At 74.7% G+C, this 54,110-nt stretch carries 57 protein-coding genes and 1 pseudogene (1 of these 58 only partly in view); 31 read left to right on the top strand and 27 right to left on the bottom strand.

Features of this window, described 5'->3' with window-relative positions; genetic code table 11:
* Nucleotides 1-1,297 carry the 5' portion of an FG-GAP-like repeat-containing protein gene (locus ACIP82_RS07340; protein WP_400651796.1) on the bottom strand. It extends 326 nt beyond the left edge of the window, so 1,297 of the gene's 1,623 nt are visible here — the first part of the coding sequence; its start codon is at nt 1,295-1,297; its stop codon lies off the left edge, out of view.
* Nucleotides 1,298-1,856: 559 nt separating this feature from the next.
* Between ACIP82_RS07340 and ACIP82_RS07335 the strand changes: the two genes are divergently transcribed.
* The 3 genes from ACIP82_RS07335 (at nt 1,857) to ACIP82_RS07325 (ending at nt 4,517) form a co-directional block, all read left to right on the top strand.
* The gene (locus tag ACIP82_RS07335; protein WP_030918248.1) at nt 1,857-2,060 is read left to right on the top strand and encodes a cold-shock protein; all 204 of its coding nucleotides are present in this window, start codon (nt 1,857-1,859) and stop codon (nt 2,058-2,060) included.
* A 372-nt stretch (nt 2,061-2,432) separates the two neighbouring features.
* Nucleotides 2,433-3,944 carry a DEAD/DEAH box helicase gene (locus ACIP82_RS07330; RefSeq protein ID WP_400651793.1) on the top strand — a complete coding sequence of 504 codons (1,512 nt, stop codon included), beginning with the start codon at nt 2,433-2,435 and terminating at the stop codon, nt 3,942-3,944.
* A gap of 156 nt (nt 3,945-4,100) precedes the next feature.
* Nucleotides 4,101-4,517, top strand: coding sequence for an HPP family protein (locus tag ACIP82_RS07325; RefSeq protein ID WP_400651791.1), 417 nt, complete (start codon nt 4,101-4,103; stop codon nt 4,515-4,517).
* Nucleotides 4,518-4,829: 312 nt separating this feature from the next.
* Here the strand turns inward: ACIP82_RS07325 and ACIP82_RS07320 are convergent, their stop codons facing one another.
* A complete protein-coding gene (locus ACIP82_RS07320) occupies nt 4,830-5,738 on the bottom strand; it encodes a helix-turn-helix domain-containing protein (protein ID WP_363606137.1) in 909 nt (302 codons plus the stop codon).
* 119 nt (nt 5,739-5,857) lie between these two features.
* Between ACIP82_RS07320 and ACIP82_RS07315 the strand changes: the two genes are divergently transcribed.
* Nucleotides 5,858-6,442 carry a pyridoxamine 5'-phosphate oxidase family protein gene (locus ACIP82_RS07315; RefSeq protein ID WP_400651788.1) on the top strand — a complete coding sequence of 195 codons (585 nt, stop codon included), beginning with the start codon at nt 5,858-5,860 and terminating at the stop codon, nt 6,440-6,442.
* 120 nt (nt 6,443-6,562) lie between these two features.
* On the opposite strand, the gene ACIP82_RS07310 is transcribed toward ACIP82_RS07315, so the two are convergent.
* Nucleotides 6,563-6,997, bottom strand: a complete 435-nt coding sequence (locus tag ACIP82_RS07310) for a CBS domain-containing protein (protein WP_363606140.1) — start codon at nt 6,995-6,997, stop codon at nt 6,563-6,565.
* A 102-nt stretch (nt 6,998-7,099) separates the two neighbouring features.
* Between ACIP82_RS07310 and ACIP82_RS07305 the strand changes: the two genes are divergently transcribed.
* From ACIP82_RS07305 to ACIP82_RS07295, 3 genes are all read left to right on the top strand, one after another.
* Nucleotides 7,100-7,999, top strand: coding sequence for a helix-turn-helix domain-containing protein (locus tag ACIP82_RS07305; RefSeq protein ID WP_400651785.1), 900 nt, complete (start codon nt 7,100-7,102; stop codon nt 7,997-7,999).
* Between the two features lie 80 nt (nt 8,000-8,079).
* Complete coding sequence (locus ACIP82_RS07300; protein WP_363606143.1) at nt 8,080-8,511, top strand: VOC family protein; 432 nt, start codon at nt 8,080-8,082, stop codon at nt 8,509-8,511.
* 240 nt (nt 8,512-8,751) lie between these two features.
* Nucleotides 8,752-8,910 carry a hypothetical protein gene (locus tag ACIP82_RS07295; RefSeq protein ID WP_363606144.1) on the top strand — a complete coding sequence of 53 codons (159 nt, stop codon included), beginning with the start codon at nt 8,752-8,754 and terminating at the stop codon, nt 8,908-8,910.
* A 126-nt stretch (nt 8,911-9,036) separates the two neighbouring features.
* Here the strand turns inward: ACIP82_RS07295 and ACIP82_RS07290 are convergent, their stop codons facing one another.
* The gene (locus tag ACIP82_RS07290) at nt 9,037-9,951 is read right to left on the bottom strand and encodes a TIGR03619 family F420-dependent LLM class oxidoreductase (RefSeq protein ID WP_363606145.1); all 915 of its coding nucleotides are present in this window, start codon (nt 9,949-9,951) and stop codon (nt 9,037-9,039) included.
* Between the two features lie 213 nt (nt 9,952-10,164).
* On the opposite strand from ACIP82_RS07290, the gene ACIP82_RS07285 reads away from it, so the two are divergent.
* The gene (locus ACIP82_RS07285) at nt 10,165-10,419 is read left to right on the top strand and encodes a hypothetical protein (protein WP_363606146.1); all 255 of its coding nucleotides are present in this window, start codon (nt 10,165-10,167) and stop codon (nt 10,417-10,419) included.
* Between the two features lie 83 nt (nt 10,420-10,502).
* Nucleotides 10,503-10,823 (top strand): hypothetical protein, encoded by a 321-nt coding sequence (locus tag ACIP82_RS07280; RefSeq protein ID WP_400651780.1) that lies wholly within the window; start codon nt 10,503-10,505, stop codon nt 10,821-10,823.
* Nucleotides 10,824-10,856: 33 nt separating this feature from the next.
* Here ACIP82_RS07280 and ACIP82_RS07275 read toward each other — a convergent pair whose 3' ends face one another.
* Complete coding sequence (locus ACIP82_RS07275; protein ID WP_400651777.1) at nt 10,857-11,459, bottom strand: DUF421 domain-containing protein; 603 nt, start codon at nt 11,457-11,459, stop codon at nt 10,857-10,859.
* Between the two features lie 235 nt (nt 11,460-11,694).
* Here ACIP82_RS07275 and ACIP82_RS07270 point away from each other — a divergent pair, with 235 nt between their 5' ends.
* The 4 genes and pseudogenes from ACIP82_RS07270 (at nt 11,695) to ACIP82_RS07255 (ending at nt 15,298) form a co-directional block, all read left to right on the top strand.
* Nucleotides 11,695-12,819 carry a saccharopine dehydrogenase gene (locus ACIP82_RS07270; protein ID WP_400651775.1) on the top strand — a complete coding sequence of 375 codons (1,125 nt, stop codon included), beginning with the start codon at nt 11,695-11,697 and terminating at the stop codon, nt 12,817-12,819.
* Nucleotides 12,816-13,379: a TetR family transcriptional regulator gene (locus tag ACIP82_RS07265; protein WP_363606152.1), complete on the top strand. Its 564-nt coding sequence runs from the start codon at nt 12,816-12,818 to the stop codon at nt 13,377-13,379. Before ACIP82_RS07270 ends, ACIP82_RS07265 begins: the two co-directional genes overlap by 4 nt.
* Nucleotides 13,380-13,432: 53 nt before the next feature.
* Nucleotides 13,433-14,311, top strand: a pseudogene (ligD, locus tag ACIP82_RS07260) (non-homologous end-joining DNA ligase); the annotation flags it as partial.
* 132 nt (nt 14,312-14,443) lie between these two features.
* Entirely contained in the window at nt 14,444-15,298 is an 855-nt protein-coding gene (locus ACIP82_RS07255; RefSeq protein WP_363606321.1) for a DNA ligase, read from the top strand.
* A gap of 6 nt (nt 15,299-15,304) precedes the next feature.
* On the opposite strand, the gene ACIP82_RS07250 is transcribed toward ACIP82_RS07255, so the two are convergent.
* The 10 genes from ACIP82_RS07250 to ACIP82_RS07205 form a co-directional block, all read right to left on the bottom strand.
* Nucleotides 15,305-15,883 (bottom strand): type 1 glutamine amidotransferase domain-containing protein, encoded by a 579-nt coding sequence (locus tag ACIP82_RS07250; RefSeq protein WP_400651773.1) that lies wholly within the window; start codon nt 15,881-15,883, stop codon nt 15,305-15,307.
* Between the two features lie 6 nt (nt 15,884-15,889).
* The gene (locus tag ACIP82_RS07245) at nt 15,890-16,213 is read right to left on the bottom strand and encodes a PRC-barrel domain containing protein (protein WP_400651771.1); all 324 of its coding nucleotides are present in this window, start codon (nt 16,211-16,213) and stop codon (nt 15,890-15,892) included.
* Nucleotides 16,213-16,635: a hypothetical protein gene (locus ACIP82_RS07240; RefSeq protein ID WP_400651769.1), complete on the bottom strand. Its 423-nt coding sequence runs from the start codon at nt 16,633-16,635 to the stop codon at nt 16,213-16,215. Before ACIP82_RS07240 ends, ACIP82_RS07245 begins: the two co-directional genes overlap by 1 nt.
* A gap of 66 nt (nt 16,636-16,701) precedes the next feature.
* Complete coding sequence (locus ACIP82_RS07235) at nt 16,702-17,148, bottom strand: HAD family hydrolase (RefSeq protein WP_400651766.1); 447 nt, start codon at nt 17,146-17,148, stop codon at nt 16,702-16,704.
* 137 nt (nt 17,149-17,285) lie between these two features.
* Complete coding sequence (locus ACIP82_RS07230) at nt 17,286-17,900, bottom strand: GNAT family N-acetyltransferase (RefSeq protein WP_400651764.1); 615 nt, start codon at nt 17,898-17,900, stop codon at nt 17,286-17,288.
* Between the two features lie 146 nt (nt 17,901-18,046).
* A complete protein-coding gene (locus ACIP82_RS07225) occupies nt 18,047-18,703 on the bottom strand; it encodes a TNT domain-containing protein (protein WP_400651762.1) in 657 nt (218 codons plus the stop codon).
* 251 nt (nt 18,704-18,954) lie between these two features.
* Complete coding sequence (locus ACIP82_RS07220; protein WP_363606163.1) at nt 18,955-20,274, bottom strand: geranylgeranyl reductase family protein; 1,320 nt, start codon at nt 20,272-20,274, stop codon at nt 18,955-18,957.
* A 189-nt stretch (nt 20,275-20,463) separates the two neighbouring features.
* Nucleotides 20,464-21,564, bottom strand: coding sequence for an ionic transporter y4hA (locus ACIP82_RS07215; RefSeq protein ID WP_363606164.1), 1,101 nt, complete (start codon nt 21,562-21,564; stop codon nt 20,464-20,466).
* Nucleotides 21,565-21,741: 177 nt separating this feature from the next.
* Nucleotides 21,742-23,235, bottom strand: a complete 1,494-nt coding sequence (locus ACIP82_RS07210; RefSeq protein ID WP_400651759.1) for a serine/threonine-protein kinase — start codon at nt 23,233-23,235, stop codon at nt 21,742-21,744.
* Between the two features lie 4 nt (nt 23,236-23,239).
* Nucleotides 23,240-24,004: a serine/threonine protein kinase gene (locus ACIP82_RS07205; protein WP_400651756.1), complete on the bottom strand. Its 765-nt coding sequence runs from the start codon at nt 24,002-24,004 to the stop codon at nt 23,240-23,242.
* Between the two features lie 325 nt (nt 24,005-24,329).
* Here ACIP82_RS07205 and ACIP82_RS07200 point away from each other — a divergent pair, with 325 nt between their 5' ends.
* Nucleotides 24,330-24,743, top strand: a complete 414-nt coding sequence (locus ACIP82_RS07200; RefSeq protein WP_400651753.1) for a hypothetical protein — start codon at nt 24,330-24,332, stop codon at nt 24,741-24,743.
* A gap of 238 nt (nt 24,744-24,981) precedes the next feature.
* Here the strand turns inward: ACIP82_RS07200 and ACIP82_RS07195 are convergent, their stop codons facing one another.
* From ACIP82_RS07195 to ACIP82_RS07180, 4 genes are all read right to left on the bottom strand, one after another.
* Nucleotides 24,982-26,133 carry an aminotransferase class I/II-fold pyridoxal phosphate-dependent enzyme gene (locus tag ACIP82_RS07195; RefSeq protein WP_400651751.1) on the bottom strand — a complete coding sequence of 384 codons (1,152 nt, stop codon included), beginning with the start codon at nt 26,131-26,133 and terminating at the stop codon, nt 24,982-24,984.
* Nucleotides 26,130-26,789, bottom strand: coding sequence for a transcriptional regulator (locus ACIP82_RS07190; RefSeq protein WP_400651748.1), 660 nt, complete (start codon nt 26,787-26,789; stop codon nt 26,130-26,132). The genes ACIP82_RS07195 and ACIP82_RS07190 overlap by 4 nt, the downstream gene beginning before the upstream one ends.
* 98 nt (nt 26,790-26,887) lie before the next feature.
* On the bottom strand, nt 26,888-27,328 hold the full coding sequence (locus ACIP82_RS07185) for a hypothetical protein (protein ID WP_400651746.1): 441 nt from the start codon (nt 27,326-27,328) through the stop codon (nt 26,888-26,890).
* 14 nt (nt 27,329-27,342) lie between these two features.
* Nucleotides 27,343-29,112 (bottom strand): hypothetical protein, encoded by a 1,770-nt coding sequence (locus ACIP82_RS07180; protein WP_400651743.1) that lies wholly within the window; start codon nt 29,110-29,112, stop codon nt 27,343-27,345.
* Nucleotides 29,113-29,288: 176 nt separating this feature from the next.
* On the opposite strand from ACIP82_RS07180, the gene ACIP82_RS07175 reads away from it, so the two are divergent.
* From ACIP82_RS07175 to ACIP82_RS07155, 5 genes are all read left to right on the top strand, one after another.
* Nucleotides 29,289-29,735 (top strand): Rrf2 family transcriptional regulator, encoded by a 447-nt coding sequence (locus ACIP82_RS07175; protein ID WP_363606175.1) that lies wholly within the window; start codon nt 29,289-29,291, stop codon nt 29,733-29,735.
* 105 nt (nt 29,736-29,840) lie between these two features.
* A complete protein-coding gene (locus ACIP82_RS07170; protein ID WP_400651738.1) occupies nt 29,841-31,043 on the top strand; it encodes a globin domain-containing protein in 1,203 nt (400 codons plus the stop codon).
* Between the two features lie 95 nt (nt 31,044-31,138).
* Nucleotides 31,139-31,900 (top strand): (Fe-S)-binding protein, encoded by a 762-nt coding sequence (locus tag ACIP82_RS07165; RefSeq protein ID WP_400651736.1) that lies wholly within the window; start codon nt 31,139-31,141, stop codon nt 31,898-31,900.
* Nucleotides 31,897-33,345, top strand: a complete 1,449-nt coding sequence (locus ACIP82_RS07160; RefSeq protein WP_400651733.1) for a lactate utilization protein B — start codon at nt 31,897-31,899, stop codon at nt 33,343-33,345. Before ACIP82_RS07165 ends, ACIP82_RS07160 begins: the two co-directional genes overlap by 4 nt.
* A 32-nt stretch (nt 33,346-33,377) precedes the next feature.
* Nucleotides 33,378-34,019, top strand: coding sequence for a lactate utilization protein C (locus tag ACIP82_RS07155; protein ID WP_400651869.1), 642 nt, complete (start codon nt 33,378-33,380; stop codon nt 34,017-34,019).
* Here the strand turns inward: ACIP82_RS07155 and ddaH are convergent.
* Nucleotides 34,006-34,833 carry a dimethylargininase gene (gene ddaH / locus ACIP82_RS07150; RefSeq protein WP_363606179.1) on the bottom strand — a complete coding sequence of 276 codons (828 nt, stop codon included), beginning with the start codon at nt 34,831-34,833 and terminating at the stop codon, nt 34,006-34,008. The genes ACIP82_RS07155 and ddaH overlap by 14 nt on opposite strands.
* A gap of 333 nt (nt 34,834-35,166) precedes the next feature.
* Between ddaH and ACIP82_RS07145 the strand changes: the two genes are divergently transcribed.
* On the top strand, nt 35,167-35,949 hold the full coding sequence (locus ACIP82_RS07145) for an SGNH/GDSL hydrolase family protein (protein ID WP_363606180.1): 783 nt from the start codon (nt 35,167-35,169) through the stop codon (nt 35,947-35,949).
* 61 nt (nt 35,950-36,010) lie between these two features.
* Here ACIP82_RS07145 and ACIP82_RS07140 read toward each other — a convergent pair whose 3' ends face one another.
* Nucleotides 36,011-37,249 (bottom strand): MFS transporter, encoded by a 1,239-nt coding sequence (locus tag ACIP82_RS07140; RefSeq protein WP_400651729.1) that lies wholly within the window; start codon nt 37,247-37,249, stop codon nt 36,011-36,013.
* Between the two features lie 65 nt (nt 37,250-37,314).
* On the opposite strand from ACIP82_RS07140, the gene ACIP82_RS07135 reads away from it, so the two are divergent.
* The gene (locus ACIP82_RS07135) at nt 37,315-37,773 is read left to right on the top strand and encodes a helix-turn-helix domain-containing protein (protein ID WP_363606183.1); all 459 of its coding nucleotides are present in this window, start codon (nt 37,315-37,317) and stop codon (nt 37,771-37,773) included.
* Between the two features lie 70 nt (nt 37,774-37,843).
* Here ACIP82_RS07135 and ACIP82_RS07130 read toward each other — a convergent pair whose 3' ends face one another.
* The 3 genes from ACIP82_RS07130 to ACIP82_RS07120 all read right to left on the bottom strand — a co-directional run bounded on the left by ACIP82_RS07130 (nt 37,844) and on the right by ACIP82_RS07120 (nt 40,488).
* A complete protein-coding gene (locus tag ACIP82_RS07130) occupies nt 37,844-38,269 on the bottom strand; it encodes a DUF2809 domain-containing protein (RefSeq protein ID WP_363606185.1) in 426 nt (141 codons plus the stop codon).
* A 155-nt stretch (nt 38,270-38,424) separates the two neighbouring features.
* Nucleotides 38,425-39,009 (bottom strand): rhodanese-like domain-containing protein, encoded by a 585-nt coding sequence (locus ACIP82_RS07125; protein ID WP_400651725.1) that lies wholly within the window; start codon nt 39,007-39,009, stop codon nt 38,425-38,427.
* Between the two features lie 93 nt (nt 39,010-39,102).
* Entirely contained in the window at nt 39,103-40,488 is a 1,386-nt protein-coding gene (locus ACIP82_RS07120; RefSeq protein ID WP_400651722.1) for a rhodanese-like domain-containing protein, read from the bottom strand.
* 552 nt (nt 40,489-41,040) lie between these two features.
* Between ACIP82_RS07120 and ACIP82_RS07115 the strand changes: the two genes are divergently transcribed.
* The 4 genes from ACIP82_RS07115 (at nt 41,041) to ACIP82_RS07100 (ending at nt 44,427) form a co-directional block, all read left to right on the top strand.
* A complete protein-coding gene (locus ACIP82_RS07115; RefSeq protein WP_363606189.1) occupies nt 41,041-41,832 on the top strand; it encodes a sulfite exporter TauE/SafE family protein in 792 nt (263 codons plus the stop codon).
* Between the two features lie 58 nt (nt 41,833-41,890).
* The gene (locus tag ACIP82_RS07110; RefSeq protein WP_400651718.1) at nt 41,891-42,265 is read left to right on the top strand and encodes a hypothetical protein; all 375 of its coding nucleotides are present in this window, start codon (nt 41,891-41,893) and stop codon (nt 42,263-42,265) included.
* Between the two features lie 17 nt (nt 42,266-42,282).
* The gene (locus ACIP82_RS07105; RefSeq protein ID WP_363606192.1) at nt 42,283-42,714 is read left to right on the top strand and encodes a PPOX class F420-dependent oxidoreductase; all 432 of its coding nucleotides are present in this window, start codon (nt 42,283-42,285) and stop codon (nt 42,712-42,714) included.
* Between the two features lie 267 nt (nt 42,715-42,981).
* Nucleotides 42,982-44,427, top strand: a complete 1,446-nt coding sequence (locus ACIP82_RS07100; RefSeq protein WP_400651868.1) for a DUF2252 domain-containing protein — start codon at nt 42,982-42,984, stop codon at nt 44,425-44,427.
* A 174-nt stretch (nt 44,428-44,601) separates the two neighbouring features.
* On the opposite strand, the gene ACIP82_RS07095 is transcribed toward ACIP82_RS07100, so the two are convergent.
* Nucleotides 44,602-46,089, bottom strand: coding sequence for an MFS transporter (locus tag ACIP82_RS07095; protein WP_400651716.1), 1,488 nt, complete (start codon nt 46,087-46,089; stop codon nt 44,602-44,604).
* Nucleotides 46,086-46,649, bottom strand: coding sequence for a helix-turn-helix domain-containing protein (locus ACIP82_RS07090; RefSeq protein ID WP_400651714.1), 564 nt, complete (start codon nt 46,647-46,649; stop codon nt 46,086-46,088). The genes ACIP82_RS07095 and ACIP82_RS07090 overlap by 4 nt, the downstream gene beginning before the upstream one ends.
* 299 nt (nt 46,650-46,948) lie before the next feature.
* On the opposite strand from ACIP82_RS07090, the gene ACIP82_RS07085 reads away from it, so the two are divergent.
* From ACIP82_RS07085 to ACIP82_RS07075, 3 genes are read left to right on the top strand one after another with little or no spacing between them, the layout of a single operon-like run.
* Entirely contained in the window at nt 46,949-47,182 is a 234-nt protein-coding gene (locus ACIP82_RS07085; protein ID WP_363606198.1) for a ferredoxin, read from the top strand.
* Entirely contained in the window at nt 47,172-48,566 is a 1,395-nt protein-coding gene (locus tag ACIP82_RS07080; protein WP_400651711.1) for an NAD(P)/FAD-dependent oxidoreductase, read from the top strand. The genes ACIP82_RS07085 and ACIP82_RS07080 overlap by 11 nt, the downstream gene beginning before the upstream one ends.
* Before the next feature lie 30 nt (nt 48,567-48,596).
* Complete coding sequence (locus ACIP82_RS07075; RefSeq protein ID WP_400651709.1) at nt 48,597-49,829, top strand: cytochrome P450; 1,233 nt, start codon at nt 48,597-48,599, stop codon at nt 49,827-49,829.
* A 61-nt stretch (nt 49,830-49,890) separates the two neighbouring features.
* On the opposite strand, the gene ACIP82_RS07070 is transcribed toward ACIP82_RS07075, so the two are convergent.
* Nucleotides 49,891-50,373, bottom strand: a complete 483-nt coding sequence (locus tag ACIP82_RS07070) for a GNAT family N-acetyltransferase (RefSeq protein ID WP_363606201.1) — start codon at nt 50,371-50,373, stop codon at nt 49,891-49,893.
* A gap of 148 nt (nt 50,374-50,521) precedes the next feature.
* Between ACIP82_RS07070 and ACIP82_RS07065 the strand changes: the two genes are divergently transcribed.
* From ACIP82_RS07065 to ACIP82_RS07055, 3 genes are all read left to right on the top strand, one after another.
* Nucleotides 50,522-51,109, top strand: coding sequence for a DinB family protein (locus ACIP82_RS07065; protein WP_363606202.1), 588 nt, complete (start codon nt 50,522-50,524; stop codon nt 51,107-51,109).
* Nucleotides 51,110-51,230: 121 nt separating this feature from the next.
* The gene (locus ACIP82_RS07060) at nt 51,231-52,532 is read left to right on the top strand and encodes a DUF5685 family protein (protein WP_400651705.1); all 1,302 of its coding nucleotides are present in this window, start codon (nt 51,231-51,233) and stop codon (nt 52,530-52,532) included.
* A gap of 162 nt (nt 52,533-52,694) precedes the next feature.
* The gene (locus tag ACIP82_RS07055) at nt 52,695-53,903 is read left to right on the top strand and encodes an alpha/beta hydrolase family protein (RefSeq protein ID WP_400651702.1); all 1,209 of its coding nucleotides are present in this window, start codon (nt 52,695-52,697) and stop codon (nt 53,901-53,903) included.
* The last annotated feature ends 207 nt before the right edge of the window (nt 53,904-54,110 follow it).

Here is a 54,110-nt window from a genome sequence, read left to right as displayed (position 1 = left end):
CCCGGCCGCGGTCCGTGGTGAGGCCGGTGGCGATCTTGCCGAGGTCCTGCCAGCCCGGCCCGGCCGCCGTGTCGCCGCCGTTGTTCCGGTACGCGGTCACCGATCCGTCGGCGTTCATCAGCAGGTAGTCGGCCCTCCGGTCGCCCGTCACATCGGCGAAGCGGACCTGGTCGGCATTGGCGGTGAGCCCGGTGGCCACCTGACCGAGGTCCTGCCAGCCGGGCCCGGCCGCACTGTCCCCACCCCGGTTGAGAAAGGCCCGCACCGAGCCGTCCCTGTTGATGTAGAGGTAGTCGGCCCTGCCGTCGCCGTCGAAGTCCGCGAACCGGACCCTGCCGCGGTCCCGGTCGAGGCCCCTGGCGACGATGCCGAGGTCCTGCCAGCCCGGCCCGGCGGGGGTGTCGCCGCCCTTGTCGAGGAAGAGCCGCACCGAGCCGTCGTCGTTGATGTAGAGGTAGTCGGCCCGGCCGTCACCGTCGAAGTCCGCCCAGCGCACATGGCTGCTCACCTCGGGTGCGCTGCCCGGCACCGGGGTGTTGCCGGGCAGCCAGCCGCTGCTGAAGGCCTGGTCGAGTGCGGGGAAGAAGGCGTCCGCCATCCGCTTGTAGCCGGCGTCCCTGGGGTGCAGGTCCCCGACACCCGCGAACTCGGTGGTGGGATCCAGCGCGGGCGCGTCCACATAGCGGAAGTGGCGGCCCAGTTGTGCCTGGGCCGGCTCGAACTGGCTGATCCGGGAGTTGTACTGCTGGATCAGGCCGGGCAGGGCGGTGCCGGCCGGGCAGCCCGGGCAGGCGGTGGTCGGTATCAGGCCCTGCAGAATGACGGTGATGCCCGGCCGGGCGGTGTAGATCCGGTCGAGCAGTTGCTTGAGACGGTCCGGGGCGTGGGCCGGGTCGTCGTTGTTCTGCAGGTCGTTGAGCCCGAGGTGCAGCAGGACCACGTCCGGGCGCTGGAGGCCGAGCCAGCTGTCGACACCGCCGCTGATGTCGTTGATCCGCCAGCCGCCGTGCCCCTCGTGGCTCCGCTCCCCGAACGTGGCCGGGCCGTCCGAGCCGGAGCCGACGAAGTGCACGGTGTACCGGATCTGCGCGGCGACGTCGCCCGCCAGCGGCTCACGGTAGCCACCCCAGTCGCTGCTGCCGAAGCCCTGGGTGATCGAGTCGCCCAGCGGCATCACCCTGAGCACGGGCGCTGCGGTGGCGGCCGGGGCGGCGGTGGCGGCACCGGATCCGAGGCCGAGCACGCCGCCGGCCGCGCCGAGCAACGCGGCCGTGGCAAGCGGTAGGAACCTTTTCACGAGCTGTCCCCCTACAGATGGTGATGAAGCATCAGGTGGTGCGTTCGCGCACCCCGGCGGCGATCCTGTCGCATCCCGTCGGCGCCGACGCGGCCGGGGTCAGCTCCGATGATCTTCAGGTCCGGGAGTGAGTGACAGACAGGCTCCGTTCGGCCTCCGCTGACTCCGGGTGACCGGGCGGGCTCCCCACCCGGTCACGAGGACGCAGCCCACGCGGAGTGGGGAGTCGGCCACGTCGACTTCCCACTCCGCGGCTCGGCCGAAACTCACGCAAAGGCAGCCGCCGCGGCGCCTCCTCGGGGGGCTCCCCCGGGCCCTGGTGCTGCCCGGCGCGTCGCCGTCCGGCGACACCGGGGAAAAATAATTCCACCGCGGCGAGCTGTGGCCTGCTACAGTCGACTTAGTTGCAGTAGTGGTTCCCATGAACTTTGTGTGCGCCTGCTGATGTATTCGCAGGTGCATTTTTGTTTCCCGGCTCTTTTTCCGGGCGGGTCATCATCGCGGCGACTCGAAGTCCGCACAGTGCGGGCTTCGGACAGCCCTTGAAGGAGAATTTTTTATGGCTAATGGCACTGTGAAGTGGTTCAACGCGGAAAAGGGCTTCGGCTTCATCGAGCAGGAGGGTGGCGGCCCCGACGTCTTCGCCCACTACTCGAACATCAACGCCAACGGCTTCCGTGAGCTGCTCGAGGGCCAGAAGGTCGAGTTCGACGTCACGCAGGGCCAGAAGGGCCCGCAGGCCGAGAACATTCGTCCGCTGTAGTTTTTCTGCCATGGCACCCGCCTAGCAGCGAGGGGCCCGCACCGCGTACATGCCCGGTGCGGGCCCCTCGGCATTGCGCCACGACCGGTCCCCGGCCACTCAGGCCCCCTGGCTCCGCCACCGGCGGCCATCCCCACGCGAGACGCACAGCGCCGCGTCCGGATCGGCGCCCCGCCGTGACATCTCACGGTTCGAGGTTCTTCGCTCCCGCACTCCGCACGTCCGGTGAGCGCCGACCATAGGCGACGTGCCGCAACGGTTTCACCGTCCACGCTCCGCTCGTCACAGTTTCTGGCCCGTTCCTTGCGATCTCTGCCGCACCCGCGCCGCAGAGCCCTCCTCGTGACGTGCCGCACCGAGGAAGGTTTCCGCATGAACCGCTCCAGTCGCTCCTCACACCAGAACTCCGGCTCCCGCTCCGGCGGCGGCTCCCGGTCCCGCTCGGGCGGCGGCCGGCGCTTCACCGGCCCGACCGGGCGTCAGGGCTCATCGCCGCAGGGCGAGTTCGCGATGCCGGTCAGCACCACACCGGCGCTGCCCGCCGTCGAGTCCTTCGGCGAGCTGGACATGCCCAAGGCCCTGCTCTCGACGCTGACCCGCCAGGGCGTTACCTCGCCGTTCCCGATCCAGGCCGCCACGCTGCCCAACTCGCTGGCCGGACGCGACGTACTCGGCCGAGGCCGTACGGGCTCCGGCAAGACCATCGCGTTCGGCCTCGCCCTGCTGGCCCGCACGGCCGGCCGCCGCGCCGAGCCGCGCCGCCCGCTGGCCCTGGTGCTCGTCCCCACCCGGGAGCTCGCCCAGCAGGTCACCGAGGCGCTCACCCCCTACGCCCACTCGGTGCGACTGCGGCTGGCGACCGTGGTCGGCGGGATGTCGATCGGCCGCCAGGCCCAGGCGCTGAACCGGGGCGCGGAGGTCGTCGTCGCCACCCCCGGCCGGCTCAAGGACCTGATCCAGCGCGGTGACTGCCGACTCGACGAGGTCGGCATCACGGTGCTCGACGAGGCCGACCAGATGGCCGACCTGGGCTTCCTGCCGCAGGTCACCGAACTGCTCGACCAGGTCGCCGCCGACGGTCAGACGATGCTGTTCTCCGCGACCCTGGACCGCAACGTCGACCGGCTCGTGCGCCGCTTCCTCAACGACCCCGTCACCCACTCGGTGGACCCGTCCGCCGCCACGGTCAGCACCATGGAGCACCACGTGCTCCATGTGCAGAACCACGACAAGAACGCCACGATCGCCCACATCGCCTCCCGCGAGGGCGGTGTGATCATGTTCATCGACACCAAGCACGGCGCCGACCGCCTGGTCGAGGACCTGCTCGCCAACGGGGTGAAGGCCGCCGCGCTGCACGGCGGCAAGTCCCAGCCCCAGCGCACCCGCACCCTCGAACAGTTCCGCTCCGGCCGGGTCACCGCGCTGATCGCCACCAACGTCGCCGCCCGGGGCATCCACATCGACGGACTGGACCTGGTCGTCAACCTCGACCCGCCGACCGACCACAAGGACTACCTGCACCGCGGCGGCCGCACCGCGCGGGCCGGCGAGTCCGGCACCGTGGTCACTCTCGTCCTGCCCAACCAGCGCCGCGAAACAGCCCGCATGATGGCCACCGCGGGCATCACCCCCACCGCCACCCGGGTCCACTCCAGCGACGGGGAGCTCGCCCGCATCACCGGCGCCCGCGTCCCCACCGGGATCCCGGTCGTGATCGCCGACCCCGTCGTGGAACGCCCCCGCCGCAGCGCCTCCGCCAACCGCGGCCGCCGCAGCCGCCCCGCCGCCGGCACCGGCACCAGCGCCGGCACCGGCCGTAACCCGCAGGGCGCGGCCGGCTCCCGCCGCCGGGCGCCGAGGCGCGTCGCCCTCGCCGCGTAGGACGCCGCACCTGCCCGGCCCGCGCGGCGGGCCGGGCCCGCGACGACCGCAGGACGGACGCCGGACGCCGAAGCCCGCGGCCCCGTCGAACGCTCTCCCCGCCAGTGCCCTGATCGCCGCCGTCATCGGCGGGACCGACGCGAAGGAGCCACGCCCATGACCGTCACGCTCGAACACCCCACCGCCGCCACCGCCACGGTCGGCGACCTCATGACACGCCCGGAGCTGCAGATCAGCGACGATGTCATGGTCGACACGGCGATGGACATCCTCCGGAGCTCCGGCGCCGACCACGCCCTGGTCCGCGACGAGGAGGGCCGCTGCGCCGGGCTGCTGACCCGCCTGCACCTCGCGCCGTTCCAGGCCCGGTCCTGGTACACCGAACGCACCCCGGTCCGCGACATCGTGCACGACCGCGCCCCGTTCGCCACCGCCGACATGCCCGCCACGGTCGCGGCCGCCGCCATGCGCTCCCGGGGCCTGGACGCGTGGCCGGTGGTGGACCACGACGGCCACGTCATCGGCCTGCTCAACCTCCGGGCGCCGTCCGGCCCGCCCCGGACCGGCTGCTGACACGAGCGGACGGGTCCACGGGGAACCGGACGATTCCGCCCCCTGGACCTCGCTCACCCCGCTCATGCCGCCCCTGGTGGACTTCGTCCACCAGGGGCGGAGTGCGCCCCGAAGCCGCGTAGCGCCGGGCAGGAGCCGCCGGCGCGGCTCTCAGCCGCCGACCGCCGGGCCCGTCTGCCGTATGCCCGGCCGGTCCCCCGTACCGGCCGGTCGCTCCGAGCATGGCGGACGGTCGCAATCGTCGTCTTGTACGAATGCGCAGTTTCGGAGCGGCGGGCCGCACGACGCCCCCGCGGAGAACGAGCCCGGGGGTCAGCCCGCGTGGTGGCGGGGCCGGCCCGCCGCCAGGACGGCGCTGGTCACCCGTCCCGCCAAGCGGTCCGTCGGTTCGGGCGGGACGGCCGCCCGGCGGGAGGCGAGGAACTCGCGTGGGGAGCAGCCCACCATCCCCCGGAAGGTGCGGTCGAGGTGCGACTGGTCGTAGAACCCGCACTGCGAGGCGATCCGGGCGCCGTCCCAGTCCGGTCGCCGCTCCAGCACCGTCAGCGTCCGCTGCAGGCGGATGATCTTCGCGACCTGTTTCGGCGGCACCCCGAGGTGCTCGCGGAAGCGCAGTTCGAGGCGCCGGCGGCTCCAGCCGGTGCCCTCCACCAGCGCCCTGACCGGCACCAGCCCGTGGGAGCGGCGCAGTTCGTGCCAGGCCCAGGCGACGGAGGGCTCCCACGGCCGTCCGTCCACCAGCCGGGACGCGAAGAAGGCGTCGAGGAGCGCGAACCGCGCGCCCCAGCCGGGGGCCTCCGCCAGTCGGCCGGCCAGGCCGCGCAGCGACTTGCCCAGCACCTCCCCGGCGTCGGCCCACTGGCCGCCCAACTCGCCTGCCGCCGGCCCGAGGAGGTGGAAGGCGCCCTGGGGCGTGAGCGAGACCGTGAGGCCGTAGAGCCGGCCGCCGTGCTCGGCGATCGTCGCCGTGCGGCGCAGCCCGGCGGCCACCGAGCCGAACGACTCCGGCGGTGTCGCGGCCACCGCGTCGGTCAGCCGCATGGCGCCCTCGAAGCCGATCGCCAAGGTGACGACGTCGGTCGGCACCTCCAGCCGGCGCCTGGGCTGACGGAGCGTCATGTCGTAACCCCGGTAGCCGAGGACGTACGGACGGAGCGGCTCCGCCGGTGCGCCGTACGCCATCTCGCACTCCGCATCCATCGCCCCGTGTTCCAGGTCCATCGCAACTCCCATGGTCGGCCCACCGATTGGCATGCGCACGACCTATCATAGGGCAGGGGCGTTGTCTCGACAGGTGAGAACAGTTTTCTTGGCAGGCGAGATGAGGCACAATCATCCGCATGGGAAAGACTTACGAACGCATCGACGGCCGACTGCGGAAGTTCATCGAAAGTCAGCCCGTCTACTTCGTCGCCACCGCGCCGCTCGCCGCCGACGGACACGTCAACGTCTCACCGAAGGGCCGGTCCGGCACCCTCGCCGTGATCGACGAACTCACCGTCGCCTACCTCGACTTCGGCGGCTCGACCGCCGAGACCATCGCCCATCTGCGGGAGAACGGCCGGATCACCCTGATGTGGTGCGCCTTCGACGGCCCGCCCACCGTGGTGCGGGTGCACGGCCGGGGCGAGCCGGTGTTCCGCGACGACCCGCGCTTCGCCGGCCTGCTGGGCCGGTTCGACGAGGGCGCCGACGGCTCCGGGCTGCGTGCGATCGTGCTGGTGAGGGCCGACCGGGTCAGCGACTCCTGCGGGTTCGCCGTCCCGCTGATGGACTACCGGTCCGACCGCGACCTGCACGAGCAGTACTTCGGCCGCAAGACGGAGGACGAGTTCAACACCTACTGCGAGGGCAAGGAGTACGTCGGCAGCAGCATCGACGGCCTCCCCGCGCTCCCCCTGCCCCTCCCGCCGCGCCCCGCATGACCAGAGGCCGTCGGCACACCGGCGTCGGCGTGACGACGACGCCCGTGCCGCCGTCCACGGCCGGGAGCCCTCGCGCAGCACCGCGCGAGGGCTCCCGGCCGCCTTGGGCGGGCGGGTGAACTACCGCTTCATGTAGACGCTGTCCATGAAATCGATGATCTGCTGATCCGTCAGCCGGTGTCCCTCGCGGTGCCCCATGGCGAGGTCAGCCTCGCTGATCATGCCGACCAGGCGCTCCCCGTCGATGACCGGGATACGGCGGATCTGGTGCTGCTCCATCTTCTTCAGCACCACGTCCATGCTGTCCTCGGCACGGACACAGTGCAGGTGCCCGGCCAGCTCCATGGCCGTCATGTCGGCCGGTTCCTTGCCCTCCGCGATACATCGGACGACGATGTCGCGGTCGGTGATGATGCCCTTCAGCTTCTGGTCGTTGCCGCAGATCGGGAGGGCGCCGACGTGCATGTCGCGCATCATCATGGCGGCTTCGGCGAGGGTCTGGTCGGCGCGGATGCACTGGGCGCCGGTGTGCATGATGTCTCGGGCAGTGGTCACTGGGACTCCTTCACAGGTCTCCCCCGAGCTCTCGGTGTACCTCTGCGATCACCATAAGCAACACTTTGGCGGCCCGCGAGCCCACCGCCCGATACTGGAGGCGTGACCCAGGATCTCGCCGAGGTGGTCGACGAAGCCGTGCGGGCCCGGCCCGCGACGGCGCTGCGCCCGTATGTGGCCTGGTACTCCGGGTACCGCCGGCGCGGCATCGCGCCCGCCGTGCACCGGGGCCTGCCGTCGCCGTACCTGACCTTCATCCTCACGCTGGACGAGCCGCTCACCATCGCCGGACACCCCGATCCCGCGCAGCCTCCCGCCGTCTACGCCACCCTCCTCGGCGGGCTGCACACCTCCCCCGCGCTGATCACCCACGACGGCCGCCAGTCGGGTGTCCAGCTCGCCGTCCACCCGCTGGCCGCCCGGGCGCTGTTCGGCCTGCCCGCCGGGGAGCTGGCCGGGATCAGCCTGCCGGCCGAGGACGTCCTCGGCCCGTTCGGCGAGCGCCTCCAGGAGGAACTGCGGACCGCCGCCGGCTGGCCCGAGCGGTTCGCCGTGCTGGACGGGGCGCTGCTGCGGGCCGCCCGCCCGTCCGGACGGGTGCCGGCCGAGGTCGGGTGGGCCTGGCGGGCGCTCCGCCGCAGCGGCGGGACACTGCCGGTGGCGGAGCTGGCGCGGGAGACCGGGTGGAGCGGCCGCCATCTGCGCGACCGGTTCCGCCAGGAGACCGGGCTGACGCCGAAGGCCGCCGCCCGGGTGATCCGCTTCGACCGGGCCCGCCGGCTGCTCGCCGCGTCCGGGCCCCGGCCCCGGCTCGCGGAGCCGGCCGTCTCCTGCGGTTACTTCGACCAGGCCCATCTGGCCCGCGAGTTCCGGGCGCTGGCCGGGTGCGCGCCGAGCGCCTGGCTGGCCGCGGAGGGGCCGGACGCGGTGAAGTTCCGAAACGTCCAAGGCGGGGCGGGCACGGCGGCGGCAGAGTGGGAGCCGTCACCCCGGCCTGAGTAGGGCGGGTCCGACGATTCGCCCGCCTGGCGGGAGTCGTCGGCCCCGCCCCAGGCGACCCCGCTCCGAGGAGGCACGCAGCCATGGACACTCCGACTCCCGCTCCGCAGGTCTGGCCCAGCCTGCACGCCCGCGACGCCCGGGCCCTGATCCGCTTCCTGGTCGACGCCTTCGGCTTCCAGGAGGTCGTCACGTACGGCGAGGGCGAGTTCGTCGCGCACGCCGAACTCGCCTGGCCCGAGGGCGGCGGTGTGATGCTGGGCTCCGACCGGGAGACCCCGGACGGCAGCCACCCCTGGCCCGGCCGGACGGGCGGCTTCACGGCGTACGTGGTCACGGCCGACCCGGACGGCGTGCACGCGCGTGCGGTCGCGGCCGGCGCCCGCATCACCACCGGGCCGCACGAGACCGACTACGGCTCGCGCGACTTCGCCGCCGCCGATCCGGAGGGCAACCACTGGTCCTTCGGCACCTACCCGGGCGCCCCGCGGCCTCCGGCGGCCGGCCGGGGCTGACCGGACGGGCGCGCGGGCGTACGCGCGCCCGGGGCCCCGCTTCCACCCCTCCGGTTGCAGGCGGCCCGGGGGACGACAAGGCTCGGAAGGAGCGGGAGCACCGGGTCGGCTTCCGGTCCGGCCACGGACCGTGAGAAGAGGCGATCGTACGCAGGCCGGACGACAGGGCCGAGGGCGCCGCCGGGCGCCGGGCCGGCTTCCCCCTCCCCCTCCCCGTTCCCTCGTCGACAGGAGTCCCCGATGATTCTCTTCCTGATCATCGTGCTGCTCGCGGTGGTCTTCGGCTTCGTCGGCGCCCTGGTCAAGGGCCTGCTCTGGCTGATGATCATCGGCATCGTGCTGTTCGTCGTCGCGCTCGTCTTCGGCGGCGTGTCCCTCGGCCGCCACTCGCGCAGATGACCGGCGGCCGTCCGCGCTCCCGGCCGGGGGTGAAGACGGCCCCCGGAAACCGCCGCCCCGCGCCCAGGGCTTCCCGGGCACGGGGCGGTGGCAGGGCGGCGGTCGGCACCGCCCCGGGAATCGTCCCTAGCCCTTGCGCAGGACCGTGATGAACTCCTGGGCGAGATCCAGGAGTTCGTCCGCCGTGGAGGTGGTCAGCTGGGCGTCGACGAAGACCTCGTCCGCCCCCGCCTCGACGGCGGAACGCAGATAGTCGCAAACCTGACGGACCGTCCCCCGCTTGTGGGTGTGCGCCGGATCGGCCGGGGACGCGGTGATGGTCGGATTCGCCCGTACGACCATGCGCAGCCGGGCCGGATCCCGGTCCGCCTCTTCGGCCGCCCGCAGGGCCAGGCCCCAGAGACCGGTCAGATGGGGCAGCGGCATCGCCGCCGCCAGCCAGCCGTCACCCCGGCGTCCGACCCGTTCCAACGCCGCCGGGCCGAACCCGCCCAGCAGGATCGGCGGCCGTGGCCGCTGCGCGGGCTTGCGGGGGATCCGGGACGCCGGGACGTCGAACAGCGCCCCCCGGTGCGCCACCACGTCCGACGTCCAGATGGCCTCCAGGAGGTCGAGCGTCTCCTCCAGGCGGGCGCCCCGGCCCTGCCAGGGCACGCCGGCCGCGGTGTACTCGTCGCGCAGCCAGCCCAGGCCGATGCCGACATCCAGGCGCCCGTGGCTCAGCAGGTCCAGGGTGGTCAGGGTCCGGGCGAGCAGAACGGGCGGCTGCCAGAGGGCGTTGAGGGTGCTGCTGCCCAGCCGTACCCGCTCGGTGGCGGTGGCGGCCAGGGTCAGTGTGAGCAGCGGGTCCAGGTTGGTGGCGAACTCCTCGGGCATGGGATCACCGCCCGGGTACGGGTCGCTGGGCTCGACCGGCCCGAGGATCCGGTCACCGACCCACAGGCTGTCGTATCCCATGGCCTCCAGTGCCCGGCTGGACTCGACGACGAGATCCGGGTCGGCGAAGACGCCGAACTGGGGAACGGAGAATCCGATCCGCATCAGAAAACCTCCTCAGGTCTTACTCGAAGAATGCTGTCCTACCCGGGAATCCGGTTCGGTACCGCCGGTGGTTACAGCCGGGCCCGGCCGTAACCACCGGCGGCCACAGCGGTTGTGCAGGTGGTGCTGGCAGGCCACCGTCCTGACCCGGCGGGGCCCGCAGGCGCGCACGGCCCGCCGACGGCCGGCCGCACAACGACACGGAGGTACGCGATGAGCAACGGGAGCGACCGTTCCTCGACGACGAGGTCAGCCGTGATTCCCCCGCAGGGCCCGGAGAGTGCCGGGCAACGGGCGGCCGCGCAGATGCTCGCGCTCCGGGAGGTCGTCCTTCCGGCGGCGGTGATCGGCGCCGCCATCGAGCTCCTGGGGGAGCGCCTGCGCGATCCGGACCCGGTGACCCGGGAGGCGGCCGCCGCGGTGGTCGCCCGGTTGCGCGCCTCGGTCACGGACGGCGACCCGGACTGAAGGTTCACACCTTCGGGCGTGCCCGGCCGGGTCCATCGGCGGCGGAGCGTGACCAGCGGAGGCCGGCGCGGGTTGTTCCCACCGTGACAGACCCCGCGCATACCGGCCACCCTCCCGCAGCCCGGACGAACTGGGCCCTCGTCCATCCCGTCCTGGCCGCTCTCACCCAGGCCGGCGTGCCGCTCGGCAGGGGCGACCTCCAGCAGCTCCACCACGTGGCGGCGCTCGGCCCGGGGTTCGTCCACACCCTGGCGCGCTGGCTGCGGTCGGCGCATCACGCGCCGCCGCCTCCCGAGGTCGCCGCGTCCGCCGGCCCGCCCGCCTTCCCGGAGGCCGTCCACCCGCCGGCCGTGCCCCGTGACGAGGGCGGCGCGGCCGGGCCGCGACGGCTGAAGGTGTCCTGAGGGGCGTCCGGCCGTCCCTCCCCCCCCCCCGGGTCAGGATCCCGACGGCCGCGGGCCGTCGGGATCGGCCCTGTGTTCGGCGAGGGCCGACAGCAGTTCCTCGATCGCGGTGAGCCGCCGCTGCAACGCGGCGATGTCACCGCGGGTGGCGCCCTGCTCCGCGGGCTTGAGCGTGATGACCAGCTGTCCGTCCGGCTCCAGCCGCCCGGTGCGGACATCGCTGATGCTGTCGCCGTTCTGCATGCGGACGGCGTGTTTGATCTCCGAGGGGCGCAGCGCCAGGCGCCGTACCGCCCCGGGCACCAGGGCGCCGTCCCGGACGACGGTGGTCGCGGTCCCCTCCAGCAGCCGTGCCGCCCTCGGATCGCCGGCCAGCCAGCGGGTCACCGCGGAGTTGACGGCGACCAGGGTCACCGCCCCGACCACACCGCCGAGGAGGCTGTTGTCCGCGCCGATGACGGCGTTCTGCACGACGTTCGACAGCAGGAAGATGACCACGAAGTCGAAGGTGTTGAGGCCGGCGAGGCCGCGTTTTCCGGCCAGTCGGAACAGCAGCACGAGCAGGGCGTAGACCGCGACCGTGCGAATGATCTTCTCGATGACCGGCATCTGAATGATCACCAGGTCGCGCCACATACCCCGCTCCTCGCAAGCCCGCCGGTGGGGCGGCAACAGCCCGAGCACCGACGCTACGCGCGTCGGCCCCCACGCCCTGCCCGACACCCCGGCACCCCGCCCCGCCCCGCCCCGGTCTGGTCCGGTCCGGTCTGGTCCGGTCCGGTCCGGTCCGGCGACGCGGCCGGGCAGAGCGGGGCGTCGGGTCCGGGCGGCACTGACGGCTCCTTTAGGTCGGATGACCTATTTTTGTCGCATGAACCTCCTCAAGGACGTCCACGACGACCTGACCTTCGACGCCGACGGCCCCGTCCTCCTGGTCGGCGGCTACGGCACCGTCGGCACGGAACTGGCGCGGCTCGCCGCCTCCCACTGGCCGCTGCTGCTGACCGGCCGCTCGGAACAGCGCGGGGCCGCACTCGCGCAGGAGCTCGGCGGCACCGAGGTACGGCGCTGGGACCTCACCGACCCGACGCCCTTCACCGCCGCCGTCCGCGCCGTGGCGAGCGTGGTCAACGACCCCGACGACCGGGTGCTGCGCGCAGCCGTCCGGTCCGGCGTCCCCTACGTCGACGTGACCCGCTGGACGGCTCGGCTGCAACGGGCCGCCACCGTGGCGGCACTGCTGCGTCCGACGGCGCCGGTGCTGCTCTCCTCCGCCTGGATGGGCGGGGTGACCAGCCTGGTCACGGCCGCCCTGGCGGAGCGGCTCGGCGGGGCCGACCGGGTCGAGACCGCCATCCGGTGGGACCTCGCGGACCGGGCCGGCGCCGACTCGGTGGAGTTCATGGACCGGCTCGGCCTCGACTACGAGGTGGTGCGGGACGGCCGCCGCCGTTCGGTGGCCCCGCTCAGCGGCCCGCGCACCGTCCGGATCGGCGACTCCCCCACCCGGGTCGCCGGGATCGACACCCCCGAGCAGTTCACCCTCCCGCTCACCCTCGGCACCACCACGGCCGCCACCAGGATCGGCTTCAGCTCCCGGGCCAGCACCACGGCGCTGCTCGCCGCCAAGCACGCCGGGCTCTTCCGCTGGGGCCGGGGCGAGCGCTGGGAGCCCGCCCGCCGCGCTCTGCTGTACTCACCGGGCGCGGGCGGCGTGGCCCGGCTGCGGATCGACGTCGGGCACGGCGGACACGGGCTGAGCGCGGTGGTGGAGGACCGCGCGGGGCAGGCCCATCTGACGGCGGTCGGCGCACTGCTGGGCCTGCGCCGGGCCCTGGGCACGGACGGCGCCGCGCCGCCGGTGGGTGTGGCGTTCCCCGAGCAGACGCCCCGGCCGGACCAGGTCCTGGCCGATCTCGCGGCGGTCGGCGTCACCGTCGCCGTCCGCGCCGACACGCGAACGGGCGCCGACAGCCGGACCGGGGCCGCCGCGTGAGCGGCAAGGGCGAACAGCGGCGGGCGCAACTGCTGGACGCGGCCGAGGAGTTGCTGGCCACCGCAGGCGGCACCGAGCTGTCGATGCGGGCGGTCGCGGCGGCGGCGGGCGTCCGGCTCGGGCATCTGCAGTACTACTTCCCGACGTACGCGGCGCTGGTCGCCGCCGTGCTGGAGCGGGTGCTCGGACGGTCGGCGGAACGGCTGGCGCCGCTGCTCGGGCAGCCGGCCGAGGAGGCCCAGCTGGTCCGGGCGCTGCTGGCCGAGCAGGACGACGCCCGGCTGGTCCGGCTGTTCGCCGAACTGTGGGCGCTGGCGGCCCGCGACGAGGCGGTGGCGGGCGCCGTCCGGGCCTTCTACGCCGAGTACCGGGACCAGGTCGCGGCGTTCCTCGCGGCGCGCCGGCCCGAGCTGCCGGAGCCGGTGCGGCGGGCCCGGGCGCAGGTGTTCGTGATGCTCGTCGAGGGCGCGGCGCTGTTCCGCTCCGGCATCGCGGGCGAGCGCGACCCGGCGGCCGACGAGGAACTGGTCCGGACCGCCCGGGCCCTGCTCGCGCCGTAGGGACCCGCCGGGCAGACTGGCAACGGAGGCCCGGCGGAGGCTCGGAGGCGGCCATGCCGCAGATGGTGGTGGACGGGCGCACCCTCGCGCTCTCGCACCTCGACAAGGTGTACTACCCGCGGACGGGCACGCTCAAGGGCGAGGTACTGCGCTACTACGCGGCCGTGCACACCGCTCTGCTGCCGCACCTGCGCGACCGTCCGGTCTCCTTCCTGCGCTGCCCGGACGGGGTGGAGGGCGAGGTGTTCATCGCCAGGAACCCGCCCGCCGGGACCCCGCGCTGGGTGCGCACGGTGGAGGTGCCGAGCGACGGCGGAGACCTTCGGCAGGTGGTCCTGGACGACGGCGCCGCCCTGCTCTGGGCGGCGAACCTCGGCTGCCTGGAGCTGCACGTGCCGCAGTGGCACGCCGCCGCGCCCGGGCTCGCCGACCGGCTGGTCCTGGACCTCGACCCGGGCGAGGGCGCCTCCGTGCTGACCTGCCGGACGGTGGCCGGGCTGCTGCGTGAACGGCTGGCGGCGGACGGGCTCGACGCCTGGGTGAAGACCTCCGGGTCCAAGGGGCTGCACCTGATGGTGCCGCTGGAACCGACGCCGAGCGCACGGGTCTCCGGGTACGCCAAACAGCTGGCCGCCGCGCTGGAGGCGGAGCGTCCGGACCTGGTGGTGCACACCATGGCGAAGGCCCGGCGCACCGGGCGGGTGCTGGTGGACTGGTCGCAGAACGCCGCCAGGAAGACCACCGCCGCGCCCTACACCGTCCGGGCCCGGGCCCGCCCGACGGTCTCCGCACCGCTCTCCTGGGCGGAGCTCGCGCGGGCACGGTCGGCGGAGGAGCTGGTGTTCACCATCGCGGAGGTGCCGGGGCGGCTGGCCGAGCACGGGGATCTCCTCGCGCCGCTGCTCGACCCGGCACGAGCCCGTCCGCTGCCGCCGGCCGCCCGGTCGGCGGCTCCCCCTGCCCCGGCTCCCCCTGCTGGCACGGCCCCCACTGCCCCGGCGGCCGCCGGGGCTCGCGCCGCCCGGCCCGCCGGTCCCGTCGTCCTGGAGCCGCCGGTGGAGGTGATGCGCCCGGCCGCCGTGCCGGCCGTCCCACCGCAGGACGGGCTGGGCGGCGGGGGTGTGCTGTACGAGCTCAAGCTGGACGGCTTCCGCTGTGTGGCCTTCGCGCGCGGCCGGCGCCCGCCGTACCTCCAGTCCCGCTCCGGGCGGGATCTCGCGCCCGACTTCCCCTCGATCGCCGCCGCCGTCGCCCGGCTGCCCGCCGGGCTGGTGCTGGACGCGGAGCTGGTCGCCTGGCACGACGGCCGGTTCGCCTTCGAGGAACTGCTCCGCACCCGGCAGGACCGGACGGCCGGCGACGTGGCCCTCGGCCTGATCGCCTTCGACGTCCTCGCCCTGCCCGGGCGCGACGTGCGGCGGCTGCCGCTCACCGACCGGCGCCGGCTGCTGCTCGCGGCGCTCGCCGACGTACCGCCGCCGGTCCAGCCGGTGCTGGCGACCACCGACCGGGCGGAGGCGATGAGCTGGATGGAGCGGCTGGCCGACACCGGTGTGGAGGGCCTGGTCTGCAAGGCCGCCGGCTCCGGCTACCGTGCCCGCGGCGCCGGCCGGCTCTGGGTGAAGTACCGGCGCGGTGACACCGTCGACGCGACGGTGCGCGCCGTCGTGGGAACGCCCGCCCGGCCGCTCGCGCTGGTCCTGGAACTCGACGACGGCCGGGTCCTGCTCTCCGCCCCGCGGCTGACCCCGGTGCAGGCCCACCGGGTCACGGAGGCGGCGGCCGGCCGGCTGGGCCCACCGGTGCGCGACCCGGACCACGGGAGCATCCTGCCGCTGACCGCGGCACTGCGGGCCGAGGTCACCGTCACCCCCGGGCGTCCGCCGACGGCGGCCTTCGTCCGGCTCCGGGGCGACTGAGGACGCCTAATGTCTCCGGGCCCTGGCGGCGTGCGCGAACTCGGTGACCAGGGTGTCGTTGAACACCGGGAGGTCGGCCGGCTTGCGGCTGGAGACCAGGACGCCCGGGCCCGCCCGGCAGACGTGGACCTCCTCGTCCACCCACCGGGCGCCCGCGTTGACCAGATCGGTCCGGATGCTCGGCCAGGAGGTCAGCGTCCGCCCGCGCACGGCGTCCGCCTCCACCAGCGTCCACGGGCCGTGGCAGATCACCGCGACCGGCCGGCCGGACGCGCAGAAGGCGCGGACGAAGGCGACGGCGGCCGGATCCATCCGCAGGATGTCGGGGTTGGCGACCCCGCCGGGCAGGACGAGACCGTCGTAGCGGACGAGGTCCGCCTCGGCGGCGACCTCGTCCACCGGGAAGGTGTCGCCGCGGTCCAGGTGCCGGAAGGCCTGGACCCGCCCGGGCTTGGTGGAGACCAGCCTCGGCGTGCCTCCGGCCTCGGCCACGGCCTGCCAGGGGGAGGTCAGTTCGACCTGCTCGACGCCTTTCGGCGCGACCAGGAAGGCGACCGTCCGGCCGGTGAGGGTGACCAGGGGCATCGGGGTTCACCCCGTGTAGTGCTCGGCCAGCGCGGAGCGGCCGCGGGCGGTCAGCTCGACGGCCGAGGGCGGCGGGGCGGAGCGGATCCGGGCGCGCGGGCAGTCGAGGTGGACCACCAGTTCCAGGTGGTCGATCCGGGACACCAGCCCGACCGGGACGAGCACCCGGGCGCCGGGCACCCAGGGCCCGGTGTCCACCAGCAGGTGGTCGGCGGCATCGCTCTCCACCCGGCCGAGCGGACCGTCGGTCGCCTCCACCTCGTAGCCCGCCAGGCTCAGATCGGCAGCGTGATGGGAGCCCGGACGGTACTCCCACAGGTCGGTGGTCATCACGCCTCCGGTTGGTCCCAGGGACGGCGTTCGGGGGGCTCCGGGCGCTCGCCGGGCCCGGCGCTCCGGCCGTACGCGTCGTCCTCGCGCCGGTCACGGCTCGCGGTGCGACGGCGCAGCAGCACCGCCGCGGCGGCCGCGACGGCCACCGACGCCGCCCACACCACCCCGAGGGCCGTCAGCACCGGCACGGTCGGCGTCCGCACACCGATGCTGAGGCAGATCGCCGACATCACCAGGGCGGTCAGCAGCGCAGCAGGCGGCACCCGGTGCGGCGCGCCGTGCAGCACGCCCCGGAAGCGGCCGGACTGCTTGGCGCCCATCGTGCTCAACCGCCGGTCCAGACGGGTGTCCTGGCGGAGGTCGCACTCGATCTCCTCGAGGAGCCGGCGTTCCCGTCCGCTCAACGCGGGTCCGTCCATCTCGGTCACCTCCGACACTTCCGGTGACGTCCTCACACCCGGGCGGTTGCCCGGTGCGGTGGTGCGTTAACCGCTCCGGCCGGCCGGTGCGGCGGGAGCCGTCGTCGGACCGAAGGCCCTGGGGCGGGCCAGCAGGCTGTCGTCCAGCACCCGGAGCAGGGCGGCGGCGTCGCGGTGCACCTCGGCCGCGCCGGCCGCCCGCAGCTCGGGACCGCCGTCACCACCGGTCTCCACCGCGACGCACGTCACCCCGGCCTGCCGCGCCGCCCGCACTTCGCGCACGCTCCCGGCCAGGTAGACGGCGTGCGACGGCGAGCCGTCCACCAGGTCGAGGGCGGCGCGAACGGGGTCGCGGCCCGGGTCGGTCACGGTCAGGGCGGGCGCCCTGGCCGGGCCCGGCCCGGTCAGCACCACCGTCCAGCCACGGGCGGCGCACTCGTGCAGCAGCTCGGCGGAACCGGGCAGCGCGTCACACCAGTCGGTTCCGAAGAGTGCTGCCGAGATGACCGTCATGGCCCACCGTTCCCGTTCCGTCCCGCGCGGGCCCCGCTCCCGCACCACGCACCGGCGCGCCCTTCCAGGTTAGGCCCCTACCCCCGGCCCGCGCCCGGCGCGGACGCTCCCGGCACCACACCGCCCGGGCCGGGCGGTCACCGGACCGGCAGGGCGGCCGGCTCGGGGTCGGTGGCGAGCCGGGCGTGCAGGTGCTCGGCGTGGTACTCGCCGTCGCCGAAGCGGTGGGAGGCGCGCAGAATGCCCTCGGCGGGGTAGCCGCAGCGCTCGGCGACCCGGCAGGACTCCTCGTTCCCCACCGCGTGGGCGATCTCTGTCCGGCGGGTGCCGGCCGTGGCGATGCCCCAGCTGGTGACGGCCCGGGTGGCCCGGGTGGCGACGCCGCGGCCCCGGGCGCCCGGCAGCAGCCAGTAGCCGATCATCGCCAGCCCGTCCGCGCGGTCGATCCACCGCAGGGCGACATTGCCCAGCAGTTCGCCGCCGGCGGTGTCGGTGACGGCGAACGCGGCCGTGGTGCCGTTCGCCCAGCCGGTCGCCCAGCGGTCGAGGTACGCCTCGGCCCCGGCCCGGTCGGCGGCGCGGATCGGGTTCCACAGGGCTATCGCGGGATCGGCCGCCGCGGCGATCACACCGGCCACCGCACCGCCCGGGATGTCCGTCTCCCGGCTCCACGGGCGCAGCAGGAGGTCGCCCAGGTCCAGCGTGGCCGGGGCGAAGGGACGGTGGTCGGCGGTGGTTTCCACGGGGTTCATCCGCCCTTCCTACCCCGCCCCGAGCCCCCGCACCACCGGTTTTTCACCGCCCGGCGCGACACCCGCGGGGCGGTCACGGCGGCGCCCGGTGGCGGCAGGCCGTGAGGCCGTGCCGCCACCGGGCGCGGGTGCGGGCGCGGAGCCCGTCAGATCCGGGCGAGGTAGCCGTTGTCGACCAGCCAGAGCACGTTCAGCCTGGCCGGGCCGCCCGGCACCAGGGCGGCGTCGAGCTGGTACTGCAGGCCGTAGCCGGGCTGGCCGAACCAGGGGGCGATCGGGCCGGCGTGCACCTTGAACGGCTTCAGCACCTTGTAGTCGTGGTAGTTGCAGGTGGCCGCCGGGTTGCTGTCGAGGCTCTGCGGCGGGATCGAGCGGGTGGCGTAGGGCAGGCCCTCCGGGGCGAGGAAGGAGCCGTACTCGCTGCCGTAGCGGTCGATGTTCTGGTTCGGGTAGAGGGTGAGCTCGAACTCGATCGGCGTGCCGTCGGGCAGCGTGACGTAGCCGTTGGCCGGCGGGTAGATCCAGCCCGGGCTGCCGTTGTTGGCGGTGGGGCTGTAGTAGGTGGCGAGGAACTTGTCCTCGGAGAGGTTGCCGGTCCGCTTGTAGCCGATCAGCTCGCGGCCGACCGGGCCGGTGATCGGCAGGTCCTCGGGGCCGAGGCGCGGGTCGCCGTGGTGGTCGGCGGCCGAGCACTCGTTGGACGGGGTGGCGCCGGCCGCGGCAGCGGACGCCGGGACGCCCGGGGCGAGGAGGGCGACGACCGCGGCGAGCGGCGCGACGAACAGGCGAAGGCGAAGGCGCACGATGTCTCCGTCGTAAAGGCGTCATAGTGACGTCGTATCAGCGTGGGAGCGGATCGAAGGACGGCTGGTCACCCTCCGTGTCCGAGCTGACACCTAGGCAATCGGATCAGATGATCCTTCGTCAATACGACTGATCCATATGGCTGTCGAATTCTCCGATTTCGGCCAACCGGCGTGCGGGACTGCATCAGGGCGTGGAAACTGAAAGGTCGCACGCGGGGCGCGCGCCCCGTTCGGACGCAAGTCCGCCGTCACCGACTGCTGGGCGCGATCCTGCCGAGCGCGTGCAGCAGCCGGTCGAGGGCGTCCCTGGAGTTGGGCTCGGTCAGGTTGACCATCAGCCGGAAGGCCACCTTCAGCAGGGCCGGGTGGCCGAGGCCGAGCGCACCGGCCGCGCCGAGCAGCCGGGGGCGGCCCAGCACGTCGGCGACGACCCGGCCGAGCGCGAAGTAGCCGTCGTAGGCGGAGCGCAGGGCCTGCGGGTAGGCGCGCAGGGCGAGTTCACGGCCGCGGTCGGTGCGCCGGGCCAGCGCCTGGACGATCGTCTCGGCGGCGTAGCGGCCGGACTCCATCGCGTACGCGATGCCCTCGCCGGTCGCCGGGCTGACCGTGCCGCCCGCGTCGCCGACCAGCAACAGGCCTTCGGCGTAGTGGGGTTGGCGGTTGAGGCCCATCGGGAGGGCGGAGCCGCGGACGGGCTCGGTGACGCCGTCGGGGGTGTAGCCGTACTCGGGGGGCAGCTCGGCGCACCAGCGCCGGAGCAGGTCCCGCCAGTCCAGCTCGCGGGCCACGGCGCCCGTGTCCAGCACGCCCAGGCCGACGTTGGCGGTACCGTCGCCCATCCCGAACACCCAGGCGTAGCCGGGCAGCAGGCGGCGGGCCGGGTCCCTGGGGTCGCGCAGGTCCAGCCAGGCCTCCAGGTAACGGTCCTCGTGCCGGGGGGTGGTGAAGTACGTCCGGTAGGCGACGCCCATCGCCCGGTCGGTGCGGCGGTAGCGCTTCATCGCGAGCGACAGCCGGGTCGAGTTGCCGTCGGCGGCGACCACCAGGGGCGCGTGGTAGGAGACGGGCCGCCGCTCCTCGCCGAGGCGGGCCGTCACCCCGATGATCCGGCCGGTCCGCTCGTCCAGCAACGGGCCCGCCACGGAGGCCCGTTCGATCAGCCGGGCGCCGGCCGAGGCGGCGCGGCGGGCGAGCAGTTCGTCGAAGTCGGCCCGCCGCCGGACCAGTCCGTGCCCCGGGAAGGCCGACAGCTCCGGCCAGTCCAGCTCCAGCCGGCGCCGCCCGGAGACCAGGCGCAGCCCGCGGTTGTGCAGCCAGCCGGCCTCCTCGGAGACGTCGATGCCGAGATCGGTCAACTGCTTGACGACGCGCGGCGTCAGACCGTCCCCGCAGACCTTCTCGCGGGGGAAGGCCGACTTCTCCAGCAGCAGCACGTCGAGCCCGGTCCGGGCCAGGTGGTACGCGGTGGTGGAGCCCGCCGGGCCCGCGCCGACCACGATCACGTCCGCGCCGTCCTCCGCGCGGCCGACGCCGCCGTTACCGGACAACTGCTGCTCTGGGCCGGGCATCGCGCACTCCCACGGGTCTGGTCGGCTGTGGACTCAGCGGTCTCAGACGATAGGGACAGCGACGGCCGTGCCGCGCCCCGACACGCTGACCCGCCCCGAGGACCGGTCATTACCGGCCACCGGGGCGCAGGGGGTGGTGCGGTAGGCGGCGCACGCGGCGGCGTGGGAGCCACAGGAGGCGCGCGCGGCTCAGGGGTTGACCGCGAGCACCACGTACGCCGCCAGCACCGCCAGGTGCACCCCGCCCTGGAGCGGGGTGGCGCGGTTCGGGATGATGGTCAGCGTGCCCACCGCGACGGTGAGCGTGAGCAGCACCAGGTGCGCCGGGCCGAGGCCCAGCACCAGTGGTCCGGGGAGCCAGGCGGAGGCCACCGCGACCGCGGGGATGGTCAGCCCGATGCTCGCCAGCGCCGAGCCGAGCGCCAGGTTGAGGCTGGTCTGCACCCGGTTGCGCAGCGCCGCGCGCAGCGCCGCGATGGTCTCCGGCAGCAGCACCAGCAGGGCGATCACCACACCGACCACCGAGGACGGCAGCCCGGCCGAGTAGACGGCGGACTCGATGGTCGGCGAGACGCCCTTGGCCAGGCCGACCACCGCGACCAGCCCGAGCGCCAGCAGCAGCAGGCTGATCGCCGCCGCCCGGGCGGTCGGCGGGTCGGCGTGGTCCTCCTCGTCGAGGACCGCGCCCTCGGCGCTGACGGGCAGGAAGTAGTCCCGGTGCCGGACCGTCAGGGTGGCGACGAACAGCCCGTACAGCACCAGCGAGGCGGTCGCCGCGAACACCAGCTGGGTGGAGGAGAACTGCGGGCCCGGCGAGCTGGTGGTGAAGGTCGGCAGCACCAGGCTGAGCGTGGCGAGGGTGCCGATGCCGGCGAGCGCCGCGCCGGTGCCCTCGGCGTTGAACACCGCGACCCGGTACTTGACGGCGGCGACCAGGAGGGAGAGGCCGAGGATGCCGTTGCAGGTGATCATCACGGCGGCGAACACGGTGTCCCTGGCCAGGGTGGCGGCCTTGTCGCCGCCGTCGGCCATCAGCGTGACGATCAGCGCCACCTCGATGACCGTCACGGCGACCGCCAGCACCAGGGAGCCGAACGGCTCCCCCACCCGGTGGGCGATCACCTCGGCGTGGTGCACGGCGGCGAGCACGGCGCCGGCGAGGAAGCAGGCCACCACGCCGACCACCCATCCGGGCAGGTCGCGGTGCCAGGTCAGGACGAGGGCGACGAAGGAGAGCACCGGAACGACGACGGTCCATTGCGCGGTGACTGCACGGAGCTTCGTGATCATGCGGCCGAGCATCCCAGACCGGACCCCCCGTCGCCGGGCAACGCCGCCGTGGCGGCCCGGCCGGTGTCGGGCCGCCACGGGGTCACGGCAGGGGCGCGCGGAGACACGCGGGGCCGCGCAGAGGGCCGTGCTGAGCCGCCGTCGGGGCCCGTGGCACGGCCCGGCCGCCCGGGCCGCTCAGCCGCCGTACTCGGCGAGGTACGCCAGCACCTTCGTCACATGCGCCTTCACCCGGTCGGGTACGCCGCCCGCGTCGGCCACGGTCTTGTCGCTGGTCCGGTAGGCCGCCGTGACCAGGGCGGGCAGGTCGGTGGTGAAGCCCCGGCGCTTTATCTGCTGGTCCAGCCAGCAGACGTAGTTGCCCATCGAGGCGATCGCGTCGGCCGGGTCCATGTAGTCCTTGACGCCGTCGTGGTCGCCGTCCTGCGCCCAGGCGTTGAACACCGCGGGCGTCCACATCGCGATGCCGTACTCGTTGGTCCCGGGGCGGGCGGCCTTCGGGTCGAAACCGCTCTCCCCCTTGATCATCGCGGCCAGCAGGACCGGGGTGATCTCGGGCTCGGGGCAGCGCCGGGCGGCGTCCCCGATCGGGCCGCGGAGCGCCTCGGGGACGTCGGAGCCGGCCGGGATCGCGCCGCGCGGCGGGGGCGGCGGCGCGCGGAGGTCCGGTGCGGCCGGCTCGGGGGCGCCGGTGAGGGCCAGGACGGCGGCGGCGGAGAGCAGGCCCGCCCCGGTTCGCAGGCCGGGCCGGCGGCGCGCGGCCGGCGGGCGGGTCGGCGGACCGGCGAGCAGGGCGGCGAGGTCGACCCGCGCCCGTGCCGCCCGGTCGGGGGTGAGGCAGGCGGTGACGGCCGCCCGCCACGGCTCGCGCAACGTCTCGTCCAGCCGCAGCGGCGCCGCGCCGCGCGCGTACGCCTGGGCGGCGAGCGAGCGGGCCCGGGCGGTGGCGCCGAGGAAGGGGTGCAGGCCGCCGGTGAGCAGTTGGTGGGCGATGACCCCGAAGGCCCAGATGTCGGCGCTCGGGCGCAGCGCGACACCGCGAGCGCCGGTGCGCTGGGACCACCACTCGGGTGGGACGTGGTCGGGCGAGCCGAGTGGCGGGGCGTAGGCGTGGGTGCCCTCCAGCTCGGCGGTGAGGCCGAAGTCGGCGAGCTTGGCGGTGCCGTCGGGCATCAGCAGGATGTTGGCGGGTTTGAGGTCGCCGTGCACCCAGCCTGCGGTGTGCATATGGGTGAGGCCGGCGCAGACGTCGGCGAGGACGCGCTCGGCGCCGGGGACGGGCAGGCCCGGGCGGGCGGTGGCGAGGACGTCCTGGAGGCTGTGGGCGGCGCGTTCCATCACCAGGGCGACGGCCCCGTCGAGGTCGGGGTGCGCGGGGTCGTCGATGGTGACCACGGCGAGGGTGCGGATCAGGTTGGGGTGGTCGGCGCGGCGGCTGAAGCTCATCTCGCTGCGGGCTATCTGCGCCATGGTCCGGCGCTGGCCCGGGCTGAGCCGGGCGGGGCGGAGGAACTTGACGGCGGCGTCGGGGCGGCCGCCCGGCGCGCGGGCGGCGTGGACGCTGCCCCAGGCGCCCGCACCGATGAGTTCGCCGGTGCGGTAGCCGGCCACGGGGTAGCCGGGCGGGATGCCGAACGGCGGTTCGTCGGACCGGGTGGCGGGCCTCACCACGGGGTCAGCAGCCGCGCCGGGGCGGGAGCAGCGCCAGATGCTCCTCCCGGACGAGGTCGAACTTCAGTGCCAGTGCCACGAGTTCCTCCCTTTTTCCACCGGCCCGGACGGCCCCGGGGTCGTCCTCGGGCGCCTCGCGCAGCCGCAGTTTGGTGGCCACCAGGTAGTCGATGTGGTAGTTGACGGCGGATCGGGTCAGCCCCCGGCAGGACGGCAGGGCGCGCAGCCGGGCCACCACGTCGGTGGCGCCGGGGACGACGGCGGCGGACGGCGAGCGCAGTCGCGGCTCGCAGAGGGCGAGCAGGACGAGGAAGTACTTGGCGGTCGGGTCCAGGGCGAACGGACTGACCGTCCGCTCGCCGCCGCCGGCCCCGGACCCGGCCTCCAGGTAGGCGTGTTGCGGTGCGAACACCTTGAAGGCGGCCGGTTCGCCGAGGGCCGGCAGCAGGACCCGGGAGAACTCGAACGGCACCGGCGCGCCGATCCGCCCGGGCGCCACCTTGACGTGCTCGCCGGCGCCCTCCAGGTTCTCCACCACGTACGTCGCGGAGGTGCTGAAGTTGGAGAGCCGCCAGTAGTCCTCGGCGGCGACGACCTCCCCCGCACGGCGGGAGACGCCCTGGTCGGCGAGGGGAATGACGGCGGGCCGGCCGGGCTCGCCGCGGCCGAAGACCGCGGCCTCCCCCGGGCCCATCCGCAGCAGTTCGGGCCGGCCGCGGAGCGCGGCTCCCGGGCGGGGTTCGGGCAGTTGCACGATGACCGTGTCCACGCAGCCACCTCCATGGGTCGGGTCGACCCTAGCGGCCCGAACGGCCTCGCGCCGCTGCGCCACTCGTACGAGTGAACGCGGTGGCGGCGGGCAGGAGTTGCCGGTCGGGCAGGCGCTGCCGGGTGGACGGCGGGCTGGCGAACGGTGCTGTCACCGGCTCCCTGAACGGCGTTCGCCGGGCCGCTGAACATCGCACCAATTGGTCGCTGCATGTAGTTGAACGGTCACCTTGAGTGTGATGCAACGCACATATGTCATGCCCATGATTTATGCAAGACTCATCCCACGGAGTGAGATTCCCTTACTTTCCAAGGAGGTTCATATCATGCGCGCTCAAATCGCAGCCCTGATGGTCACGGTGGCAGGGATCACGGCAGGGCTGGCCGCCCCGGCCTCGGCGGCGACGGTGACGGACGAAACCGGGGCGGTGGCCTGCGCCGCCGTGGCCAACCACCCGTGCGTCTGGCAGGAGAAGGACGGCGGAGGGGGCGTCGTCGGGGTCGCGCAGGTCTCGGCGGCCGACCCCGCGCACCTGACGCTGGTTCAGGTCGAGGTGCGGACGCAGCGCACCTGGGGCGGACCCTGGGTGACCGCCGCCTCCGCGACCACCGTGCAGGCCGGGTTCGCCAAGGCCGTCACGCCGCGGGTGGTCACCAGCGACCTCACCATCATCTGCGCGACCGGCGGCCCGCTGCTGGACGTGGCCCAGCGCGTCACCACCTGTACCAACCCCTTCTGATCCCCCTCGGCCCAACGGGGATCCACCACGAGCCGGGGCCACGCGCCCCCTCTCCAGGGCCGGTCGCCGGGTCCGCAACCGGCGGCCGGCCCGCCCCTCGTGACACCGCCGACCGGGCCGACCACCCCTCCCCCGGCACCCTCAGCCGCCACTCGGGAAGTTCACGGCACGCGCTCAGGCCGAGGCCGCGCCAACCATGCGCCGAGCTCCTCCCCGAACCCGCCCGGCGTGTGCGACTCTATTTTTCCTGAACGGCCTTCTGGCGGTCCCGCAGCCAGCGGGCGAAGGCGTCCAGGGCCGGCACCGGGTCCCGGCGGCCGATGCCGATCCGGAACCGGTCGGCGGGCGTGGGGGTGAGCTCGGAGCGGTAGATGCTCGCCGGCAGCAGCAGGACGCCGGCCTGCTCGACCAGCGTGGTGCAGAACGCCTCGACACCGTCCGCACCCAGGTAGCGGGGGTAGGCGACACAGCCGCCGTCCGGCGCCCGCCAGTCGAAGAGCTCGGCGAACTCGGTGAAGAACTGGTCGAAGACCGGCAGGTTGGCGTCGATGATCGCGCGGTTGCGGGCCAGGATCTGCTCGCGGGCGTTGATGGCGATCCGGGCCAGGATCTCGCTGGGGGCGGAGTTGCAGATCGTGGTGTAGTGCTTGGCGCGCTCCAGCCGGGAGCGCAACTCCCGGTCGCGGCAGGCGATCCAGCCGATCCGCAGACCGGGCAGGCCGAGCGACTTGGAGGTGACGTTGAGCGAGAGGGCGCGCTCGGAGAGGTCGGCGGCCTGGGCCAGCGTGCGGGCGGGGTCGCGCTCCAGGCCGCGGTAGACCTCGTCGCTGAAGAGGCGGATGCCGCGTTCGTCGCAGAGTTCGGCGAGCCGGGCGAAGTCGGCCGCGTCGATGATCTTCCCGGTGGGGTTGTTGGGGAAGTTGACCGAGACGACCCGGGTGTTGGGGCGCAGCGCGGCGGTGAGCCGGTCGAGGTCGAGCGCCCAGTCCCGGTCGGCGTCCAGGGGGACGCCGGTGACCTCGCAGAGCGAGAGCGGAATGGTCTCGGCGGACTGGTAGTTGGGGGTCACCACCACGGCGTGGTCGCCGGGGCCGAGCAGCACCTGCATGGCGAGGTTGAGCGCCTCCTGCGCGCCGCCGAAGCAGATCACGTCGTCGGCGTCCACCAGGCTGTACATGCCCGCGATCGCCTCCCGCAGGGCCGGGTCGCCGAAGGTCTCGGTGTAGCCGAGGGCGAGGGTGTCCCAGGCGTGCCGGTCCTCGGGGCCCGCCAGAGCGAGCAGTTCGGACATCGCCATGGTCTGGGCGTCCGAGGCGGTGAGGTGGTGGCGGGCGGTGAACTCCCAGCGGGAGAAGTAGGTCTCCAGGCGGAAGTCGGGGAGCTTGGTCATCTCTCGGTCCTCTGGTGTGCCGGTGGTGCGGGCTCGGCCCTGAGCTCGGCGAGCAGGGTGTAGACGGTGGAGCGCGAGACCTTGAGCGCGGTGGCGACGGCCGGGACGGCGCGGCGGACCGCGAACACCCCGGCCCGGTCGAGTTCGCGCAGCACGGCGAGCCGGTCGTCGCGGCCGAGCCGCTCCGGTGGGCGGCCGTGGGCGCGGACGTAGCCGCCGATGACGTCGTTCATCCGCTCGGTCCAGTCGCGCTCGAAGAGCGGTTCGGGCCGGGGGGCGGTGGGTGCGGCGAAGCCGGCCAGCAGGGCGGCGGCGTGGTCGAGCGGGCCTCGGTCGAGGTTGACGCAGAGCACCGCCGAGGGCCGCCCGTCGGCGTCGCGCAGCACGGCGCTGACCGAGGAGAGCCGCCGCCCGTCGGGCAGCAGTTTCTCGTACGGCCCGTAGACGTCGGGCGCGGCCGGGTCCAGTGCGTCCAGTTCGCCGAGCAGCGACGGGTCGCCGGGGGCGCGACCGGTCATCGGGTTCCAGATGGCGAGCACCCGGTCGCGGACGGCGTCGTGCAGCACCACCTCGGTGTACGGCCCGAGGAGCAGCGCCACCGCCTGGCAGACGGGCGACCAGGTCCGGACGCGGGGGTCGGTGGTCTCTTCGGTCACCTCTGGACTGTACGTCCGGGCTGGACATTCCGTCCAGAGGCGCCCGCCCCGGCCTCGCGATGGCGGGGCCGGGGCGGGCGCGGGGCGTCCGGGGGTGCTCAGCCCTGGGCGACGAGCGCCGCGAAGGCGCTCTCCAGCCCGGCCACCGCCGCCGCCAGCAGGGCGACCGTCCTGAGCGCGTCCACGACGGCGCCCACCCGGCGCCGGAGCCTGCTCTCCCGGGGCTGTTCCAGGGCCGCCTCCTCCAGGATCTCGGCCAGGGCCGCATCCGCGTCGGCCGCGTCCTCCTCCGGCACCGCGCCCGGCCGCTCGTCCCGCAGCCGGGCGAGCGCGGCCCGCAACGACCGCGCCGCGGTGAGCAGCCCCTCCGGACCGGCCGGGCCGCCCGCGGGAGCGCCGGCCCCGGCGCCGATCCAGACGGTGGCGCCCCGGCCGCCGGCGACGGGCCCGTACACCGTGCTGCCGCCGGTCACCACGACGCCGCTGTTCGCGCCGGCGCCGGGCGCCGACCCGCCCGGCTCTTCCCGACTGTCCGTCACTTCACTTCCCCGTCTCAGCTCTTCGGGACTTCGAGGTGCACCGACGACCCGGCACCGCCGGCCACCGGGCCGTTCACGGTGCTGCCGCTGACCACGACGCCGTTGTTGATGTTGGTGATGCTCTGCGACTGCTTCTCGAAGGCGGCACTGTCGTAGCCGCGCGCCCGCAGCTCCTCCCCCACCGCGCTGAAGACCCGCTGGGTGACGGTGCCCAGGAACCGCTGCACGTCGTGCGACTGGAAGATGTTCTGGTACTCGGCCGCCGAGCCCAGTTCGCGCACGCTCAGCCTCGGCGCGTAGTCGACGGCGTAGCCCGTGGAGGTGACCTGCCTGTAACGTCGCGCCAGGCTCGCGGCACGCCCGCGCGAGGACCACACCTCGCCCAACTGGCCGACCGCGACGGCGATGTCGCCACCCAGCCGGCGCGCGGCCCAGCCGAGCGCGTTGGCGGCGTCGGCGGGCCCGGAGTGCCGTCCGAGCGCGTCGATCACGTGGTACGCCGGGTCCACCGGGGGCAGGACGTACGGCAGCCATTCCAGGTGGAGCAGCCCGCCCCGGGTGGTGGCGCGCACCAGCACGGTGACCACCACCTCCTCCTGCCAGGAGCCGACCCTGATCGCCAGGTAGTGCCGCAGCCGCTCGTGGCCGGAGCGGCTCAGCAGGTCCGCCCAGGCCGGTTCGAGCAGGATCCGGTCGCCGGCGTGGGCGGACATCCGGCCGCGCCAGTGCCGGGGATCGTCGACGCGCAGGCTGGGCCGGAACACCCGGTCGGTGACCGAGAGCCCGCGCAGCGGGTCCTCCGGGTAGCGGGTGTCCTCGGCCAGCGCCCGGACCCGCGCGGCGACCGCCCGGTAGAGGGCCGAGGCGTCGATCGGCTCGGCCGGCCGCCCTTCGGCCACCCGCGCGGCCGAGGGCTGCAGTTCGAACGTCATCCGCCAGATCGGGCCCGGCAGGCCCAGGCCGACCAGCGGCGCCCGGCGGCGGTAGAGCAGTTCCGGCCCGCTCTGCTGTTCGCGCAGCCGCTGGTACAGCCAGGCGGCCCGCTTCCCGTTCGGCTGCGGGGGCGGGCCCGCCGGGCGCATCACCGGTCCGGCGAGCCGGCGCCGGATCGCGAGGCGCAGCCCGGCCGCGATCAGCCAGAGCAGGACCAGTTCGGCGACCGCGTACCCGGCCCTGGCCACCGTGTCCGGGTCCAGCCGTCCGGCCTGGTCCCGGAGGTAGGTGAAGGCCACGGCGAGCGCGGACAGCGCCACGAGGAAGGTGAGCGTGCCGGAGAGGCCGCCCTTGGCGCGCCCGCGACCTGGGCGGCGCGGGGCGCGGGCGACGGTCAGGCGCTCCAGCGAGAGCCCGAGCCGGTGGTCCATCCGGTCCGCGCCGAACCCGCCGGCCGCGCCGAGGACCAGCGCCGCCACCGCGGCCGTGATCCCCGCCTCGGGGCCGAAGAGCGGGAACCCGGCGGCGAGGACGGCGAGGCAGGCCGCGCCGGTCCAGGCCTCCCAGCGCCGGGCGGTGAGCGCCTCGTGCAGCACCCGGACCAGGTCGGCGCCCGGGGAGGGGGCCGGAATCCGGAAGGACTGCTCGACCAGTTCCTCGATCACCTCGGCACGGAAGCCGCGGTCCAGCCAGGCCGCCGCGCAGAGGTAGCGGGTCGCGTCGCCCGGGACGGGGCCGGCCTGGTTGTGCAGGTTCTCCGGCGTCGCCGCGAGCGTCGCCCGGAGGTCGCGGGGCGGGCTGCCGGGTGGTCGCGGCGGGTAGAGCGGCGGTGGCGGCACCCTGTCGTCCATTGCGTCCCCCGAGGAGAAGACATGCCAACAAGACGGAACAGTAAAGCAGTTGGGGCGCGACACGGACAGCTTCCGGTACCGCTTCGGCGGTAACGGTTCGGCACCGCCGGGCGGGGCGCGCCGAGCGGTGTGCAGAAAATTGGAGTCTGAGAGTCGCATTCGCTAGCCTTTCGAACGTGAGGCTGACCAAGAGCACCGACATCGCCCTCCGCATCGCCATGCGGCTGGCCGTCCTCGACGAGGGCGCCAACCCGACCACCCGCGAGGTGGCCGAGGCGGTGGGCGTGCCGTACACCCACGCCGCCAAGGTGGTCAGCCGGCTGCAGCACCTCGGCGTGGTGGAGGCGCGGCGCGGGCGCGGCGGGGGCCTGGTGCTCACCTCCGCCGGGCGGACCGGTTCGCTCGGACCGCTCCTGCGCGAGCTGGAGGGGGTCGGCGACGTGGTCGGCTGCGAGGACGAGCCACCCTGCCCGCTGCGGGCGGCCTGCCGGTTGCGCGGCGCGCTGCGCGGGGCGCAGGAGGCGTTCTTCGCGGCGCTCGACCCGCTCTGCATCGACGACCTGGTCACCGCGCCGACCGGACCGTTGCTGCTCAGCCTCTCCCGCAGACCCGATCACACCTGAGCCCGGACCCGATCCCGCCCGAAGCCCCCTGAACCCGCAGACCCCGGGCCGTGCATCCGCACGCCCCAAAATACGACTCTTAGATACCAATTTGGAGCGAGCCCCATGCTGTCCGCCAAGTCCGCCGAGGTCGTCGAAGCCACCCTGCCCGTCGTGGGCGGTGCGATCGGCGACATCACGCCGCTCTTCTACGACCGGATGTTCGCGGCCCACCCGGAGCTGCTGCGCGACCTGTTCAACCGGGGCAACCAGGCCAACGGCAGCCAGCGGCAGGCGCTGGCCGGCTCGATAGCCGCGTTCGCCTCGGCCCTGATCGCCCACCCCGACCAGCGGCCGGACGCGATGCTCGCCCGGATCGCGCACAAGCACGTCTCGGTGGGCATCACCAACGACCAGTACCGGATCGTCCACGAGCACCTGTTCGCCGCCATCGTCGACGTGCTCGGCGAGGCCGTCACCCCCGAGGTCGCCGCCGCCTGGGACGAGGTCTACTGGCTGATGGCCAACGCGCTGATCGCCGTCGAGGACCGGCTGCGCGCCGAGACCGCCCTCGGCCAGGACGGCCTCTGGCGCCCGTACACGGTGGTCGCCCGCTACCAGGAGACCGACGAGGTGACGACGTACCTGGTCCGCCCGGCGGACGGCGGACCGGTGCCGCCCTCGCGCCCCGGCCAGTACGTGTCGGTGCGGACGGTGCTGGCGGACGGCGCCCGGCAGATCCGCCAGTACAGCCTCTCCGGCAGCCCGGACGGTGCCCTCCAGTTCTCGGTCAAGCGGGCCGCCGCCGGGACCGCGGGCGCGCCGGACGGCGAGGTCTCCCACCACCTGTACGAGCACCTGCACGCCGGCACGACGATCGAGCTCACCCCGCCGCTCGGCGACGTCGCGCCGGCCGACGGCGACGGACCGGTGCTGCTCGCCTCCGCGGGCATCGGCAACACCCCGATGACCGCGATGCTCGCCCACCTCGCCGCGACCGGCTCGACCCGGCGCGTGGTCTCCGTCCACGGCGACCGCGACCAGCTCTCGCACGCCTTCCGCGCCGACCTCGCCCAGCTCACCGCCAAGCTGCCGGACGCCACCGCCCACGTCTTCTACGAGCGGCCGCTCGGCGACTGGCCCGCCGAGCGCACCGGCCTGGTCGACCTCTCGACGGTCGCGGTCCCGGCCGGTACCACCGCCTACCTCTGCGGGCCGCTGCCCTTCCTCCGCTCGGTCCGGGCGCAGCTGCTCACGGCGGGCGTGCCGGCCGCGGACATCCACTACGAGGTGTTCGGCCCGGACCTCTGGCTCGGCCAGGACGCCTGATCCCCCCGGCGTGGAAGCCACCGCCAGGCCGGTCCGCTCGGTACGATCACGGGCGGGCCGGCCAGGCGGCCCCCGCGGACCAGTCGGGAGGACCGATGCGTGTCGCGCTCTTCGCCACCTGCGTCAACGACGCGCTGTACCCGTCCACGGCGATCGCCACCGTCCGGCTGCTGGAACGGCTCGGCGTCGACGTCGACTTCCCGCCGGAGCAGAGCTGTTGCGGGCAGCCGCAGTTCAACACCGGCTACCGGCGGGCCTGCGAGCCGCTGGTGCGGCGGACGGCCCGGGCGTTCGCCGGCTACGACCACGTGGTGACGCCGTCCGGCTCCTGCGTGGCGATGGTCCGCGACAGCTACCCCCGGATCGGCGCCAAGGCGGCCGCCGAGGGGCGCGGTACCGAACTCGCCGACATCGCGACCTCGTTGGCCCCGCGGGTGGTGGAGCTGACCGAGTTCCTGACGGACGTCCTGGGCGTCGAGGACGTCGGCGCGTACTTCCCGCACACGGTGACCTACCACCCGTCCTGCCACGGGCTGCGGATGCTGGGGCTGGGCGAGCGGCCCACCCGGCTGCTACGGGCCGTCAAGGGGCTGGAGCTGGTGGAGCTGCCGGGCGCGGACGAGTGCTGCGGCTTCGGCGGCACCTTCGCGGTGAAGAACGCGGCGGTCTCGGCGGCGATGGCCGAGGACAAGCTGCGGCACGCCCTCGGCACCGGCGCCGACGTCCTCTGCGGAGCCGACAACTCCTGTCTGCTCCATCTCGGCGGGACGCTGCGCCGACGCGGCGACGCGCTGCGCCCGCTGCACCTGGCCGAGATCCTGGCGAGCACCGAGGAGCACCCGTGGAGGCCCGCATGAACAGCGCCCGCAGCACCGCCGGAGGCACCGGTGACAGGACCTTCCTCGGCATGCCCGCCTTCCCGCAGGCCGCCGCCCGCGCCGTCCGGGACGAGCGGTTGCGCGCCAACCTGCGGCACGCCACCCACACCATCCGCGACAAACGGGCCCGCGCCGTCGCCGAACTCGCCGACTGGGCCCAGCTGCGCGCCGCGGGCAAGGCCGTCAAGGACCACACACTGCGCCATCTCGACCGCTACCTGGTCCAGTTGGAGGAGGCGGTGACGGCGGCGGGCGGCACCGTGCACTGGGCCGCCGACGCCGACGAGGCCAACCGGATCGTGACCGGGCTGGTCCGCGCGACCGGCGAGCGCGAGGTGGTCAAGGTCAAGTCGATGGCCACCCAGGAGATCGGGCTGAACGAGGCGCTGGCCGCCGCGGGCATCACCGCGTACGAGACCGATCTCGCCGAGCTGATCGTGCAGTTGGGCGACGACCGGCCCTCGCACATCCTCGTCCCGGCGATCCACCGCAACCGCTCCGAGATCCGGGAGATCTTCGCCGACCGGATGGCCGCCTGGGGCCGGCCCGCGCCCGAGGGCCTCACCGACTCCCCCGCCGAGCTGGCCGAGGCCGCCCGGCTGCACCTGCGGGAGAAGTTCCTCCGCGCCCGGGTGGCGGTCTCCGGGGCCAACTTCATGGTCGCCGAGACGGGCACGCTGGTGGTCGTGGAGTCCGAGGGCAACGGCCGGATGTGCCTCACCCTGCCGGACACGCTGATCTCGGTGGTCGGGATCGAGAAGGTGGTGCCCACCTGGCGGGACCTGGAGGTCTTCCTCCAGCTGCTGCCCCGGTCGTCCACCGCCGAGCGGATGAACCCGTACACCTCGCTGTGGACCGGCACCACGGACGGCGACGGGCCGTCCGACGTCCACCTCGTGCTGCTCGACAACGGCCGGACGGCGGCGCTCGCCGACCAGGTCGGCCGCCAGGCACTGCGCTGCATCCGCTGCTCGGCCTGCCTCAACGTCTGCCCGGTGTACGAGCGGGCCGGCGGCCACGCGTACGGCTCGGTGTACCCGGGGCCGATCGGCGCCATCCTGACGCCCCAACTGCGCGGCACCGCGAGCGAACTGGACGCCTCGCTGCCGTACGCCTCCTCGCTCTGCGGGGCCTGCTACGAGGTCTGCCCGGTGGCGATCGACATCCCCGAGGTGCTGGTGCATCTGCGCGAACGGGTCGCCGAACAGGGCGGGCACCGGCTGGAACGGGCGGCGATGACCGCCGCCGGGTACGTGCTGGACCACCCGGCGGCGCTCGCGGCGGCCGAGCGGCTGGCCTCCCGCACCCGCCGGCTGCACCCGCGCCGGATGCCGGGGCCCGGCCGGGCCTGGACCGACACCCGGGATCTGCCGGAGCTGCCCGCCGAACCCTTCCGCGACTGGTGGCGGAGGAACCGCCCGTGACCGTCGGAGAACCCCTGCCCACCGGAGGACCTTTGAACTCCCGCGAGCTGATCCTCGGCCGGATCCGTGCCGCACTGGGCGAGCCCGCCCCGCCGCCCGAACAGCCGCTGCCCCGCGACTATCTGAGCAGCCACACCCCGGAGGACGACCCGGCGGCGCTGCTCGACCTGCTGCACCACAACCTGGCCGACTACCGTGCCCTGGTCCACCGCTGCACCACCGACCGGCTCCCGGCGCTGATCGCGGAGCTGCTCACCGCGCGCGGCTCCCGGACCGTCGCCGCCCCGCCCGGCCTGCCGCCGTCCTGGCTCTCCGCCACCACCGCACGGCCGCTGCCGGACGACGGCACCCTCACCGCCGCCCGCCTCGACACCGTGGACAGCGTGGTCACCGGCTGCGCCCTGGCGATCGCCGAGACCGGCACGCTGGTCCTGGACGCCGGCCCCGCCCAGGGCCGACGGCTGCTCACCCTCGTCCCCGACCACCACATCTGCGTCGTCCTGGCGCCCGGGCAGGTCGTCCCGTCCGTCCCCCGGGCGCTCCCGCGCCTCGACCCGGCCCGGCCGCAGACCTGGATCTCCGGCCCGTCCGCCACCAGCGACATCGAACTCGACCGGGTGGAGGGCGTGCACGGCCCGCGCACCCTGGAGGTCGTGCTGGTCACTCCGGCCTGAGCTCCAGGGTGCAGCACTTGGCACCGCCACCGCCCTTGAGCAGTTCGGAGAGGTCCACCGGGACGGGCTCGTAGCCGTGCCCGGCCAGCCGGGCGGCCAGACTCCCGGCGGCCTCCGGCAGCAGCACCCGGCGGCCGTCCGAGACGGCGTTGAGACCGAACACCTCGGCGTCCGCGCGGTCGGCGAGGATCGCGTCCGGGAAGAGCGCGCGCAGCGCGGCCCGACTGTCGGGGGCGAAGGCCCCGGGGTAGTACATGATGTGGTCGTCGTCGAGCACGGCGAGCGCGGTGTCCAGGTGGTAGAAGCGCGGATCCACCAGGGTCAGGCTGAGCACCGGGACGCCGAACATCGCGCCGGCCTCGGCGTGCGCGGCACGGTCGGTGCGAAAACCCGTCCCGGCCAGCACCAGGCGGCCGGCCACCAGGTGGTCGCCCTCGCCCTCGTTGACGTACCCGGCACGGCGCACCTCCCGGTAGCCGCGGGCCCGGAACCAGGCGTGGTAGGCGTCCGACTCGCCGGCCCGCTCGGGGTGCCGGAAGGTGGCGACCAGCGCCCGGCCGCCCAGCACGGTGGCGCCGTTGGCGGCGTAGACCATGTCGGGCAGGCCGGGCAGCGGGTCGATCAGCTCGACGGTGTGGCCGAGTTCGCGGTACAGCGCGTACAGCCGCTCCCACTGGCGCACGGCCAGCGCGGTGTCGGTCGGCCGCGCCGGGTCCATCCACGGGTTGATCGCGTAGCCGACGGTGAAGTACGTCGGGCGGCACATCAGATAGCGCCGCGGCCGGGCGGTGCGGTCGGGGGTTCGGTTCGGCATACGGCAGCCTCCGCCGTCCGGAGTGCGGGAGGACGTTCGTACGGAAGTACGGTCCAGAGGGCGGGCTGCCCAGGCCGGGCCGTTCGCACGCACACGCGGACACCCCCGGTGGGCGCAAGCCCCCAGCGCACCGGCGCGGCCCCCGGCGCACGGGGTGCGGGGGCGCGCTGGGTGGACCGCCGCGGGAGACCCGCTACCAGCGCACCGCCGCCTACCAGCGCACCGCCGCGAAGCCGACCGGACCGCCCTCCGCGCCCACGTGGCCGATCTCACGTACCGCGACGGGCCACCTACGGTGGCGTAGGTCACTTGAGACGGTGAACTATCTCCTTCATGCCGAACCTCCAGGAGACCCTTGACCTCAGTTCGTACGCCGCCCTCGGCGACAGCTTCACCGAGGGGCTGAACGACCCCGGCGCCGACGGCGCCTTCGCCGGCTGGGCCGACCGGCTCGCCGGCCTGCTCGCCGAAGGGCGGCCGCCGGGCGGGTTCCGCTACGCCAACCTCGCGGTGCGCGGCCGGCTGCTGGACCAGATCACGGCCGAGCAGGTGCCGCAGGTCCGCCGGATCCAGCCCGACCTGGTCACCTTCTGCGCGGGCGGCAACGACATCCTGCGCCCGGGCAGCGACCCCGACGAGGTGGCCGAGCGCTTCGAGGCGGCCGTGGTCCAACTCGCCGCCTCCGCCGGTACGGTGCTGATCTGCACCGGCTTCGACACCCGGGGCGTGCCGCTGCTGAAGCACCTGCGCGGCAAGATCGCCACCTACAACGGCCACATGCGGGCCGTCGCCGACCGCAACGGCTGCGAGGTCGCCGACCTCTGGTCGCTGCGCGCCGTGCAGGACCGCCGGGCCTGGAGCGAGGACCGGCTGCACCTGTCCGGCGAGGGGCACCAGCGGGTCGCCCTGCTGGCCGCCCGCTCGCTGGGGCTGCGTACCGAGCAGGACCCGGAGGCGCCCTGGCCGACGGTGCCCGCGCAGTCCCCCGCCGAACAGCGCCGGGAGAACATCCAGTGGGCCCGCGAGTACCTGCTGCCGTGGGTCGGCCGACGGCTGCGCGGCGAGTCCTCCGGCGACCACGTCGAGGCGAAGCGACCGGAACTGCTCCCCCTCTGACGGACCGTCGGGCCGCGGACCACCCTTGCGGCACCCGGCCGGCCGCCCGTTCGGGCGCCCTTCAGCACCCCGGCGCGGCGGCCCCTCCGCTCGAATCGGCAGATCGGGCACGGGGCCGCAGCGTCCAGGACCAGGCGGCGAGCGCGAGCAGGCTGAACGCCGCGCCGAGCAGGCAGACACCCGGCCAGCCGGCCGCCGCGTACACCGCCGTGGAGGCGATGGCACCGACCGCGCTGCCGACCGAGTAGAACACCATGTAGCCGCCGATCAGCCGGCCTCCGGCGGCCGGGTCCAGGGCGAGCACCATGGTCTGGTTGGTGACGTGGACGGCCTGCACCGCGAGGTCCAGCAGGATCGCGCCGAGCGCCAGCGCCCAGAGCGACTGCCGGGTGAGCGCCAGCGGCAGCCAGGAGAGCGCCAGCAGGCCGAGACCGAGACCGACCGTCCACTGGCCGCGCCCCCGGTCGTACAGCCGTCCGGCCGGGGCCGCGGCCAGCGCGCCCGCCGCGCCGACCAGGCCGAACGCGCCGATCGCGGCGGGCGACATCGACAGCGGCTCCTCGCTCAGCGGCAGCGCGACGCAGCTCCACAGCGTGCTGAAGGACGCGAACACCAGCATGGTGATCAACCCCCGCCGCCGGAAGACGGGTTCGCGCAGCGGCAGCCGGACGAGCGCGCGGAGCGCCGGCCGGTAACCGGCCGCGTCCGGCCGCGGGAGGGTGCGCGGCAGGGCACGGCGCAGCGCCCCGGCGACGAGCAGCGAGAGCACGGCCGAGAACGCGTACACCGACCGCCACCCCGCGAGGCCGGCCAGCAGACCGGCGACCGTCCGGGCCAGCAGGATGCCGACGACCACACCGCTGGTCACCAGGCCCACCACCCGCCCGCGTTCGCCGTCCGGGGCGAGCACCGAGGCGAACGCCACCAGGGACTGCGTCAGCACCGCGAGCAGCCCGACGCCCGCGAGGCCGGCCAGCAGGACGGGCGCGCTGCCGGCCGTGGCCACCACGGTCAGCGCGAGCGCCAGCAGCACGGCCTGCGCGGTGACCAGGCGGCGGCGTTCCAGCAGGTCGCCGAGCGGTACCAGCAGGATCAGGCCCAGGCCGTAGCCGACCTGGGTCAGGGTCACCACGGCGCCCACCGCGGCCCGGCCGATGGCGAGTTCGTCGGCGATGGCGACCAGCAGGGGCTGGGCGAAGTACACGTTGGCCACCGCGACCCCGCAGGCGAGGGCGAACAGCAGGGTGAGGTGCCGGGGCAGCGCCCGCGGCGGACTCTGGTTGCAAGTTGCTACCTTCATGGCCGCACGGTAGCCCGCTGCGGTAGCATGTTGCAACCAGGAAGGGCGAGCGCCGGGAGGCAGCCATGGTGAAACGGACCCGCTTCGACGACAGTTCGTGCCCGGTCGCCCGCTCGGTCGACGCGATCGGCGACTGGTGGTCCCTGCTGATCGTGCGCGACGCCTTCGACGGCAGCCGGCGGTTCGGCGAGTTCCAGCGCAGCCTCGGCGTGGCCAAGAACATCCTCAGCGCCCGGCTGCGGGCCCTGGTCGACGGCGGTGTGCTCGCCGTCGTCCCCGCCTCCGACGGCAGCGCCTACCGCGAGTACGTCCTCACCCCCAAGGGCGAGGACCTCTTCCCCGTCGTCGTCGCCCTCCGGCAGTGGGGCGAGCGCCACTTCTTCGACCCCGACGAGCCCCACTCCGAACTCCTCGACCGCCGGGACGACCGCCCGCTGGGCCCGCTCGCGGTGCACGCCGCCGACGGCCGCCCGCTCGCCCCGGCGGACACCCTGGTGCGGAAGGTGCCGCCGGGGGACGGATGAGCGGCCGCCCACGCGGGCGACCGGCCGGGCGGGTCGAGGGGGTCGAGTGGCAGGCCGGTGTGCGCGGGCTTCAGCGCGTTCGCGCCGGCCGGCGGTTCGCCGACGGCGCGCGCACCGCGCCGAGGCCGGTGTGCGCCGCGCCGGCGAGCACGGCGCCGACCAGGTACCAGGCCAGGTCCGGCGGGTTGAACGTGGAGCCGAGCACCAGCCGGGCGAGCGCACTGCGGTGGCCCAGATCGTCCGGCACACCGGTGAGTTGGAAGAACTCGACCGCCCAGCTCAGACCGGCCGCCCACGCGCCCGCGCGCACCGGCCGCAGCCGCGGCGCGGCGAGCACCACCAGGGCGTACACCAGCACCGTGTACAGCGCGTCCCCGGCGTACTTGGCGACCTCGCCGCCCGCCACCGCCCGCACCCCGAGCCCGGCCGCCACCGTCAGCACCGCGGCCGCGCCGGCGGCCGCCCGCACGCCCCGGCTCCCCCGAAGACCGTCCATCCGGCCCACCTTACAGCGCGGCCCTGTCCCGCTCGGGGCACTGCGCCGGCCGCGGGAACAGCGGGCAGGGGGCTCCTCGGCGCTGTACACCCCGGGGGCGGGGGACGCCACCACCGGCAGCGGCCGAACAGGGCGCTGCCGGTGGTGACACAAGGTCACGGGCGCTCGCGCAGACCGGCGATGACGGTACGGGCGTCCACCCGCGGCCCGCGGTTGTACGGGAGCCTGGAGAGCATCGTGCCCATGGCGCAGCTGTTGGTGAGCGCGGCGAAGACCAGGCCCGCGCCGACGGCGGTACCGACCAGGTGCAGGCCGGGCACCGCCAGACCCACCAGGCCGGAGGCCGCGACGATGGTTCCGGCGACGAGCCGGACCTGGCGCTCCAGTTCCCAGCGGGCCGGGCCGCGGTTGACCGGGCCGCCGGTCGCCTCCCAGGCGGTCATTCCGCCGTCGAGCACGCGCAGGTTCGCGAGGCCGGCTTCGGCGAGGGCCTGCCCGGCCTGCGTGGCGCGGGCGCCCGAGCGGCAGATCAGGACGACGTCCTCGTCGAGGTGGTGCAGGAGTTCGGCGCGGTGCTCGCGCAGCGTGTCGAGGGGGACGTTGCAGGCGCCGGGGATGTGGACGGTGCGGAACTCGCCGGGGGTGCGGACGTCCAGCAGCCGTGGGCCGCCGCCGTCCTTGGTGAGTTCGCGCAGTGCGGCCGCGGTGAGTGCGGCGGGGGTGCGGGTGGTGGTGGTCATGGGAGAGGTCCTCCGTGGTGTCGGGCTGGGGTGTCGGTCCGGCCGCGTCGGATGCGGGCCGGGGGGATGCGGGCCTGGGATGCCGGGTCGCGGTCAGGCCACCGCCGGGGCGGTCAGCACCTCCCAGGCGCCGTAGCCGCCCAGGATGTCGGAGACGTCGGTGAAGCCGTGGTGGCGCAGCAGGCTGGCGGCGATGGAGGAGCGGTGCCCGCCCGCGCAGTGCAGGACCAGCGGGCGGTCGGTGGGGAGCTCGTCCAGGCGGGCGGGCAGCTCGTTGAGCGCGATGTGCAGGGAGCCGTCGATGAAGCCGGCCGCGCGCTCGCCGCAGGTGCGCACGTCCAGGACGACCGGGGGCCGCTCACTGGCGAGCGCGGTGCGCAACTGGTCGGCGGTCAGGCGGCCGGCCGGGGCGACGTCGTCGGCCAGGGCGGCCAGGGCGGTCTCGGGGTCGCGCAGGTAGCCGGCGACCCGGTCGAAGCCGATCCGGGCGAGACGGGTGACGACCTCCGCCTCGCGGTCCTGCGGCGCGACGACCACGATCCGGTCCTCGGGCGACAGGACGGCGCCGGCCTGCTCGGCGAAGCGCCCGTCGGCGGGGACGTTGATCGCCTCGCGCAGGTGGCCGGCGCCGAACTCCTGCGGGTCGCGGGCGTCGACGACGACGGCGCCGTCCTCGCGCAGGGCGAGGAACTCCTCGACGGGCAGCGGCCGGACGGCCGCCGACGGGTCGAACAGCGGGTGGTCCTGGCGGTTGAGGGCGGCGTCGTAGCCGAAGTAGCCCGGCGCGGCGGACTGGCCGGCGGTGACGATGGCGACGAACTCGTCCTCGCCCATCGGCGCGCAGGCGTAGTTGGTGGCGCGCTGGGCGCCGATGCTGGACTGGCGCTCGGTGGAGAGGTTCTTGCCGCAGGACGAGCCGGCGCCGTGCGCGGGGAAGACCCGCACCTCGTCCGGCAGCGCCATGAGCTTGCGCTGGACACTGTCGTACAGCATCCGGCCGAGCTCCTCGGCGGTCACGCCCACGGAGGCGAGCAGGTCGGGGCGGCCGACGTCGCCGATGAACAGGGCGTCACCGGTGAGCACGCCGTAGGGGATCTCGTCGCCGGCGTGCTCGCGGACCAGGATGCTGATCGACTCGGGGGTGTGGCCCGGGGTCTCCATGACCTCCAGCGTCACCTCGCCCAGGCTGATCCGCTCGCCGTCGGCGAGCCTGCGGATCGGGTACTCGGTCTCGGCCCGCCGCCCGTAGCCGATCCAGGCACCGGTGCGGGCGGCCAGCTCCAGGTGGCCGGCCAGGAAGTCCGCGTGGAAGTGGGTGTTGACGACCGCCTCGATGGTGAAGCCGTGCGCCTCGGCGTCGGCGACGTACTCCGAGACGTCGCGGCGCGGGTCGACGACGACGGCCTTGCCGGTGGACTCGTCGGCGATCAGGTAGGACGCCTGGGAGAGGCAGTCGAGGTAGTACTGGGCGAAGAACACGGGAACCTCCAGAACAAGGGCTTCATACCCGGTCGGATATGTGGACGGTCGGTCGTGGCCGGCGGACGGGCCGACGGGCGCGGGCCCGGGCGGAGTGCGCCGGGCCGGGTGCGGCGTCGGGTCAGGTGCGGCGCGGACGGGGGCCGGCGGCGAATCCGCCGCCGGGCCGCGCCGCGGCGAAGGCCTCCAGGCCTGGTTCACGGGCCATGTCGCACCTCCGAATACCCCAGCAGGTATCTTCCCCTCGAACGTAAGGCAGCGGCCACCCGCTCGTCAAATACCCCCTAGGGCATATCCGAGGCCCTGCGCGGATGCGGCCGGGACTGCGGACGGGCCCGGAGCGGAGGCCGGGGAGGATCATACGGGTGGGGGTATACCCTGTGAAGAGCGAATACCCCCGCCGGTATCAACGCCGAGATGCCGCTCACGGCATCCACCCCCCCATCACACGATCCGGAGGACACCCATGCCGCGTTCCCCCGTACTCCCCTCCCTCCCGTCGGCAGCCACCGCGGACACCCACGGCAGGACCGTCTCAAGGGGGCCGGTCATATGACCACGCTCGTGCTCGCCCTCGTCGCCGGCGCCGTCGTCGGCCTGGCCCTCGGCGGACTGGGCGGCGGCGGCAGCATGCTCGCCGTCCCCGCGCTGATCTACCTGCTCGGCTTCACCCCCGCCCACGCCACCACCGCCAGCCTGGTGATCGTCGCGGTCACCTCGCTGACCGGCCTGCTCGCCCACGCCCGCGCCGGCCGGGTGCGCTGGCGCACCGGCGCCCTGTTCGCCGCCGCCGGGCTTCCCGCCGCTGCGGCGGGTGGCGCGCTCTCCGCGAACCTGCCCGCCGCCCTGCTCACCGCCGCCTTCGCCGCCCTGGCCGCGCTCGCGGCCTGGCGCATGCTCGCGGACGCCCGCAAGCCCGCCGAACCGGAACCGGCCGACGCCGGGCCGACACCGACCGTCGGCGCCGCGCGTCCCACCGGCGCCGTACGTCCCGCCGCGACCGGCGCGGGCCTGGGCGCGGTCACCGGGCTGCTGGGCGTCGGCGGAGGCTTCCTCGCCGTACCCGCCCTGGTCTCCGCGCTGGCGTTCACCATGGCGGAGGCCATCGGCACCAGCCTGCTGGTGATCAGTGCCAACGCCACCGCGGCACTGCTGCCCCGGCTCGGCTCGGCCGGCAGCGTCGACTGGGCGGTCATCGGGCCGTTCACCGCCACCGCCGTGCTCGGCGCCTGGGACGGCAAGCGGCTGGCCGACCGTCTCAGCGGCCGCACCCTCCAGAAGGCGTTCGCCGTCGCGCTTCTGGCCGTCGCCGCCCTGATGGTCGCCGACGCCCTGTGGCGCTGACGCCGGCCGTACCCGCGGCGCACCACTGTCGCCCCCCGAAACCTCCCGCAGGAGAGCCATGACCGCCACCGCGGCCCCCGCCCCCCACACCGGCACCGTCCGGCTCGGGCTCCGCGCCAACCTCCCGCAGTTCACCCTGCTCGTCGCGGTCAACGCACTCGTCGGCGGCATGCCCGGCCAGGAGCGCACCGTCCTGCCGCTGCTCGCGAGGGACGTCTTCCACCTGTCCGCCTGCACCGCGGCCCTCACCTGCATCGCCGCGTTCGGCGCGACGAAGGCCGTCACCAACCTGACGGCCGGCGCCTGGGCCGACCGGTTCGGCCGCAGACCCGTGCTCATCACGGGCTGGCCCGGGGCGAGCCGGCGGCGTGCGGTCGTCCGACGGGCCCTGGGCCGACACACCGGCTTCCCCTTGACCTTCACACCGGTGTGAGCCCCGATGATGCTGCCATGACCGCCACACCGTTCAACCCGCACACGCTGCTCGAAGAGAGCCGGCTCGGCGTCCTGGCCACGATCAGGGCGGACGGACGGCCGCAGCTCTCCCCCGTCCTGCCCTTCTACGACCGGGCGGCGAACGTCATCCACGTCTCCACGACCGAGGGGAGGGCCAAGACGGCCAACCTGCGCCGGGACCCACGGGCCGCGCTGGAGGTGACCAGCCCCGACGGCAGGTCCTGGGCCACCGCCGAGGGCGTCGCGAGGCTCACCGGGCCGGGGACCGAGCCCGACGGACCGGAGGTCGAGGCGCTGGTGGACTACTACCGGGCCGCCGCCGGGGAGCACCCCGACTGGGACGAGTACCGGTCGGTGATGGTGTCCGACCGCCGGGTGCTGATCACCATCCCGGTCGACCACGTGTACGGCGCCAGAATCGGCTGACCCGACGGACGCCGCCCCCGCGCGGACACCACCGCGGGGGCAGCGGCCCGCCCCTCCCCGAACCGGCGGAACCCGGACCGGCAGGGCCCGTAGCGCCGAGTCCCGTACCGCCCGTCGGGCCGGAACCGTCACCGGGCACCCGGACGTCCCTCTCCGCGCGGGCCGTTCAAGATGGCCCGGTAGCCTGCTGCGCGGCCCGCGAGGGGCCGGGTCCGTGCAGGTCGCGGGCGGGAGAACGGAAAGGCGGGGCGGGGCGCAGTGACGCAGCTGACCGAAGTGGTGAACGGGTCCGGAACACGGGCCGACGTGGTGGGGACGGGGCGGGCGGCGGGGCGGCGGTTCACCGTGGACGGGTTCGCGCCGCAGCAGGACGGTCTGGCGCGTGAGCGCGGCAAGGCCCTGCGCAAGCGCACCCCGCGCGAGTGGCACGCCGGGTTCACGCCCTCCCCCGACCGCCCGACCGCGGTCGAGGCGATCGAGGCGTCCAACGCCGGCCGGCTCGACGACCTGGTGCCGATCCGGCTCGGCCGGATGGCGGCCACGCCGTTCGCGTTCCTGCGCGGCGCGGCCGGCCTGATGGCCGCCGACCTGGTCGGCACGCCGACCACCGGGACGGCCGCCCAGCTCTGCGGTGACGCGCACGCCGCCAACTTCGGCCTCTACGGCGATGCCCGCGGCCAACTGGTCATGGACATCAACGACTTCGACGAGACCGCGCCCGGCCCCTGGGAGTGGGACCTCAAGCGGCTCGCCGCCAGCCTGGTGCTGGCCGGCCGGGAGATCGGCGCCGATGCGGCGACCGCGCGCCAGGCCGCGTTCGACACGGCCGGCTCGTACCGGCGCACCATGCGCGCGCTCGCCAAGCTGCCCGCCCTGGACGCCTGGAACGCCGTCGCCGACGACGAGCTGGTCTCCTTCGCCCAGGCGCACGGCCTGGCCGAGGTGCTGCAGAGGGTCGGCGCGAAGGCGCTCGGCAACACCAGCGCGAGGTTCGCCGCCAAGTCCACCGTCCGCGACACGGAGGGTGGCCGGCGTTTCACCGCCGCTCCCCCGGTGCTCAGCGAGGTCACCGACGCGACGGCCGCCGCGGTGGCCGTCGCCCTCGGCCCGTACGTGCGGACGGTGCCCGCCGAACTGCACCCGCTGCTCTCCCGCTACCGCGTGCAGGACGTGGCGTTCCGGGTGGTGGGCACCGGCAGCGTCGGCACCCGCTCGTACGTCGTGCTGCTGACCGACCACCGCGATCAGCCGCTGGTGCTCCAGGTGAAGGAGGCCCGCCCGTCGGCGCTGCTGCCGCACCTGGCCCGCGCGGGCTACCCGGTGACGGCGCCGGACAGCCACGAGGGCCGGCGGGTGGTGCTCGGCCAGAAGCGCATGCAGGTGGTCAGTGACACCCTGCTCGGCTGGACCACCGCCGACGGACTGCCCTACCAGGTACGGCAGTTCCGCAACCGCAAGGGCAGCGTGGACCCGGCGGCGCTGCTGCCCGACCAGCTGGACGACTACGCCCGGATCACCGGTGCGCTGCTGGCCCGGGCCCACGCGCACACCGCGAACCCCGGCCTGATCGGCGGCTACTGCGGCAAGAACGAGACGCTGGACAACGCGGTGGCCACGTTCGCGGTGGCCTACGCGGACCGCACGGAGGCGGACCACGCCGACCTGGTGGCGGCGATCCGGGCCGGCCGCCTCCCGGCCGAGCACGGCGTCTGACGATCCGTCACATCCGTTCACCGCGGGCCCGGCCGGCGGGGTCGAGGAACGGCGCGACCGCCGCGACGAACTCCGCCGGCCGGGTGCGGTGCACCAGGTGCCCGGCCTCGACGGTGACCGGAATCCGCCGGTGGCGGCGCGGCCGGCTGTTCGCCGGCCGCGCGAACCCCCGTGTCAGCGCTCCGCCCGGACCGGCGAGGGGCCGGGCGCGGCCGCCGGCGCCGCGGCCTCGCCCGTGCGCCCCGCGCGGCTCGCGCACACCGAGGCCAGCACGGCCAGCCCCGCCACGGCCGCGCAGACCGCGCTCGCGTACAGATAGGCCGACCGGTGGCCGCCCCCGCCCGCGGTGGCGCGCAGATAGACCCCGGAGAGCGCGGAGACGCAGACCGCCGCCGCGATCCGCTGCGTCATCTGCAGGATCGCCCCGCTCACCCCGGCCGCCTCGGCGGGCGCGTGGCGCAGCACATACGCCTGGTTGGTCGCGCCCATCAGGCCGACGGCCGTGCCGCCGAACAGTTGCAGCACCGCGAGCAGCCAGGGCAGCAGCGCGGCGGGCGCCCAGTGCGCGACCAGCCCGCTCCCGAGCATCACCAGGGCGGAGCCGGTCATCCCCACGGTGACGGTCCGTCGGCCGAAGCGCCGGACGACCCGCCAGGCGAGCGCGGAGGCGAAGCCCATCGCCACCGCCGAGGGCAGCGAGACCAGGGCCGCGCCCATCGGCGAGAGGCCGAGGCCGTCCTGCAGGAACATGGTCAGCACCAGCCCGGCGGCGATGGAGGAGCCGAACTGGGCCATCGCCACCGCCGTGCCGAGCGCGTACGGCGCCGAGCGGAGCAGCGCCGGGTGGATCAGCGGGTGGCCGCCGGCCCGGGCGTAGCGGCGCTGCCACCGGGCCAGCGCGCCGAGCAGCAGGCAGGCGCCGGCGGCGAAGGCGAGCCAGCCGGCCCAGCCGGGCGGCTGGACGAAGGGCAGCATCAGCGTCAGGGTCAGCGCGGCGACCAGCAGCAGGCCGACCAGGTCGAGGTCGGCGTTCCGGCTGCTGGGGCGCGGGCGGGGCAGGTAGCGGGCCGCCAGGGCGACGGTGGCCAGCCCGAACGGTACGTTGAGCAGGAAGGTCAGCCGCCAGCCGAACCCGGGGCCGACCGCCGCCAGCACCGCGCCGCCGATGGGCGGGCCGAGCGCGAAGGCCAGGCCGCCGGTGACGGCGTACATGCCGAGCGCGCGGGCCCGCAACTGGCCGCTGAACACGTCCTGGAGGGTGCCGATCATCTGGGAGTTGACCAGCCCGGCCCCGGCGCCCTGGAGCAGCCGGGCGGCCACCAGGACCGTGGGGTCGGTGGCGGTCGCGGAGAGCAGGCTGACGGCGCTGAACAGGGCGAGGCCGGCGACGAAGAACCACTTGCGGCCCTTGACGTCGCCGAGCCGGCCGCCGGGCACCAGGGCGAGGCCGAAGGCCAGGGAGTACCCGGCGACGATCCACTGCAGGTGGGCGGGCTGGGCGTGCAGGCTCTCGCGCAGGGCGGGAATCGAGGTGTTGAGGACGGACTGGTCGAGCAGGGTGGTGAAGCCGCCCGCGACGCAGACCAGCAGGACGCGGCGGCCGGCGGCGTCGAAGCGCTCGGCGGATATCGGTCCGGTGGCGGCCGGCCCGGCGGGGCTCACGGTTCGACCACCACCAGCGCGTACCGGACGCCCTCGGGCCCGGGGTTGTGGAAGCGGGTGGCGCCACCGACGAAGCGCAGGCAGTCCCCGGCCGCGAGCAGCTGCGGCTCGCCGTCCACCGTGAGCTCCAACCGGCCCTCCAGCACCCAGAGATGGTGCTCCAGCCCGGGGACGGACGGCCGGTCGTAGCCGAGGTCGGCGCCCGCGGGCAGCCTGCCCTCGATCATCTCGGCGCGCAGCGAGCCGTGCGGCGGGGAGACCGAGCGGCGGACGAAGCCGGTCTCCTCGTCCCGCCAGATCCGCTGGTCCCCGGCCCGGACCAGCCGGGCCGGGGCCGACTCGACCTCGGCCAGCAGCCGGGACATGGTGCGCCCGTAGACGGCGCAGAGCCGCCCCAGCAGAGCGGCCGTCGGGCTCACCTCGGCCCGCTCGACCCGGGAGAGCGTGGACCGGCTGACATCCGCCCGCCGGGCCAACTCCTCCAGGGTCCAGCCACGTTGGACCCGAAGCTCGGCGAGACGGGCGGCCAGCCGTTCATCGGCGGCGGTGTCGATTCCCATATTCGCGATGTTATCCCGAATCCGGGATCACCAGGGGCGCGGCGACCGGCCCGTCCGCCGCGGGCCCGCCCGGTGGCCCCGCGGCCCGCACCAGGCCGGGCGGCCGGGCAGCCAGGTCACCCCGGGCGGCCGGGCAGCCAGGTCACCGGACCGCCGGAACTCCCGCGCGTGCCGCCGCGGGCGGGTCCGGTCATGCTGGAAGAGGGAGCCGCCGTCATCCGGCCGTGCGGGCAACCCGCCCACGCGGCCGTCGGGACGGAAGAGCCGAAACGGAAGAACGGAAGAGGGGCAGGGTCGGCATGAGAGTCGTCGTCGATCTCAACCGCTGCCAGGCGTTCGCCCAGTGCGTCTTCCTGGCACCCGAGGTTTTCGAACTGCACGGCGAGGAGTCCCTGATGTACCGGCCCCGCTTCGACGAGGCGCACCGCGACGACGTGCTGCGCGCGGCCGCCGCCTGCCCGGTCCAGGCCATTCTCGTCGACCGCCTGGACGATTCCCGGGATACCCGGACGAGGCACGGCGATGGCTGCTGACAGCGCCGTGCGGGCGTTCCGCAGAGACGGCCGCATCGTCATCGTCGGCGCCTCGCTCGCCGGGCTGCGCGCCGCCGAGCACCTGCGCGAGGAGGGGTTCGGCGGATCGCTCACCCTGGTCGGGGACGAGCCGTACGAACCCTACGACCGGCCACCGCTGTCCAAGCAGGTCCTCCTGGGCCAGGTGCTGCCGCAGGACACCGACCTGCCCCGGCGGCGGGCCGTGGACGCGCGGTGGAGACTCGGCACCGCCGCCACCGGACTCGACCGCGAGAACAGACGCGTCCTGCTGGCGGACGGCGACGCGGTGGAGTACGACCGCCTGCTCATCACCACCGGCGTGCGGTCGCGGCCCTGGCCGCAGGAGAGCGAGGCGTCGCTGGACGGCGTCTGCGTCCTGCGCACCAGGGACGACACCACCCGGCTGACCAGACGGCTCGCCGGGCGGCCCCGCAGGATCCTGGTCATCGGTGCCGGCTTCACCGGTTCGGAGATCGCCTCCGCCTGCCGGGAGCGGGGCCTGGAGGTCACCGTCGCCGAGCGCGGTCCTGCCCCGCTGGTCGGGGCGCTCGGCGGGGTCGTCGGCACCGCGGCGGCGGACCTCCAGCGCGACCACGGTGTCGACCTGCGCTGCGGGATCACGGTGACCGCCCTGGAGGGCGACCCGGCCGGACGGCTGCGCCGCGCCCACCTGTCCGACGGCAGCCAGCTGGACGCGGACGTGGCGGTGGTGGCGCTCGGCGCGGTCCGCAACACCGGGTGGCTGGAGGGGACCGGGCTGGCGGCGGGCCCACGCGGGATCGCCTGCGACGCCGGCTGCCGGGCCTTCGACATCCACGGCATCGTCACCGACGACATCTTCGCCGCGGGCGACGTGGCCCGCACCCCCCACCCGCTGTTCGGCTACCAGTTCCTGTCACTGGAGCACTGGGGCAACGCCGTGGCACAGGCCGAGATCGCGGCGCACAACATGATCAGCCCCGGGACGGAGCGCCGCCCGCACCTGTGGACGCCCGCGTTCTGGTCCTCGCAGTTCGGCGTCACCGTCAAGTCGGTCGGAGTGCCCTCGATGGCCGACGAACTGGTCGTCACCCAGGGCTCGCTCGCCGAGCGCCGCTTCGTGGCCGCCTACGGCCACCAGGGCCGCATCATCGCCGCCGTCGGCTTCGACCAGGCGAAATGGATGGGTTTCTACCAGCGGCTGATCGAGCACGCGGCCCCCTTCCCGCCCTCCTTCCACGCCGTCGACCGACCGGGCGGGGGACAGCAGCCGGTACCGGCCCGGTTCCCCGACCCGGCACTGCCCAGCCACGGCCCCACCGTCACCCTCACCGGTCACTCGCCCAGCGAGCGGCGGGTCGTCTTCACACCCGCCCCGGCCTGACCGGCGGGCCGAGCCCCAAGGAACCCGCCCATGCCCTCCATCAGCCCGGTCCGGCAGATCCTCGACCAGAGCAACCGCGCCGACCCCTACCCCCTCTACGCCGAGCTCCGCCGCACCCCGGTGCTGCGCGACGAGAGCGGCGTCCACCTGGTGACCACCTACTGGGAGATCCGCGGGCTGCTCGAGGATCCGCGCATCAGCTCCGACGTGCGCAGCCGCGCCCCCGGAACGTCCAGCCCCCTGCGCGGCGCGGCCGAGGACGAGACCCTTCCGCCGGCCTTCATCGGGCTCGACCCTCCCGAGCACGACCGGCTGCGCCGGCTGGCCATGCGGCCCTTCGGCCCCCCGCACAGCCCCCGCCGCATCCACGACATGCGCGGCGAGCTGACCCGGACCGTCTCCGGCCTCATCGACGCCCTGGACGGCCGGCAGGAGTTCGACGTGGTCGACGACTTCGCCTACCCCTTCCCCGTCACGGTGATCTGCCGGCTGCTGGGCGTGCCCAAGGCGGACGAACCGCACTTCCGCGTCCTGGTCGACGCGGCACTCGCCGGCCTCAGACCGACCGAGGACCCGGCCGAGCAGCTCCGCACGGCCCAACGGGGCCGCCACGAACTCGGCCAGTACCTCTGGGGGCTGACCGAGGAGCACCGCCACCACCCCGGCGACGACATGCTCTCCGCCTGGGCCACCGACTCCGGACCGCACGGCAGCCTCTCGCCGATCGAACTGGTCAGCACCGCCGTCCTGTTGCTGATCGCCGGCCACGAGACCACCGTCAACCTGGTCACCAACGGCATGCTCACCCTGCTGCGCCACCCCGAGGAGCTGCGGCGGCTGCGGGACGCCCCCGAGACGGCGCCCGCCCTCGTGGAGGAACTGCTGCGCTACGAACCGCCCGTGCACATCCTGCCCCAGCGCAGTCCCCTGGAGGACATCGAGATCGCCGGCACCGTCCTCCCCAAGGGCGAGCCGGTCTGGCTGCTGCTCGCCTCGGGCAACCGGGACCCCAAGCGCTTCCCCGACCCCGACCGCTTCGACCCGACCCGCGAGGACACCCAGCACCTCGGCTTCGGGTACGGGATCCACCACTGCTTCGGAGCGCCGCTCGCCCGCCTGGAGGCGCACATCGCCCTGACCGAACTCGCCCGGCGGCTGCGCGATCCCCGGCTGGTGGCCGACCCGCCGCCGTACCGGCCCAGCCCGGTCCTGCGCGGTCCCCGCCATCTGGCCGTGGCCTTCGACGGCCTTGAGGCGCCGTAGCGCTTCCTGTCAGGTGGTCCGTCCGGGCCGCGCGCCGTCCGGTCGGCGCGGTGACTCGCGGTCAGTGCAGCGGCTTGGCCATCACGCACTCCCTGGTCGCGCCGTCGGGCAGCAGGTCGCCGGGCTCTTCCGTGACGGCGAACCCGTGGCGCAGGTAGAGGGCGAGGGCGGGGTCGTTGCCCGGGATCACGGCGAGCCTCAGCACCGTGCCGCCCGACCGCAGGGCCCAGGCCTCGATCGCCGTGAGCAGCCGGTCTCCGACGCCGCGGCCGCGCGCCCCGGGAGCGACCCAGACCGACCTCAGCTCCTTCCCGGTGCCGTCCCCGGGGACGCCGCGGGCCATTCCGACGGCCCGGCCGTCCAGCAGGGCGACGACGTGGTGGGCGCCGGGCGCCCGGAAGCCGGACCGCCAGCGCTCTTCGCCGCCGTCCTGCCAGTCCGCGAGCCGGGACTTGAACGCGTGCGGCGCCTCGGCGAGCGCGGCGAGGCGGACCTCCCGCCACAACGGCCAGTCGTCTGTCGTGAGAACGCGCAGAGTCAGCATGCGGGCGAGTCTGTCGCACCGCCCACGGGGCGGTCCACGGCATTTGCCCTGGCCGCGGCAGGGGCGGCAGCGGCTGCGCGTGGCCACGGGCGGAGGGGGGTGGACAAAGAGGGTGAACAAAGACCGCGTGGACGGCAGACTGGCCCCCATGGCTGCATCGGATCCCAAGGAAGACCTGCGCGTCTATCTTCAGGACGCCCGCGACGTCCTGCTGTGGAAGCTTGACGGTCTGTCCGAGTACGACGTTCGCCGCCCCATGACACCGACCGGCACCAATCTGCTGGGGCTGGTCAAGCACATGACCGGCGCGGAGGCGATGTACCTCGGCGAGGGCTTCGGGCGGCCGTTCGACGGGCCGCCGCTCTGGATCACCGGTGACGCCGAGCCGAACTCGGACCTGTGGGCGAGGCCCGACGAGACCCGTGAGCAGATCGTCGGACTGTACCGCCGGGTATGGGCCCACGCGGACGCGACGATCGAGTCGCTGCCCCTGGACGCGGTCGGCCGGGTGCCCTGGGGGCGGCGGAGTGAGGTGACGCTCCACCGCGCGCTGGTCCACCTGATCGCCGAGACCGACCGGCACGCCGGGCACGCCGACATCGTGCGGGAACTCGTCGACGGGGCCGTGGGGCAGCGGAGCGACAGCGGCAACATGGCACCCGGGGACGCCGTGTGGTGGGAGGACCACCGGAACCGCGTGGAGCGGGCGGCCAAGGAGGCCGACCACGGCGCGTAGTCGGGAGAGCGGGAGGCCGGGGGCGGTTCGCGGGCGGGTACGGCCCATCAGAGCTACCAGCCGCTGATCATATGATGTCCGCAGCCAGAGGCCGGTTCGGCCCGGCCCGGCGAGGGGGATCATGTTCGGCATCATCAGACCGTGCAGACACCGGCTTTCGGAGCGGCTGCAGACGTCCTGGATGGCGCATCTGTGCGGGCTCTGCCTCGCGCTGCGCGACGACCACGGCCAGTTGGCCCGGACCGCCACCAACTACGACGGCCTGATCATCTCGGTGCTGGTCGAGGCGCAGAGCGCGAAGGACGACGCCTCCTGGCGCCGCACCGCGGGGCCCTGCCCGCTGCGCGGGATGCGGACCGCGTCGGTCGCCAGGGGCGAGGGCGCCCGGCTGGCCGCCGCCGTCTCGCTGGCGCTCGCCTCGGTGAAGATCCGCGACCACGTCGAGGACCGGGACGGCGTGTTCGCCCGCCGTCCGGTCGCCGCCGGGGCCCGGGCGGTGACCAGGCGCTGGGACCGCAAGAGCGCGGGCAGTGCCTCGGCGGTCGGCTTCGACACCGCCGTGCTGCTCGACGCCGCCTCCCGCCAGGGCGGGCTGGAGCGGGAGCTGGCACCGGGCGGCTCCGTCCTGCTGGTCACCGAGCCCACCGAGAGCGCCACCTCGGCGGCGTTCGCGCACACCGCCGTACTGGCCGGCCGGCCCGGCAACGCCGCCCCGCTGGCCGAGGCCGGCCGGCTGTTCGGCCGGCTCGCCCATCTGCTGGACGCCGCCGAGGACCAGGCCGCCGACGCCGCGAGCGGCGCCTGGAACCCGCTCACCGCCACCGGCACCGACCGCGCCGAGGCCGAACGCCTCTGCCGCGACGCCGTCCACGGCATCCGGCTCGCCCTGCGCGAGGTGGAGCTGACCGACCGGGCGCTGGTGCACGTCCTGCTCGCGCACGAGACCGAGCGCGCGGTCGAGCGGGTCTTCGGCCCGGCCGCGCACGCCGTCTCCTGCCGCACCCGGACGGCCGCCGCCACCGACGGCACCACCGACACCGGCACCGCCGGCAACCCGTACCAGGCGCCGCCCCGGCAGGACCCGGACCAGGCACCGCCCGGCGAGCCGGGCGCACCGGTCCCCCCGTGGGTGCCGCAGGGACCGGGCTTCAGCCCGCCGGGCGCCCCGCCCCCGCACCCGCGCAACCTGCTGGCCGGCTGCGCGGTCTGGGCGCTGATGGCCTGCACCTGCCGGCTGATGTGCTGCGACCACGACGACCCGTTCTCGCGCGAGCGCAGGGAGGGCTGGTGCTCCCGGCACGACTGCGGCGACGGCTGCGACTGCTGCGGCAACGGGTGCGACTGCTGCGACGGGTGCTGCGGGGACGGCGGCTGCTGTGACGGGTGCGGCTGCGACGGCGGTTGCGACTGCGGCAGCTGCTGAACCGGCGCAGGCCGGGCCCGGACGCCCGGCAATGGCCCCCTGGGTGGAGGCGGGCTCATCCGGGCGGCGGGCCCGCCCGGCGTGGCGGCTCCGACCTGCGGCCGAGCGGGTTACGCCGCCCGCAGGACGCGCCGACGGCGGTCGCGGACCTAACGTGGCGTCATGTCGACAACCCCCCGGTGGCGGACGGCCGCGCTGCTCGCCGTGCCCATCGCCGTCCTGCTCTCGCTGGCCGGCCCGCAGGCCGCGCCGGCCGCCTCCCCGACCGCCTCCCCGGCCGCCGAACCGCCGTCCACCGCATCCTCGTTCGGCTCACCCGCCGACGCGACGGCCGGCGCACCGCAGGTGCCCGCGCCCACCACCCGCCGGCCGGTCGGCGCCACCTCGGTCCACCTGGTGGACACCGGCCGGCACGACCCCTGGCGGCCGGACGCGGCCACCCGCGAACTGATGGCCACCCTCTGGTACCCGGCACAGTCCGCGCGCGGCGAGCAACTCCCCTACATCTCCCCCGAGGTGTCCACGGCCCTGTACGGCACCCCGGACCTCAGCACCGTGGGCACGGGGGTGAAGGCCCGTACGGTGCCGGCGCCCGGACGGCACCCGCTGGTCGTGCTCTCCCCCGGCTACGGCTACAGCCGGACCTCCCTCACCGCCCTCGCCGAGGACCTCGCGGCCCGGGGCTACGCGGTGGCCGCGCTGGACCACACCTACGAGACCGTCGTGCAGTTCCCCGACGGACGGGTGGAGTCCTGCCTGATCTGCGACCGGGTGGACGAGCAGCGGGCGGCCGAGGTCACCCTCAGCCGGGCGAAGGACATCGGCTTCCTGATCGACCGGCTGACCGCGCCCGGGCCCGGGCTCGTCCGCGGGCTGCAGATCGACCGCTCCCGGATCGGCGCGGCCGGTCACTCCATCGGTGGCGCGAGCGCGATCGAGGCGATGCGCGAGGACGGGCGGATCCGCGCCGCCGCCAACCTGGACGGCGACGTCTTCGTCCCGCTCCCGGCCGACGGCCTCTCCCGCCCGGTGCTGCTGCTCGGCGCCCAGCGGCACGCCGGCGCGTCCCCGACGGCGAACTGGGACGAGACCTGGCAGCACCTGACCGGCTGGAAGCGCTGGCTGGACCTGCCGGAGGGCGGCCACCTGTCGTTCTGCGACGTGCACTGGCTGGTGGACTCCCTCGGCGTCCGCGACCAGGTACCGCCCGAGACCGCACAGGGGCAGTACGGCACCATCAAGGGCGACCGTGCGCTCGCCGCCACCCGGGCGTACCTCGGCGCGTTCTTCGACCGGCATCTGCTCAACCGTCCGGCCCGGCTGCTGGACGCGCCCTCGGCGGCGTATCCGGAGGTCCTGTTCGCCAAGTAGGCCGCGTCCTCGACGAGTTCGGGCCGAACCTCTGGACGCGCCGTGACCTGAGCATGTAAAACAGCTCTCCCGGCAGCTCTCCGCACAGCGCCCCCGCCCCCGCGCGCCGCGCGCACCCCTCGGCACGTCCTGCCGCGCGCGGCGCGCAGCCCCCTCGCAACGCGCCACCACGCCTCAGCACGCCCCACCGCTGCCGGAGTTCACCGC

Origin of the sequence: Kitasatospora sp. NPDC088548 (genome assembly GCF_044753005.1) — a bacterium.
In the GTDB taxonomy this organism is placed as follows: domain Bacteria; phylum Actinomycetota; class Actinomycetes; order Streptomycetales; family Streptomycetaceae; genus Kitasatospora.
The sequence above is the reverse complement of the archived record's forward strand: the minus strand, read 5'-3'. Positions and strand labels throughout refer to the sequence as shown.

What these genes read in the sequence shown, in the direction of transcription:
- ACIP82_RS07250 (WP_400651773.1), bottom strand. Translation starts at nt 15,883, where the DNA reads ATGCCCCTGGTCACCCTCACCGGCCGGACGGTCGCCTTCCTGGTCGCG.
- ACIP82_RS07125 (WP_400651725.1), bottom strand. Translation starts at nt 39,009, where the DNA reads ATGACCACCACCACCCGCACCCCCGCCGCACTCACCGCGGCCGCACTG.
- ACIP82_RS07160 (WP_400651733.1), top strand. Translation starts at nt 31,897, where the DNA reads ATGAACAGCGCCCGCAGCACCGCCGGAGGCACCGGTGACAGGACCTTC.
- ACIP82_RS07235 (WP_400651766.1), bottom strand. Translation starts at nt 17,148, where the DNA reads ATGACGGTCATCTCGGCAGCACTCTTCGGAACCGACTGGTGTGACGCG.
- ACIP82_RS07165 (WP_400651736.1), top strand. Translation starts at nt 31,139, where the DNA reads ATGCGTGTCGCGCTCTTCGCCACCTGCGTCAACGACGCGCTGTACCCG.
- ACIP82_RS07140 (WP_400651729.1), bottom strand. Translation starts at nt 37,249, where the DNA reads ATGAAGGTAGCAACTTGCAACCAGAGTCCGCCGCGGGCGCTGCCCCGG.
- ACIP82_RS07115 (WP_363606189.1), top strand. Translation starts at nt 41,041, where the DNA reads ATGACCACGCTCGTGCTCGCCCTCGTCGCCGGCGCCGTCGTCGGCCTG.
- ACIP82_RS07290 (WP_363606145.1), bottom strand. Translation starts at nt 9,951, where the DNA reads ATGCGGATCGGATTCTCCGTTCCCCAGTTCGGCGTCTTCGCCGACCCG.
- ACIP82_RS07275 (WP_400651777.1), bottom strand. Translation starts at nt 11,459, where the DNA reads ATGTGGCGCGACCTGGTGATCATTCAGATGCCGGTCATCGAGAAGATC.
- ACIP82_RS07110 (WP_400651718.1), top strand. Translation starts at nt 41,891, where the DNA reads ATGACCGCCACCGCGGCCCCCGCCCCCCACACCGGCACCGTCCGGCTC.
- ACIP82_RS07075 (WP_400651709.1), top strand. Translation starts at nt 48,597, where the DNA reads ATGCCCTCCATCAGCCCGGTCCGGCAGATCCTCGACCAGAGCAACCGC.
- ACIP82_RS07285 (WP_363606146.1), top strand. Translation starts at nt 10,165, where the DNA reads ATGAGCAACGGGAGCGACCGTTCCTCGACGACGAGGTCAGCCGTGATT.
- ACIP82_RS07255 (WP_363606321.1), top strand. Translation starts at nt 14,444, where the DNA reads ATGCGCCCGGCCGCCGTGCCGGCCGTCCCACCGCAGGACGGGCTGGGC.
- ACIP82_RS07300 (WP_363606143.1), top strand. Translation starts at nt 8,080, where the DNA reads ATGGACACTCCGACTCCCGCTCCGCAGGTCTGGCCCAGCCTGCACGCC.
- ACIP82_RS07180 (WP_400651743.1), bottom strand. Translation starts at nt 29,112, where the DNA reads ATGGACGACAGGGTGCCGCCACCGCCGCTCTACCCGCCGCGACCACCC.
- ACIP82_RS07215 (WP_363606164.1), bottom strand. Translation starts at nt 21,564, where the DNA reads ATGATCACGAAGCTCCGTGCAGTCACCGCGCAATGGACCGTCGTCGTT.
- ACIP82_RS07195 (WP_400651751.1), bottom strand. Translation starts at nt 26,133, where the DNA reads ATGACCAAGCTCCCCGACTTCCGCCTGGAGACCTACTTCTCCCGCTGG.
- ACIP82_RS07240 (WP_400651769.1), bottom strand. Translation starts at nt 16,635, where the DNA reads ATGGACGGACCCGCGTTGAGCGGACGGGAACGCCGGCTCCTCGAGGAG.
- ACIP82_RS07315 (WP_400651788.1), top strand. Translation starts at nt 5,858, where the DNA reads ATGGGAAAGACTTACGAACGCATCGACGGCCGACTGCGGAAGTTCATC.
- ACIP82_RS07080 (WP_400651711.1), top strand. Translation starts at nt 47,172, where the DNA reads ATGGCTGCTGACAGCGCCGTGCGGGCGTTCCGCAGAGACGGCCGCATC.
- ACIP82_RS07320 (WP_363606137.1), bottom strand. Translation starts at nt 5,738, where the DNA reads ATGGACCTGGAACACGGGGCGATGGATGCGGAGTGCGAGATGGCGTAC.
- ACIP82_RS07130 (WP_363606185.1), bottom strand. Translation starts at nt 38,269, where the DNA reads ATGGACGGTCTTCGGGGGAGCCGGGGCGTGCGGGCGGCCGCCGGCGCG.
- ACIP82_RS07060 (WP_400651705.1), top strand. Translation starts at nt 51,231, where the DNA reads ATGTTCGGCATCATCAGACCGTGCAGACACCGGCTTTCGGAGCGGCTG.
- ACIP82_RS07070 (WP_363606201.1), bottom strand. Translation starts at nt 50,373, where the DNA reads ATGCTGACTCTGCGCGTTCTCACGACAGACGACTGGCCGTTGTGGCGG.
- ACIP82_RS07200 (WP_400651753.1), top strand. Translation starts at nt 24,330, where the DNA reads ATGCGCGCTCAAATCGCAGCCCTGATGGTCACGGTGGCAGGGATCACG.
- ACIP82_RS07230 (WP_400651764.1), bottom strand. Translation starts at nt 17,900, where the DNA reads ATGAACCCCGTGGAAACCACCGCCGACCACCGTCCCTTCGCCCCGGCC.
- ACIP82_RS07145 (WP_363606180.1), top strand. Translation starts at nt 35,167, where the DNA reads ATGCCGAACCTCCAGGAGACCCTTGACCTCAGTTCGTACGCCGCCCTC.
- ACIP82_RS07325 (WP_400651791.1), top strand. Translation starts at nt 4,101, where the DNA reads ATGACCGTCACGCTCGAACACCCCACCGCCGCCACCGCCACGGTCGGC.
- ACIP82_RS07065 (WP_363606202.1), top strand. Translation starts at nt 50,522, where the DNA reads ATGGCTGCATCGGATCCCAAGGAAGACCTGCGCGTCTATCTTCAGGAC.
- ACIP82_RS07105 (WP_363606192.1), top strand. Translation starts at nt 42,283, where the DNA reads ATGACCGCCACACCGTTCAACCCGCACACGCTGCTCGAAGAGAGCCGG.
- ACIP82_RS07330 (WP_400651793.1), top strand. Translation starts at nt 2,433, where the DNA reads ATGAACCGCTCCAGTCGCTCCTCACACCAGAACTCCGGCTCCCGCTCC.
- ACIP82_RS07220 (WP_363606163.1), bottom strand. Translation starts at nt 20,274, where the DNA reads ATGCCCGGCCCAGAGCAGCAGTTGTCCGGTAACGGCGGCGTCGGCCGC.
- ACIP82_RS07085 (WP_363606198.1), top strand. Translation starts at nt 46,949, where the DNA reads ATGAGAGTCGTCGTCGATCTCAACCGCTGCCAGGCGTTCGCCCAGTGC.
- ACIP82_RS07245 (WP_400651771.1), bottom strand. Translation starts at nt 16,213, where the DNA reads ATGACCACCGACCTGTGGGAGTACCGTCCGGGCTCCCATCACGCTGCC.
- ACIP82_RS07135 (WP_363606183.1), top strand. Translation starts at nt 37,315, where the DNA reads ATGGTGAAACGGACCCGCTTCGACGACAGTTCGTGCCCGGTCGCCCGC.
- ACIP82_RS07335 (WP_030918248.1), top strand. Translation starts at nt 1,857, where the DNA reads ATGGCTAATGGCACTGTGAAGTGGTTCAACGCGGAAAAGGGCTTCGGC.
- ddaH (WP_363606179.1), bottom strand. Translation starts at nt 34,833, where the DNA reads ATGCCGAACCGAACCCCCGACCGCACCGCCCGGCCGCGGCGCTATCTG.
- ACIP82_RS07170 (WP_400651738.1), top strand. Translation starts at nt 29,841, where the DNA reads ATGCTGTCCGCCAAGTCCGCCGAGGTCGTCGAAGCCACCCTGCCCGTC.
- ACIP82_RS07090 (WP_400651714.1), bottom strand. Translation starts at nt 46,649, where the DNA reads ATGGGAATCGACACCGCCGCCGATGAACGGCTGGCCGCCCGTCTCGCC.
- ACIP82_RS07055 (WP_400651702.1), top strand. Translation starts at nt 52,695, where the DNA reads ATGTCGACAACCCCCCGGTGGCGGACGGCCGCGCTGCTCGCCGTGCCC.
- ACIP82_RS07270 (WP_400651775.1), top strand. Translation starts at nt 11,695, where the DNA reads ATGAACCTCCTCAAGGACGTCCACGACGACCTGACCTTCGACGCCGAC.
- ACIP82_RS07295 (WP_363606144.1), top strand. Translation starts at nt 8,752, where the DNA reads ATGATTCTCTTCCTGATCATCGTGCTGCTCGCGGTGGTCTTCGGCTTC.